Origin of the sequence: Paraflavitalea pollutisoli (assembly GCF_029360705.1) — a bacterium.
Lineage (GTDB): Bacteria > Bacteroidota > Bacteroidia > Chitinophagales > Chitinophagaceae > Paraflavitalea > Paraflavitalea pollutisoli.
On record NZ_JARKMX010000006.1, the window covers coordinates 173015 to 230685 of the forward strand.

Consider the following 57671-nt stretch of genomic DNA (forward strand, 5'->3'; position numbering starts at 1 on the left):
CTGATACGCCGGGCCTGTGATATCATGTTGCATACGCTGGAGTATGGATGGGACAAAGAGTTTGGCGGTATCCTCTATTTCCTCGATGTGCTGGGCAATCCGCCGCAACAACTCGAGTGGGATCAGAAACTGTGGTGGGTACACGCGGAGGCCCTGGTGGCCTTATCGAAAGGATATGCGCTCACGGGTGATGAACGTTGCCTCGATTGGTTCAAAAAAGTACATCAATATACCTGGGATCATTTCCGGGATGAGCAGTACGGCGAATGGTTTGGTTACCTCAACCGTCGCGGAGAAGTATTGCTCGATCTGAAAGGTGGTAAATGGAAAGGTTGTTTCCATATACCCCGCTCGCTGTACCAGGTGTGGAAGACCTGGGAAGCCCTTGACATAAAAACAGGCCGTTGATACACCGGGTGTAAGCGGCTGGTCCGTGAAAGTTTAGAACAGGCGAAGAGATCAGGACCTGCACATTCATAACGATTGCCAATTCACGATTGCCACGCCCATGATTGCTGCGTGTCAACATTGATAAAACATAAGAAAAAAAATGAGCCGTACGATCTATTGCTTATTAGTCTTCTTGCTGGCCTGCACTGTTCAATCGCGCGGACAACAGACACTGCTTACGGAGGTATTGATCATTGGTGGCGGTGCCAGTGGCACGACTGCGGGTATACAAGCCGCCAGGATGGGCGTCAACGCGCTCATCGTAGAAGAGACCAACTGGCTGGGTGGCATGCTCACTGCTGCCGGCGTATCAGCCATCGATGGCAATCACCGCATGCCTGGTGGCCTTTGGGGCGAGTTCAGGCAAATGCTGTACAAACATTATGGTGGCCCCGATTCTGTCGCAACCGGATGGGTCAGCAATACCCTCTTTGAACCGCATATCGGCAACAGGCTCCTGCAACAAATGGCCAGTGCCGAGAAGCAACTGAAGATCCTATACAATACCCGTTGGACCTCCGTAAAACGCGAAGGCGGCAAGTGGACCGTCACCATTACCCAGGGCAAACAGCAACACACCATTCAGGCAACCATCCTCATCGATGCTACGGAGTTGGGCGATGTGCTCGCCGCGGCGGGCGCTGCTTATGCCGTTGGTATGGATAGTAAGCAGGAGACCGGTGAGGCATTTGCACCGGAAAAAGCCAACGACATCATCCAGGACCTTACCTATGTGGCCGTACTGAAAGACTATGGCAAAGGCGCCAACAAGACCATTGCCAAACCTGCCGGCTATTCGGTCGCTGAATTTGGCTGCAGCTGCGATGTCAGCGATCCGGCTTCCTTCGATAGTCCGCAGAACAATTGCTTCCGCATGATGCAGTATGGTCGACTGCCCAACAACAAGTACATGATCAACTGGCCCAAATGCGGCAATGATATTTACCTCAACCTCATCGAGAAGACACCTGCTGAAAGAGAAGTTTTGTTGCAGCAGGCCAAACAACATACTCTTCGCTTTCTTTACTACCTGCAAACAGAACTAGGCTATAAAAATCTGGGCTTGGCCGATGATGAATTTCCTACAAAAGACCGATTGCCCATGATCGCTTATCACCGGGAGTCGAGAAGACTGAAGGGGCTCGTGACCTTTACGCTCAACCACGTGGCGCGTCCTTATGATACCCGGGAAGCGCTGTACCGTACCGGCATTGCGGTTGGCGACTATACCATCGATCACCACCATTTGAAGAATCCGACTGCGCCTTCCATCGATTTCGTCAAGATAAAGGTCCCTTCCTACAATGTGCCGATGGGCAGCCTCATACCCCGCAACACGGAAGGGCTGATCGTAGCCGAAAAAAGTATCAGTGTTACCAATATCGTGAATGGCGCTACACGCCTGCAACCAGTGGTGTTGCAACTTGGCCAGGCCGCTGGTGTAATGGCTGCTTTGTGTGTACAACAGCAAAAACAACCTGCACAACTAGCCGTACGGGAAGTGCAGGCGCAATTGCTCAGGGCGAATGGATACATCATGCCTTTCATCGACGTGCTAACATCCGATCCACAGTTCAGTACCATTCAAAAGATAGGGGCTACTGGCATCCTGAAAGGCACCGGTGTTCCTTATCTATGGGCCAACCAAACCTGGTTTTATCCGGAACAGCCAATGCCGGCCTATGAACTGGTTCAGGGGCTGCGCGGGTATTATCCCGTGCTGAATACCTACTGGGCCGCTTCCGGCGATCTGCTGACGGTAACCGGATTGGTTAAGATATTCAACGCAGCCGGCGTTGCCGTCACCGAACTACACGTGAACGACACATTGGCCGGCGCTTCTATAAACCTTCCCCGTGATGCTGGCGGTACTACGCTCAACCGGCGTGCGATAGCCTTATTGGTCGATCATTTCCTTCATCCTTTTGAAAAGCGCATCTCAATTTCAGGAAGCCTGGAATAAAACCAGTCCTAACATTCTAAACCTCCTTTTTAACCAATGCAGTTGTATATGAGACAATTCCGGCATCTTATGTTTGCAGGGCGCAGGATCTGGCTGCTCGCCTTCTTCATGGCCTACCACCTCTTGACGTTTGGCCAATCCAAATCGGTTACAGGTATCATCAGCTCCTCCGATGATCTTCCCCTGGCCGGTGTATCGATCGTACTGAAAGGCACTACACAGGGAGTATCTACCGATGCTACGGGTAAATTTACTTTGCCCGTTACTGCCGACAGACCCGTACTGGTAATCTCCATGACAGGGTATGTACCGCTTACCATTACCGCCAACACGACCTCTCTGATGAAGATCACCCTTGAAAAATCATTGAAGGATCTGGATGAGGTGGTAGTAGTCGGATACGGCCGTCAGAAACGTGGTAACGTAGTAGGTTCCGTATCGCAGATCAGTGGCGACCAACTTAAGCAGGCTCCTGCGATGAACGTCACCAATATGCTGGCCGGTCGTTTGCCGGGTCTTACCACCGTGCAACAGTCGGGTCGTCCGGGGGCAGATGATGCCTCGCTGGTGATACGGGGTGTAGGATCTTATGCCGGCGGATCAGCGCCCCTGATCATCATCGACAACGTGCAACGTCCATCTTTCAGTCACCTCGACCCCAGTGAGATCGAAAGCATCTCGATCCTCAAAGATGCCGTCTCAACCGCTGTATATGGATTGCAGGCTGCTAACGGTATCATCCTGATTACCACCAAGCGTGGTAAGAACCAGAAGCCACAGGTTAGCTACGACGGCGCAGTGACCGTGAACCAGAATACCCGCTTTCCCAAATTCCTGAATGGTCCCGATTATATGCAGTGGTACAACAAGGGTACCGACCTGGACAATGATTACAACGAGCATGTAGGCGCCAACATCGTTCCCTATACCTATTCTCAAAAACAGATCGATGAAGTGAGGAATGGTACCAATACCAATCCCTTGCTCGGCAACACCGATTGGCTTGATATGCTGGTAGGGCGTGAAAGCGTCAGTCAGCAACACGCCATCACTGTACGCGGTGGTACCGATAAGGTGAAATACTTTACTTCGGTAGGTATGCTCGACCAGGATGGCGTGGTAAAGAATACCGGTTTCAAACGGTACAACGTGCGCACCAACCTCGATGCCGAACTCAATGACGTATTCTCTGTGGCACTTGACCTGGGTCTGCGTCAGCAATTAACGAATACACCCGGTATCTCTCCCGACAACACGGCTTACCTCAACCCTTTCTACCAGGGTGTACGGATGTTGCCCAATATGCCGATGTATGCGCCTAACGGGTTGCCCACGGCGTACAACAGCAATGCCGGTTGGGTGAATCCCATCGCCTCCGTGGAGAACTCCGGATACCAGAAAACCCAAACCAATATCTTCCAGGGCAATGTAACCTTTAAGATCAAAGTGCCCTGGGTAAAAGGACTGGAAGCCAAATTGCTCACAGCCTACGATAAAAGCAGTACCGAGAACAAAAGCTGGCTGACTCCGTATACGGTGATGGGCCGTGGTCGTGACCAGATATCCGGCGACTATACACCGATCAATACCCTGCCGGGTATTACGCGTACGACACTGCGCCAGTCTTACAGTCAATATGCCCGTAAGACTTTCCAGCCCAGCATCACTTACAACAACAGCTTTGGCGATCACACGATCAGCATGTTGGCTTTGTATGAATGGTCTCAGCAAACCTCCAACGTATTCTCAACCGGCGCCAGTAATTTTTCACTCACCGATCTGCATGAGATCGATTATGGCAGCAAGGCGACCGAATACCAGATCGCTCCAACCGGTTCCAGCCGTGTAGATGATTCCCGCGCTGGTTATGTAGCCCGTCTCAACTATAGTTTCAAAGACCGCTACCTGCTGGAAGTGGCTACCCGCTTCGATGCCTCGGTAGATTTTATCAAGGCCAACCGCTGGCAGGCTTTCCCAGGTGTGGGCGCCGGCTGGGTCATCAGCAAAGAAGCATTCTTCGATGGTCTCACAGAAACAGTGAGCTTCCTGAAGCTGAAGGCTTCATATGGTAAAGTGGGCAGGGGCAATGTAGGCGCTTTCCCGTACCTGCAAACTTTCCTGTTAACTTCTTCTCCTTCCAACGTGATCGGCGGTCAGCCCGTGGCAGCCCTGTACACCAGTGCGCCACCGAATGTTGATCTCAAATGGGAAACAGCTTCTGTCGTGAATGGTGGTTTCGAGTCCGTATTCCTGAATGGCTTGCTCGCTTTGGATTTCGAGTGGTTCTATAAATTAACCGAAGGCATTCTTGATAACCCGGGTGCGCTTTATCCGCTCACACTGGGTGGTTACTATCCTTCCGCCATCAACAATGGAATGGTGGGTAACAAGGGTTTCGATATGCAGATCAGGCACCGCAACAGTATCGGTAAACTGCGTTACGGCGTTACCGGTAACCTGAACTGGGCCAGGAACAAGATCCTGCGCAGGAACGAAAGTGCCGGTCTGCCCGATTGGCAACGCACGGTGGGAAGAAGTGTAGGGCAGAAACTGGGCTTCGTCGTAGATGGTATGTACCAGACCTGGGAAGAAGCGGCCAATGGCGCCTCGCCCAGCGGTGGTGTGATCGCTCCCGGATTCTTTAAATACCGTGACCTGAATGGTGATGGTCGCCTGACGCGCGCCGATGATATGACTTTCGTTGGTCGTAGCAATATCCCTGAATTGATGTATGGTCTGAACATCGATCTGCAATATGGTGGATTCGATTTTACTGCCCTCTTTCAGGGTGCTGCGCTGGTGAATGTAAATCTCGCAGGTACCTATGAAGGTTCCAGTGGTACCAGTGGTGTAGACGACAATACGCCTTTTACCAAAACTTTCTATGGGTATGGAAACTCGCCGTACTTCCTCGTTGAAAACAGCTGGACGCCTGATAATCCAAATGCGGCGTATCCCCGTCTGACCGCTTATAAAGCCTCCCTGTCTGCGCACAACGCACACTCCAACTCAGGTTGGATCCGGGATGGATCATATTTGCGGCTAAAGTCGGCACAACTAGGGTACACACTACCCAAGCGGATGCTCAACAAGATCAAGGTGCAGCAGGTGCGTTTCTATGTATCGGGTTTCAACCTCTTTACCTGGGATAGCCTGAAATACCTCGATCCGGAAATGCCAAACGTGAACAACGGCTTCTATCCGCAACAAAAGATGTATTCAGGAGGTGTAAACATTACTTTCTAATTACCCACAATTCTGACTTTATGAGCAAGTTCAATACATATATAAAAGGAAGCATCCTGGCCGGTGGTCTGCTGATGACGCTGCCTGGTTGCAAAGTAGATATCCTGCCCACCGATCGATACACCGAAGGAACCGTGTGGAGTAATCCCGCCAATATGGAATTGTATATGAACGGTATGTACAGTGAATTCAAGACATTCCAGTTTGGCGCCTTCCCCATAGGATATGACAATGCTACCGATGCCTTGTCGGATATTGAGAAATACACTTCCACTGTCGCCGGCAATGGTACGGTCAATATTCTGGCCACCGATGCCTCACGTGTGAATGCAGCTGGCCCCCAACTCAACTATTGGCAATCCGGCTACGCCCGTATCCGCCGCCTCAATGAGTTGCTGGATGGCCTGGCCAAATATGCGAAGGTGGACGAGACCACCAAAAAACAATACGAAGCAGAAGCCCGGTTTATACGTGGCTATGTATACTTCTGGCTGGTAAAGCTGCATGGCAGCGTAGTCATCCTGCAGAACCTGAGCGAGTACGGAGAAAAGAACCGTCAACGTTCTTCCGAAGAGGATTGCTATAAGTTTATCGCGGCCGATCTTCAGTTCGCTGCCGACAACCTGCCCAAAACCTGGGACGCTAGCCGTACCGGTAAGGCGACCAAAGGGGCTGCCTACGCCCTGCTCGCCCGTACCTGGTTGTATGCGGCCTCTATTGCCGACTACGACAAAAAGCAGTTCAATGCCGATGAACTGACTGGTGTGTCGGCTGCCAATGCACAAACCTATTACCAAAATGCCGCCAACGCTGCCAAGGCAGTGGTAGACCTGGCCAATGAAGGGGTATATGCCCTGGAGTCTGATTTTACTTCCATCTTTACCAATAAGAATACGAAGGAGGCTATCTTCAAGATCGACTATGTTGCGCCGCAGCTTACCCACAATTACGACCTGGGCTTCACACCCCCCGGTGATGCCCCCGGTCAAAGCCTGGTGTATGGCGTACCCACTGCCGAACTCGTCAACGAGTTTGAAATGAGTGATGGTTCCAAATTCTCCTGGAACAACGCCACGCAGGCAGCGAACCCTTATACTAACCGCGAGCCGCGCTTCTACGCGTCGATCCTGTACAACGGCGCTGCCTGGAAGAACCGTACGATCAATACTACACCCAGCAACACCACAGAGGGACTCGTTGAATACGCTTCCACCACCGAACCACGCAAAACCGTGACCGGATATTATATCCGCAAAATGCTCAACCCGGTCGTGAATGATTTTGTGGTGAATAAAAGTGTACAAAGCTGGATTGAATTGCGCTATGCGGAAGTACTGCTGATCCAGGCCGAAGCGAAAGCAAAGTTGAATGATATCACTGGTGCGCAGGATGCCCTCAATACCCTGCGCAACAAACGCGGTTTGCCCAATACCTCCGCCAGCACCACGGCACAACTGTTAACGGCTGTGGAACACGAGCGTATCGTAGAGCTGGCTTTCGAAGGCCATCGCTACTGGGACCTGCGCCGTTGGCGCAAAGCGCATACCGTGTTGAACAATGTGCGCTTTACCGGGCACCGGGTCACTGCCAATGCCGGCACCTTCAAGTATGAAGTGGTACAGGCCGACAATGTCAACAGGCAGTTTACCCCAGCGCTTTATTATATTCCGATTCCCTTCTCGGAGTTTCAGAATAACACGGCGCTTACACAAATCAAGGGTTGGTAATTACGCAGGTTGTGGGTGGCTGATCACCTCAGTCACCTACCGACCGCATTCTAAACCGGTAAAACTAATTACATGAAAAATTTTCTCTCCGTCATAATATCCACGGTGGCAGCCGCGGGTGTGTTTTCGGCCTGCCGCAAGGTCGAATCGGTTCCCCGCAAAGAACAAAGTGCTTTAAGCGATATTTACCTCACCATCGATGGTAAAGGCAGCGAACGCCTCTTCGAACCACGTTACAGTACGAACAACGATACCGTCTATTTCGATGTGCCCTGGTTCCTGCCGCCCGATTTCGACGAAGAAGTGGACCTTACTAAAATGATCGTCCGGTCAACCATTCCCACCGATGCTTCCATCGCACCGGCGCTTGGCAAACTGATCGACCTCACCAAACCGTTAGAGCTGACACTGACAGCTGGCAACGGCAATCAGAACAAATATGTGGTAATGGCGAAGAAGGTAGGCGATGTATCGGTTACCAGCGCGACCATCGAATTGATGGTGGATGGATCTATGCAGCAGATAGAAGCGGTGGTCCAGGCCAACGAGATCCTGTTTTATGTATTGCCAGGCACCGATGTATCGAATGCCACGCTGACCTATTCCATCAACAAGCATTCGAAGGCGTCCGTAAACTATGGCGCTTCCGTCAATCTTTCACAAAACGTCCCGTTTACGGTGACGGGTATCGACAATGTGCCCAAGACCTACACCCTCCGGGCGGTAGAACCGGTCAAGCTGAACTATGGTATAGGGATCAACCGGAAACTGTGGACCAAAGCAGGTGCCGAACTTGGTTTCACTGCCAACAATGAAGTGAGCCTGGCAGTAAGTGGTGACAACCTGATCCTGACCCGTCGTACCACGCCGGCTAAATTTGCCGTCTTCAACCGCTTCACCGGAGCGTATATCAAAGATATGTACAACCCGTTCACCGCTACATCGTTCCAGACGATCAGTGATACGGCCGATCATATCCTGGCTTGTTCCTGGGCGCCCAAGAACAGTAAGTTTATCCTGTATCGCTATAACAATGTGGATGATGCAGCACCCGCCAAGCTCATCGAGTGGACCAATAACAACCCGACCGGTATTACCGGCGACGGTGGTGTGGGCAGAAGGGTGAATGTATATGGAGACCTTACCAAAGATGCGGTGATCATGGCGCCCGCAGGCCAGTCGGCTGTTATTTACAGATGGCGTATCGTGAACGGTGTAGCCGTGAGCCAAACGCCAGATGTGATCACGTATAAATCGGTAGCCGGTGGTGCTTCTACCTTCATGGGCTTCTATGCCGAGGCACAGCCGATCGCCACGACGGCCAATGCCGACTACTTTATCAATTACCAGTTTGAAGTAGCGCTGGTGAGCGGTACCACGCACGAGCGCATAGGTGCCCTGGCAGCTATGCCGGGTGTGGTATTCACGATGCCGACTGCTTACAACCGGTTCAACAATGCCAACTACCTGGCCATTGTAAGGTACATGAACACGTATGACCTGAACCAGGTGCAGATGTCGCTCTTCGATGTTACACGTACATCGATGATGAGCCTGGCGCCCACCGATCCCAACTATTCGTCCTTGAATGTATTCAATTCGCAAACCCTGACCGGTACCTCCAATGGTAACGGTACAGCTGATATCGCAGTAGGTTATTCCAATAACCGCGAGCGTATGCAGGTGTATATGTTATTGACGAATGGTGGCATCATGGCCCACGAATTCACCAACTACGCGCCATAATATTACCGGCTGGCAGGTTGCAGGTTCCCCTACAGGTCTGCAGCCTGCCTGCAGCGCCGGTAGGGGACGATCGGTCGATTTTACTTTTATTAAAATAGCTACTCATGAAAAGACTTCTTGTTTACGCCCTGCTGCTCACGACCACGGTGGTCCTGTCGGTAGCTTGTAAAAAGTCGGATGCGCCGGCGCCTCCAACAGGTGGTGGGGGCGATACGACGACGCCCGTGAAGCCCGGCAGGAATGTGATCGCCTGGGTCGATGCGCGCTCCAATGTATTTGGCACCTATGGCCGACTGAACGATACCGCCCAACTCAAGAAAGTACTCGACACGTTGCAACAAAGTGGTGTTACCGGTCTGGTGATCGATTGCAAGGGCAGCTCCGGATATACCATGTACCCCAGTGCCTTTACCAAAGAAGTGCGTTCACTCGATGGCAAGTCGCTGCCGGCCAATGTGGATTATGTAGGATACATGATCCAGGAAAGCCGCAAGCGGGGCTTCAAAGTGTATGCTTCCATCGTGACAATGGTAGAGGGAGATGGTAACCGCCAGATCGGAACGGTGTTCGATGATCCTGCTTTCAGAAGCAAATACGAGAGCATCGTGTGTGATGTGAATGGCAACCGGGTGCCTGTAACGAGTACCGGCCGCAACGCCTTCGTCAATCCGGCACAACCCGCAATACAGGAGCGGGCGCTCAATATTGTCAAAGAGATTGTAGGCAAATACGACATCGACGGTCTTATCCTCGATTATGCGCGCTACACCGATATCGATGCCGACTTCTCCGACTTCAGTAAAGAGCAGTTCATTAAATTCCTGCAAGACAATTACCAGGATGCCGATGCTGCCAGGATGAAGTTTCCCACGGATATTGTTGCCACCTGGCGTACCAGCAGCGGACAAGTATTGCCCGCCACGACTGGTAAGTATTACAAAAAATGGCTGATCTACCGTACCGGCGTCATCAAAGAATTCTTCAAGAAAGCCCGTGCAGCCGTGAAGGCGACCAAACCCAATGTCAATTTTGGGGTGTATGTCGGCGCATGGTATACCACCTACTACCAGGTGGGCGTCAACTGGGCGAGCGAGGAGTATGATCCCTTTAATGACCAGGAGATCCGTTTCGACTGGGCTTATCCCGGATACGGAAAGAATGGGTATGCCGAGCAGCTCGACCTGCTGATGACGGGTAATTATTTTACCCAGATACTATTGTCGGAGAATTCGGCTACCGCCAGCCTGAAATACCACTGGTGGAGCGTAGAGGGATCGATTGCCGGTACCAAATACATCACCGGCAATAAAATGCCGTTGTACGCCAGTATCGATATGGGTAATGTAGACTGGCCCAACAAAGGAGAGATCTCCCGTGCTATCAAGTATATACTCAACAATACCTCCGGTGGTATCATGTTGTTCGACATCGTACACATCTATGCACCTCAGTACAATCGCCTCAAGCAACCGCTTTGGGATGCAGTAAAAGAGGGCATCAAATAATCATGAAGTACCCTTTATCCGTACGGCTATAATGATATCTCCTGCGGGGAAGTGTTCGTGCTTTCCTGCAGGAGTTAACTACTGCTGCATCCCGTCGCACGGGCCCATGAAGCGCTATTGATCCATGCAACGTAACCATAGTTTAGACGCGTTAAGAGGCCTGGCCATACTGGCCATGGTATTGTCGAGCAGTATTGCCTTTGGCATACTGCCTGGTTGGATGTACCATGCACAGACACCACCGCCCGGCCATGTGTTCAATCCCGATATCCCCGGCATTACCTGGGTAGATCTCGTATTTCCCTTCTTCCTGTTCAGTATGGGCGCTGCCATTCCGCTGGCCTTACACAAAAAAGAACAGGCCGGTGTCGGATTCGGTACCATCCTCTTTGCCGCTGCGCGGCGTTATATATTGCTGGTATTCTTCGCGCTGTTTACTGTACATGCGCGCACCAACATGATGACCGGCGAGCCATCACCCATCTATTACCTGCTATCCATCTCCGCTTTTGTATTGCTCTTTTTTCAGTTGTACCAGCCCGCGGGCGGTCGTTATCAAAAACTTTTTACCGTCATCCGGATTTGCGCGTTCGCAGCCGCAGCGTTGATGATGTATTTGTTGCCCTTCAAAGACGGCAACGGCTTTTCCCTGTATCGCAGCGATGTTATTATCATCGTGTTGGGCAATATGGCCTTCTTCGGCACAATCATCTGGTGGTTCACCCGCCACCATGGCTGGATGCGCCTGGTGCTCTTGCTGTTTATCATGGCCATACTGGTGGGAGGCAAAGGGGCAGGCTCCTGGAATGAAGACGTGTTGCAGTGGTCACCAGTGCCCTGGATGTACAAATTCTACTACCTGAAATACCTCTTTATCATATTACCCGGTACGATCGCTGGAGATTGGTTGCTTCAGTATGGGAAGCTACAGCCTGCCGGAACGGAGGTCCCGGTCAACCCGCCTACAGGCCAGATAGCCCTATTATCGTTTTGCCTCATCGTCACCAATGTTATCTTGCTTTTCGGCCGGCACCTGGTGCTCAATCTTATCCTCACGACCGGGCTGTGCTGGCTGGTATACGGATGTCTTCGTCGTCAAAAACAACAACAACCTTTACTAGGGCATTTCTTCCAGGCGGGCACTGGCTTACTGGTACTCGGGTTATTCCTGGAAGCCTGGGAAGGTGGGATCAAAAAAGATCCATCGACGTTTAGTTATTACCTGGTAACCGGCGGACTGGCATTTTTCATGCTCATCGCCCTGTATGGATTTCAGTACACGCGGGCAGGCACGCGCATCGTGTATTACCTGGGGCTTAATGGCCGCAACCCGATGGTGGCTTATGTGACGGGCAATTTACTCTTGCTGCCCTTGCTGAAATGGACGGGCGCGATGAGTATTTACCTGACGATGCAGCAACAGGTGCTGACTGGTTTTATGAGTGGTGTAATATTTACCGGCCTCGTATCACTGATCACCGTATGGTTTACCAGGCGGGGCTGGTACTGGAAAACATGATCGATCACAAAGAAATTATTGCATGTTGCAGGAAAGACGTATCCATAGTATGTTAAGAACCATTGTTGTCATAGGCGGTCTGTGTATAGGCATGGGCAGCAAAGTGCAGGCACAGGCCGTCGACAGCAGTTACCACAATTACCTGTACGATAGCCGGGTGGCTTATTTTCGTCAATTGCCCCCGGTAAAAAAAGCGATCGTATTCTGGGGCGACAGCATTACCGACTGGGGCGATTGGGCCGAATTGCTGCAATTCAAAAAGGCCATCAACCGCGGTATTGCGGGTGACAACACCTACGGACTGCGTGGCCGCCTGGACGAAATAGTGCGGCATGAACCAGCTAAGCTGTTTATTTTGATTGGCACCAATGATATCAACAAGAAGATACCCGTACCTTATATCGTTGCCAATTATAAAAAGATCATCAGGGCTATACGGCAGCAATCGCCGAAAACCGCCTTGTATGTTCAAAGTGTGTTTCCCATCAACAACCAGTTGATTGGTCGCCAGTATTATTCGGGAACCAACGAACAGATCATGGAACTCAACAAAGCCCTAAAGGCCATGGCGGATGAGCAGCGGGTTCCCTTCGTAAACATTTATCCCGATCTGCTCGATGCGCAGCAGCAACTCGATGCCCGGTTCACCTATGATGGTCTGCATTTGTCGGGCCTCGGGTACCAGGCCTGGGTAGCCAGCCTGAAAAGACAACGATTGCTGTAGCCTGCCTTAAACCCATTTCATCATCGACTATATTCTATCATGAATCTTTCCACCGTAGACATTATCATTATCCTGCTGTACCTCGTCGTGATCATAGGCCTGGGATTCTGGATATCCAAGAAGGCATCGAAGAACATTCAATCCTATTTTCTCGGCGACAACAACATCAAGTGGTACTGGCTGGGTTTCAGCAACAGTAGTGGTATGTTTGATGTGAGCGGCACCGCTTTTTATGTAGCCCTGCTCTTTATCTACGGTTTCAAAGCCGCTTGGCTCCCCTGGCTATGGCCCATCTGGAACCAGATCTTCGTGATGGTCTTTTTAGCCATCTGGATACGGCGCAGCAATGCCATGACCGGCGCGGACTGGATCATCAAGCGTTTTGGCGACGACAAAGGTGGCCGTATGGCGCACATGATCGTCGTGATCTTCGCCATTGTCAGTGTGATCGGGTTCATTGGTTATGTATTTGTCGGTATTGGCAAATTCGCCGCGAATATCCTGCCCTGGGATCTTTCCAACGAGTGGCTTACCAGTCAGCAGACCTATGCTTTTATCATCGTAGCGTTGACCACGCTCTATACCGTTAAGGGGGGTATGTACAGTGTGGTGGCCACCGAAGTACTGCAATACGGTATCCTGGTGGTGAGTTGCGTGCTGGTGGTGATCTTCGCCGTGAAGGGCGTAGACTACGACGCCCTGCACCAGCAGCTACCAGAAGGCTGGGCTTCCTTCTGGCCCGATTGGAAACTCGATGTGAACTGGGGCGATTCCTTTACGCAGGCCAATCAGAAAATAGGGGAGGATGGGTTTACCTGGTTTGGTGCGCTCGTACTGATGATGATTGGCAAAGGTATCTTCGCGAGCCTGGCAGGCCCGGTGCCCGGTTTCGATATGCAGCGTATCCTGAGTGCGAAGAAGCCCTGGGAGGCAGCCAAGCTCTCCGGATTTACCAACCTCGTATTGTATATCCCCCTGTTCATGATGGTGAGTGCGCTGACATTGATTGCCTTTACTTCCTTCATGCCGACATTGAAAGGCCAGGAACGACCTGACTTTGAAGTGATCCTGAGTGGGGTAGTAAGCAATTACCTGCCTGCGGGGATCCGGGGTGTAGTGCTGGCTGGTTTGCTGGCCTCCTTCATGAGTGCGTTCTCGGCTTTTGTGAATGCAGCTCCTGCTTATCTCGTTAACGATTTCTACAAAAAATATTATCGCCCCAACGAAAGTCCGCGCCACTATGTAAAATGCAGCTATTTCACCTCCGTGGCCATTATTGTGATCGGGTGCATCTTTGGATTGTTTGCTGACTCACTCAGTTCCCTCACCCTATGGATCTCCTCCGCCCTGTATGGTGGCTATGCAGCCGCCAACGTGCTCAAATGGATCTGGTGGCGGTTCAATGGCTACGGTTATTTCGCTGGCATGGTGGCCGGCCTGGTATCGGCTTCGTTTGTCCCCAAATTGATGGCCTGGCTCGGCAACAACGTTTTTACCGATTACAAAGAACTGTTTGGCAGCGGCATTGGTACGTTGATCTCTTTCTTCATCATTCTCGTATTGTCGATGTCGGCCAGCGTGATCGGTTGTCTGTTGACGCCGGCGGCTTCGAGGAGCGTACTCGAATCCTTTTACGCCAATACCAAACCTTGGGGATTCTGGAAACCAGTACTGCAATGGGTGCAGCAGGAAGATCCTGCTTTTGAACCCAACCGCCAGTTCAAATGGGATATGCTGAATGTACTGATAGGCATCTGCTGGCAAATGAGCATGGTGATCATGCCTGTATTCTTTGTCTTTGGCTATTTCAGCTACGGATTTATGGCCCTGGGTATATGGCTCGTTTGTATGGTAATCCTGAAATTCACCTGGTACGATCGTCTTAAAATCACCGCCGCCTGATATGAAAACAGTGCTTACAGCCGCTTTGCTGACATTCGCTTTACCGGTACTGGCCCAATCGTCCGACAACCCGGATAGTAGTTATGCCAATGGGTACTATGTAGAAAGAGTTAAGTATTTTGATAGCCTGCAACCCGTAAAACGTCCCATCGTGTTCCTGGGCAACAGCATTACCGAAGTGGGCGCCTGGGCTGAAGTGTTATCCGGACTCCCTGTTATCAACAGGGGTATCAGCGGCGACAATTCATGGGGCGTGTATGCCCGGCTGGATCAGGTGCTGAAACTCAAACCCCGCAAGATATTCCTGCTGATCGGGGTCAACGATATCAAGCGGGGCACCAGCATTGATCAGATCGTATACAACTACGAGCGGATTGCGGCCAGGGTCAAAGGATTGGCGCCCCATACGCAATTGTATTTTCAAAGCGTGTTGCCGGTAACCGAGGCCATACTGGCCGATATCTATAAGAAGATCACCAATGCCAGGATCAACGAGCTCAACGAGCGCATGAAAGTCGTGGCTGCCAGATACGGATACCCCTATATCGACCTGCACCCGGTATTTGAAGATGCCCAAGGACAGTTGAAGCGGGAGCAGACGACCGATGGCCTGCACCTCAAACAAGCGGCATACATACAATGGGCGCGTGCACTTAAACAAGGAAAATACCTGTAAAACAAATAATCATGAATAGAAGAACTCCGCAAAAACTAATGCGGTTGACTGCCGGGATCGTGGGGATATCATTGCTGACCTGTACGTTTACAAATACCCAGGCGCAGGAAGCACCCAAAAAGATCGACAGCAGTTACAACAATACCTACTACCAGGGGAGAATGGAGTTGTTCAATACCCTCCCCCTGCAACAGAAGGGGATCGTGTTTCTCGGTAACAGCATTACAGAGCGCGGTAACTGGAGTGAATTACTGCCCGGGCAAAAGATCATGAACCGTGGTATCGGAGGCGACAATACGTTTGGTGTGTTGGCACGCCTTGAGATGGTGGTGAAAGCGCAACCTAAGAAGGTGTTCCTGCTTATCGGCATCAACGACCTCAGCCGCGCCTTGCCCAAAGAAGTCATTCTGCACAATTACGAGCGCATCATCAACTATATACGGACCAATACACCCAGGTCAACCTTGTACATCCAAAGCGTACTGCCTTTGTACGAGCCACTCACCATAGCCGCCTACCTCAAGAACAAGAAGGACAGCATCCTGCAGCTGAACGTAGGCATCAAAGCACTGGCGGATAAATACCAGCTTACTTACATCAATTTGCACGAGATCTTCGCCGATGCAAACGGCGATCTGATCAAAGAATACACGGCAGACGGTATTCACCTGAAACCTGCTGCCTATGTATTGTGGATAGATTATCTGCGCAAAAAGAAGTATCTATGAGGTAGCTGTCTGCCTGGATAGTGAACACATTGACCCAATAAAAATGAAATTATGATGAGATCGATGATCGGGCTATTGCTCGGTGCCTTGCTGACTGGCCAGGTGCAGGCGCAAAAGCCACCGCGCCATACCTACGCCATTAAAGAAAAAGATACGCTATGGATCGATCAGTACAAGGCGACAGTCACCAGCAATGGTATTTCCGTGCTCTTTGTACATGGCGGTGCCTTCACCGGTGGTGATCCGGAAAACCAGCGCCCCATGGCCGATGGTCTTACCAAACTCGGCTACCAGGTATTTGTGATCAAATACCGCCTGTACCTGAAAGGGAAGAGTTTTGGTTGCGAAACGGCCACGCCCGAAAAGTTGAAAGCCATTCGCTATGCAGTGGAAGACACAGACGATGCAACCCGGTACCTGGTGACCAACGCCGGTAAATTACAGGTAGATACCAGCAAACTCATTATCTCCGGCAGCAGTGCCGGTGCAGAAGCGATACTTAACCTGGTATACAATCCTTTCGTACGCCGGAATGATCCCACCTACAAACCCTTCCGGTATGCTGGTGCCATGTCGTTTGCCGGCGCTATACTCGACATCAATAACCTCGATGCGCGACCCGCACTGCCCTTGCTGATGATGCATGGCACCAATGACCAGCTGGTACCGTATGGCACAGCAGCGCATCGTTTCTGTAAGGCCGTGGATGCTGGCTGGATGATCATGTTTGGCGCTCATACGCTGTTTACCGAGCTGCAGCAACGCCATGCGCCCGTAGTATTATATAGCTATGAAGGGAAGGGGCATGAGGTGAGTAACTATATGTTCCGGAAGTTCCAGGAAATGGACGCGTTCATGAAGGCAGCGGTACAAGGATATACCCTCCCGCAAACCCATATTGTTGTAAAGAAAGAAGAATAGATCCGACATGAAAATTACCGGCACTTTTATCGATGAAATCAGTCATGATATACCACATCAGAACTGGGGCGCCCAAGAATGGCGTAAAGATTTTGAACACATGAAGGCGATCGGTATCGATACCGTGATCCTCATTCGCAGCGGCTACCGAAAGTTCATCACCTACCCGTCGGCCTACCTGATGAGGGAGCACCAATGTTACCGTCCACCGGTAGATCTGGTGGAGTTGTTCCTGCAGCTGGCAGACGAGCTGGGTATGCAGTTTTATTTCGGCCTCTACGATAGTGGAAAATACTGGGATACGGGCGATATGCAACACGAGATCGACTGCAACCGCTATGTGATCGATGAAGTGTGGCAACAATATGGCCACCATCCCAGCTTTAAAGGATGGTACCTCAGCATGGAGATCAGTCGCAAGACCAAGGGGGCTACCGATGCATTCAAAACCCTGGGCCTGCAATGTAAAGGTGTCAGCAATAACCTGCCCACCCTCATCTCCCCCTGGATCGATGGCAAGAAAGCGGTGATGGCTGCTACAGCTACCCTTACTAAAGAAGATGCCGTATCACTGCGGGAGCACGAACGGGAGTGGAGTGAGATCTTTGCCAGTTTTCAGGGGGCTGTCGATGCCGTAGCTTTCCAGGACGGGCATATCGACTACCATGAGCTGGATGATTTTTTTGCCGTCAACAAACAGCTGGCTGACCGATATGGTCTGCAATGCTGGACGAATGCCGAAAGCTTTGACCGTGATATGCCGATCAAATTCCTGCCCATCAAATTCGAAAAGCTGCGCCTCAAGCTGGAAGCTGCTGCCCGGGCAGGTTATGATAAGGCGATAACCTTTGAATTCTCCCATTTTATGAGTCCGCAATCTGCCTATCTGCAGGCGGGTCACTTGTATAACCGGTACAAAGAGTACATAGGTGTATAATTAATTCAATATAGCATGATAACCACCAATATGGCCAGGAATAAACAAGTCAGTTTCGAAAAGATGACCGTAGAGCAATATGCCGCCGCAGCTGCCGGATCAAAGCAGGTTGCGCAGGAGATTGCCGCCCTCATTCGCCGCAAACAGTCGAATGGACAAACAACAGTTCTCGGACTGGCCACCGGCTCCACCCCCAAGATGGTGTACCGGGAGCTGATCCGCTTGCACCGCGAAGAAGGACTTAGTTTTCAACAGGTGACTACGTTCAACCTGGATGAATACTATCCTATGCTGCCCGATGCGCTGCAGAGCTACAAACGATTCATGCGCGAGCATTTGTTCGATCACATCGATATCGATCAGTCCCGTTGTTATGTACCCGATGGTAACGTGCCGCAAGAACTCGTAAAAGCCTATTGTGAACAATACGAGCGAATGATCGAAGAAGCGGGTGGTATAGACCTGCAACTGCTGGGCATCGGACGTAATGGGCATATTGCCTTTAACGAACCGGGCTCGCACAGCAGTTCCGTCACCCGGCTCATTACACTTGACTTCAGCACCCGCATCGATGCGGCGGCTGAATTTGGCGGTATTGCCAACGTGCCCAGAAAAGCGATCACGATGGGCGTGGGCTCTATCCTCAAAGCAAAGCAGATCATTTTACTCGCCTGGGGTGAAAACAAGGCAGGCATTCTCCGGCAGGCCGTTGAGGGACCCGTTAACGACCTGGTGCCGGCCTCCTGGTTACAGGCACATCCCCACGTAAAAGTGGTAGCGGACGAAGCCTGCGCAGCGGAGCTTACGCGCAACAAAACACCCTGGATCACTGACACCGTGCAATGGGATAAAGGGATGATCAAAAAGGCAGTGACACACCTGGCGCTGACGGTGAACAAACCGATCCTCAAACTCACCAACAACGATTACAATGAACATGGTCTGAGCGATCTGCTCGTGCTGTACGGCCAGGCTTATGATATTAATATCGAGGTATTCAACTGGCTGCAACATACCATCACCGGATGGCCTGGAGGGAAACCGGGAGCCGATGATAGCAATCGTCCCGAACGGGCCGTGCCGGCAAAGAAACGTGTGTTGTTGTTCAGCCCTCACCCCGATGATGATATCATCTCTATGGGTGGCACCTTTCAACGTCTGGTAGACCAGGGCCATGAGGTACATGTAGCCTATCAAACCTCCGGCAATATCGCTGTAGCGGATGATGAAGCCTTGCGGTTTATTCGTTTTGTGACCGATTTCAACAGGCAGTTCAATATCGTGAACGAGGAAGCACAGGCGATCTATGAGCAGGCGGAGGCTTTTCTCCTTACCAAAACAAAGGGGGCAAAGGACATCAATGCCCTGCGGTATGTCAAAGGGGTGATCCGCCGAGGTGAGGCACTCAATACCTGTCGCTTTACCGGTGTTGCCGAAGCGCAGGTGCATTTCCTCAACATGCCTTTTTATGAAACCGGATTGGTGGAAAAGAGTCCATTGGGCGAGCCAGACTATCAGATCATCATGGACCTGATCGAAAAAGTACAGCCCCACCAGGTGTATGCAGCGGGTGACCTCGCCGATCCGCATGGAACCCATAAGGTATGTCTCGATGCCATCTTCGAAGCGCTGAAACGGCTCAAACAACAACCGTTTATGAAAGATTGCTGGTTGTGGTTGTACAAAGGCGCCTGGGCCGAGTGGGATATACACCAGATTGAAATGGCGGTACCGATGAGTCCTGACCAGGTACTGAAAAAGCGGGCGGGTATTTTCAAACACCAGTCACAAAAAGATGGAGTGGTGTTTCAGGGCACCGATAGCCGCGAATTCTGGCAACGGGCGGAGGAACGTAACAAGGCAACGGCAGATCTCTACAATCAACTCGGGTTGGCAGAGTATGCAGCCATGGAGGCCTTTGTACGGTGGGAGTACTAAAATGTCATGACATTTTATAAAAACGAGCATCTGTATTTGGAATGCCCTATAGGGGGATAGTACATTTGTGACGTACGCAAACGGCTGGAAAATGGCTGTCCGAAGGGTGCCGCTCCCTACTCGCTTCCGTACCGCTCCCATGGCGCTCCCATGGAAGTGTAATGAAAATAGCACAACTTTTCTAAATCAATCACTTACACCAAAAGCGATAGGGCGCCTTGTATCCCGGCCAGGCGCAGCTATTGATGTGGTGGCAAGTCCAACTGATAGATTGCCACATTGCCAGTTTCGTGAAAGTAATAACTGTTACGGTATCAGGCAGTGGCTGCCCGGTGATACTTGTTACGGTACTGGATAGGGGAAAGGCCGGTCAGTTTTTTAAACGTAGTGCGGAAAGCCTTGGTGTCGGAATAGCCTACTTTATACATCACTTCGTTTACATTTTCACGGGAAGATTCCAGGCTCATTTTGGCGGCTTCGATCTTCACCCGTTGAATATATTCCACAACGGTATTGGAAGTCGCCTTCTTGAACCGGCGTTCGAGGTTGCGGCGGCCCATGGCAAACATCGAAGCCAGCTGATCGACGGTGATGCGATCGGAGAAATTCTTTTCGATAAAGAGTTGTGCCTGCCGGATAGGTTCGTCTTCATGTTCCTTCTGGCCGTTGAACATGATGAAGGGTGACTGGCTGCCCCGGTCGATTTCAATCTCGAATACTTTAGAGCAGAGGATGGCAATATCCCGGCCGGCGTGTTTTTCTATGATATACAAGATGAGGTTGAGGTACGAGTAGGCGCCACCGCTGGAATAAATACCCTGTTCATCGGTGATGATCTTTTCGGGCACGAGGGTGACGTCGGGAAACATACGCCTGAACTCATTAGCGCCCAGCCAGTGGGTGGCACACTTCTTACCGTGTAAAAGCCCCGTGGAAGCCAGCAGGAAGGCGCCCAGGCAAAGACTGGCGATCTCGGCGCCGGCCTTGTACTGCGCGATGATCCAGGGCAGAAAAGGTCGGTTGATCTCGATGGCTTCTTCGAGATTGCCGTGCACGGCGGGTATCACAACGAGGTCAGTCTTGAAGTTATCCTTAACCGTCAGCTCAGGATGCACGGTGAACAACCCTTTACTCAGCCTGGTTTGTGGCGACAGGCCTACCAGTTGTACCTTGAACAATGGGTCGCGTCCCATATTGACCAGCAGGTCATTTACTTCGGAAAACAGCTTATGCGGTCCTTCGATAGCCCCCAGGATAGCCCCTTCCGGAACAAGTATAGATAAGTGTTTCATAGCATAAATGTACCAAAGCTACCAGTCGCAATCAACCCCTTATAATGCCGTAATTGCACCCCTGCAGGCGCCGTACTAGTACGGGCACTAATAGGTGTTTTAACCTATTCTGTTGGGCAGTAGGAGATTATTTTTTTATCCGTGAGGGAATATGCTTAATTTGCTGCCAGTAAAATTTGACAGATTCTTTCCTTTGGATAACCTCGTTTATTCCGTTACTGCCACTTGAGCGACTGGATATACTATCAGTTTGGGTTTAATATCTTGCCTTCTTTCTTTTATCGGGTATCCTTTAAAAACTGGCATTTAACCTTAAAAGCCGGCGGACCTAACGTGCATGGCACGGTTTGCGCCGGCGACGATTGTACATAAATCGCAACAACATGGCCAGGAAACGAACTGCAGTCAATGAAAATGCATTAACCTTGCTGAAAAGGTTGATCAGGGTAAAGCTTAACCTGAATTGCAGTACCTCTTCGCATATACAGCAATTACAGCATGACATCCAGCAGGTAACCAGTGAATACTTATCCTCGCAGACACTCAACCGCTTTTTCGGTATTATTCATACAGGATTCAACCCCTCCATGCATACGCTGGACACGCTGGCGCGTTATGTTGGCTATAAATCTTTTTCAGAATTCGAGATGCTGCATGCAGAGAAGAATGCAGAACAGGTCAATTCTACTTTTACCTCCCGCTTTATTGTGTCTGTATTTTCCCAGATCAATCCCGAAGAACATATTGAGCCCGGAATACTGCAGGTGGTCAAGAATATCGCCACCCTGATGGCCGACGATAAGCAGCTGGCGGGTGAGGTATATTGCTCGATGGCGCCCAGTGTATTCGGACGTAAGTTCTTTTTCGAGCAGTTTGTCAATATCGATGCGCTCGATGGTGTATACGGTAACGGACTACAATATTACCTGCTCAATGCGCACGACCGGGAACAGAAGTTCTTTGCTTATATACTATATTGTTACCGCTATTTTCTGACAGCCCAGTCAGCTCAGTTTCAACAATATTATAGCCTGCTGAATGCTTACCGGCAATCGGAGATCATGGCTTTTCACCCACTTCTGATAGACCGGTACTATGCCGTACTGATCTTCAACCAGGTATTGGGCAGGAAAGATCACCTGCACCAGGCGGCAGATAAAGATGAATTCACCGACTTCGATATCTGGTCTTCCCATGCCAAATCGTTCTATTGCGCCGGTTATCTCGTGGGAGAGGCCTTGCTGCTGTCAGGAGAGTTTGCACGTTCCTGGGAAATTCTAAATAGTGATGAGATCAAGCCGTCTTCTCTATCGGGAGTGTTGCAGGAAGAATTTATCACGTATCTGGGTATACTTAAATTAACAAGCGGTTATTTCTCGAACAATATCAGCAATAAGCGCGCCTTGTCGCTGTATTTGGAACTGAATGAAAAACCGCTACCGGTACTGCTGCACGATTACCTGACGTTCTATTTATTGTTTCTGAAACGCAGCCTGTTCCCGAAGTCTATCGTCAGAAAGGAAGTAAATGAGCAGATCAATTACCTGGTCAGAAAGACCGGTTTCGTCTATTTCAGAGAGTTTGACCTGCAATTGAACAGATCGGAATCAATATCGTTATGACGTTTAATTAATGGATATTAATGGAATAAAAAGCAGAAGAAAAACGTTGCATCTTTACTTTCACGATTGAAATCCCAATTATCCACTCTAATGTCCTCGTTCTATTTTCATTGTATGTTCCTTCAAAACTGGTTACTTTCCTTTTCCTTGTGAATTGCCTCTGTTCAGCGTAATGCTATTTCTTTGCCGCACAATCACGTTAAGAGCTTACTGTTCGATGCAGTAACATGACCACCTTTTGCTCGATCAGCTATATTGCCGGTTAAGGCCGTGCAATGGTGGCTGCAGTATCACCTTTCCCACATTGTATTGAAACGCCCCTGGTGTGACAGGGGACAGCGAAGCTTTATGTCAAAATCGCCTGTTGTGACAGGGAGCAGCGAAGCTTTGCCCTTTTGCCAACCATGTGAATCTAACTGTATGATGAAAACGGGACTGCAATGGTATGCCGTGTATACCAAACCCTGCTGGGAAAAGAAAGTGGCCGGACAAATGGCAATGCATTCCATCGAGCATTACTGCCCATTGCAAAAGATACAACGCAAATGGAGTGATCGCAAGAAGATCATCATGGAGCCTTTGTTTAAGTCGTACGTGTTTGTACGCGTCAATGACAAGCAACAGGCTGCAGTACGACAGGTAAGTGGTGTAGTATCTTTTGTACAGTATTTAGGTAAGCCCGCAATCGTCCGTGACGACGAAATCGATACCATCCGACAATTCCTCAACGAGTACCGTAACATCAGGCTCGAGCGCATGGAGTTCAACGTGAACGACCGTGTAAAGGTGCTCAGTGGCCCTTTCATGCAGATGGAAGGCGATGTGCTCGAAGTAAAACACAAGACCGTTAAAGTCTTGTTGCCTTCTCTGGGTTTCCTGATGACCGCTGAAATCGAAAAACACAATCTTGTAAAATAAGACAACCTGTATGGGCTTGCCTTCTGCACAGCCTGTACCCTTTATTTGCACACCACTATTATGAGACAACATAAAATCGCCATCATTGGCCTCGGTTATGTTGGCCTGCCCCTGGCCGTTGAGTTCGCTAAAAAGTATCCGGTCGTTGGTTTCGATATCAATGAAAGAAGGGTGGAAGACCTGCGTAATGCGATCGACCGAACCCTCGAAACAAGTACGGAAGAGCTGGAAGAAGTATTGAAGACCAGCAATGATCAGGAAAATGGTCTCTTTATCAGTAGCCAACCCGAAATGCTATGGGATGTGAACTTTTATATCATCACAGTGCCAACCCCTGTTGATAAACACAACCGGCCCGACCTGACCCCACTGCGCAAATCGAGCACTACCGTTGGCCGGGTACTGCGCAAAGGAGATATCGTGGTTTATGAGTCGACCGTATACCCCGGCGTCACAGAGGAAGAATGTGTACCCATACTCGAGAACGTTTCGGGGCTCACCTTTAACAAGGATTTCTTTGCAGGTTATTCACCCGAGCGTATCAACCCCGGCGATAAAGAACACACAGTAACCAAGATCAAGAAGGTGACCTCCGGTTCTACCCCTGAGATTGCTATTATTATCAATGAATTGTATGCCAGCATCATTACGGCGGGCACGCACCTCGCCCCCTCCATCAAGGTCGCCGAGGCTGCCAAGGTCATCGAGAACGCACAACGCGATATCAATATCGCCTTCATCAATGAGCTCGCCAAGATCTTCAACTGCCTCAATATCGATACCGGTGACGTACTCGCAGCTGCCAATACCAAGTGGAACTTTTTGCCCTTTAAACCCGGTCTGGTAGGCGGCCACTGTATTGGTGTAGACCCCTATTATCTTGCACAAAAGGCGCTCGAGGCTGGTTACCACCCCGAGATCATCCTGGCCGGCCGCCGGCTCAATGATGGCATGGGCGCCTACGTAGCGGGGGAAGTGATCAAAATGATGGTGCGCAAAGGTATACAGGTGGCCGGCAGTCGCGCCCTCGTGATGGGTATCACTTTCAAAGAGAACTGTCCGGATGTTCGTAATACCAAAGTGATCGATATCGTTCGTTACCTCAAAAGCTACCATGTGCATGTTGACGTCTATGATCCCTGGGCCGATCCGGTGGAGGTACAACATGAGTACTGTATCAGCACCCTGCGTGAGGTGCCTACCGGCCATCACTACGATGCCGTGGTACTGACCGTGGCACATCAGGAATTTACCCCCGATGTGGTCCGCAAACTCTCCAACGGCCGCAGCATACTCTTCGATGTGAAGTCGGTATTGGACAAAGAACTCGTCGACGCACGCTTATAAAATACTTATTCCCCATGCATTTTCAAGCCTATCATACGGCTGACCTTGGTCAGCTGCACTTCCTTGTCACCGGTGGTGCCGGTTTTATCGGTTCCAACATTGTGGAATACCTGGTGCAGCACCAGGCGGGTCATATCCGTATACTCGACAATCTTTCCACCGGCTCACTCGATAATATTCAACCCTGGCTCACACTGCCGAATGTATCGTTTATAGAAGGCGACATACGCGACCTCTCCACCTGTCGCCGGGCACTGGAAGGCATCGAGCTGGTGAGCCACCAGGCGGCGCTGGGCTCTGTACCAAGATCTATCAACGATCCCATCACCACCAATGATGTCAACATCGGAGGTGCTTTGAACGTGCTGGTGGCAGCCCGCGACGCCGGAGTACAGCGACTGGTGTATGCAGCCAGTTCCAGCACCTACGGCGACCATCCCGGTCTGCCCAAGGTGGAAGATAAAACAGGTAAACCGCTTTCGCCCTATGCAGTAACAAAGTTGGTCAATGAGCTGTATGCAGAAGTATTCTCTTCGCTGTACGGTTTCCATACAGTCGGGCTACGCTATTTCAATGTATTTGGTCCCCGGCAGAACCCTTCCGGACCTTATGCGGCCGTGATCCCTTTGTTTATAGAAGCTGCCCTCCGTGGCAAACAGCCGGTGATCAATGGCGACGGCGCCACCAGCCGCGATTTCACCTTTGTGGAAAATGCCGTCCAGGCCAATATAAGATCCCTGTTGGCACCCGGCATTCAGCGCCATGAGGTGATGAACATCGCCGTCGGAGAAAGCACCACCCTCAATGAACTGTGGTCATATATCTGTACCATCGTTGGTCAGCAGATGGCGCCCTTCTACCAGCCGGAACGGAAAGGGGATGTAAAACACAGCCTTGCGGATATTTCCAGGGCCGGACAACTCATCGGCTACCAGCCAGCCGTTACCGTGCAGGAAGGCCTGGCGCTCGCTGTTGACTGGTACAAGCACGAAAGTCTGTTTTCTGTACCCTCCTGATCATACGGCTTACTCTTTATCATAAAAATTATCCCCATGAAACGTCAACCATCTGGCAGAACCCTTCTGCTGGTGATCGTTCTTGCTTATTGCGCCATTAGTACGGTATCGTGTACACCATCCCGCAAACTGAATTACTTCAATAACCTGCCCGATTCGGTGCTGGTGACCTTGCCACCGGTGATCGAGGAACATCGGGTAGTAGATAAAGGAGATGTGCTGGATATAACCTTCAGTGCCAAAGATGCGGATGCGGCCACTCCCTTCAATAAGATCGCCAGTACAGCCGCTATGACGCCTTCGCCTGGTGCTAAAAGTTCAGTGGCGCCCGCCGCCCAGGGATATCCTGTAGACCTGGACGGAAAGATCGAAATACCCATTATCGGCAAGATACCGGTGTATGGCAAAACGGCCCCCCAGGTAAAAGACACCTTGACCAGGCTGGTTACACCTTATATCAAAGATCCCATCGTTGAGGTGAAGTTCACTGGATTTAACGTAACCGTTTTGGGTGAAGTGCGCGCACCGGGCACCTTTAGTTTGCCGTCGCAACGCACAACCATCTTCGAAGCACTGGCGGCCGCCGGCGATTTACCGCATACCGCCAAGAAATACAACGTGCATCTCTATCGTAACTACGCAGGCGACCGCTCTGTACGCAAGATCAACCTGAATGATAAGAGCCTGCTGTATAACCAGCAGGTGTTTCAAATGAAACCTAATGATGTCCTATATGTACAAACAAGAAAGGGAGCCATCTTCAAAGAAGACTTTGGATTGTTCGCTTCCATCGTAACCTTGGTTGTCAGTATCGTCACATTAGGTATTACGATTTCTAAATAAGTAAAAGCCAGATTCATGGAACAGACATTTGTTGAGGCCAGTGAAAGCAACACCAGCTTTGATATAAAACGGTTCTTTACCAAGGTTACCAAGAACTACTTGTGGTTTGTATTGGCCATAGTGGTCTTTGTGGGTGGAGCCTGGACTTACCTGCGGTTCTCTGTGCCACTTTACCAGGTGGCTGCTTTTTTACAGGTACAGCCCCCCAATGATGCCGCCAATATACTTGGGGGATCTCCCTTTTCCACCAATGGCAATGCAGCGGCCCGCAACCTGCCGGATATCAACGGGGAGATATTCAAACTGCAGTCGGCTGCATTGATCGGTGAAGTCGTCGATTCGCTCAAACTGGACATCGATGTGATGACCAGGGGTAAGATCCAGCACATGCCCGTTGACCTGGACCAGTTGCCCTTTACCATCGAAGTACAAAAGAAAGACCCCAAGCGCCAGAGCCTTGTATATGCACTGCATCTCAAAGGAGAGGAGTTCGTCTTTCAATCCGAAAACAAAGAGTATAAAGGAGTATACGGTCAACCCGTATTGATGGAAGGAGATACGGTGACCTTGCAACGGCGCAGTGAACCGGGAGTAAAGACCAACAAAGCCTGGATGGTGCAGTTTGCCGGCCGGCAAAACGCCATTGCCAATTACCTCGGCAGGTTGACGGTCGGTCAGGTGCCGAAGGGCGGGATCGGTATGCTGCAGCTGGTGATGCGCGATGAAATACCACAGCGCGCACAAAAGATCGTTAACGTATTGATCCGGAAATATGATATGGCCAATTACCTGTTCAAGAACAAAGCTCTCCGTTCCGAGATCGAATGGCTCGACAATAGACTATTAACGGTCAACGATGAGTTGAATACCCAGGAGAATTATGTGCGCAACTTCAAAGCCAATAACAAGATCCAGGATGTTTCTTCTTCTGCCAACCAATTACTGAGTAGTCTTACCTCTATCGATACCAAGAAAAGTGATAATGACTACAAAGAAAGCCTGTTGAAGCTGATTGAGCATAATATTTCCAACAACAACGGCCGGGAAGAACGTATCAATGTGCCCGGCCTGCAGGATGGCGACCTGATCGCCCTGGTTGGTAAGTACAATGACCTGGCCGGCCAGAAAGGGAGCATCCTGGAATCATCGGCTCCCATGGATCTGCGCTTGCCACCCATCAATGCCAAGATAGATGCCACCAAAGCCAATATCTTGAACCGCATTGCCAGCATACGACAGGAACTTGCAACGAACAACAACTTCCTGGCGAGCCAGGAGAGAAGTACTACTGGTCGTTTTGTAACATTGCCTGAAAAGGAAAAGGATTATATCCAGGTCAACCGGCTGCTCAATATCAAGCAATCACTGTATGTATTCCTGTTGCAAAAGAAGGAGGATAAGAACATTGAATTTGCTTCATCGGCCATCGCTGGTTCGCGTATCGTCGACTGGCGCATCAATGGCCTGCAAGACCCAAAGCCAACGATGATCTATGCCGGCGCCTTTTTACTGGGATTGCTGGTGCCTGCCATCGTGGTGTTGTTCAGGTTCCTGCTGAACAAACGGATCGAAACGCCGTCGGAGATCTACAAAACCACCTCGCTGCCGATTGCCGGTGAAATAGCCTTTATCGGTAAGATGGAGTCGGAGATGGTGATGCGGCCAGGTAATGTATCGCCCGTAGCGGAACAATTCAGAACGCTGCGCACCAATATATCTTACCTCAACCAGGGAACCCCCAACAAAGTATTGATGATCACGTCGGGTATTAGTGGAGAGGGTAAGAGCTTCATCAGTCTCAACCTGGCCAATACGCTGGCTATTACCAATAAGAAAACGGTATTGATCGAGTTTGACCTACGTAACCCAAGCCTGGCGCCTTATATCGGCGGCAATCCAAATGTGGGTGTTTCCAATTTTCTTGCCGGAGAAGTAAGTGTCGATGAGATCATTCAGCCTGTGGAGGGGTCTGAAAACCTGTTCTTCATCAGTGCTGGATTGCCACTGCCGGCTAACCCCGGAGAGATTATCCTGCGTAATGAAATGCAGTCACTATTCGAACAATTGCGCCAGCGCTTCGAGTTCATCGTATTGGATACACCACCCATCGAAGCGGTATCCGATGCGCTCACGCTGGGTAAGTGGGCTGACGCCACCTTCTTTGTGCTCAGGCATAAATACTCGTTGCGTTCTTCCCTGGTGCGCATGCACCGGTTGTATGAAGACCGAAAACTACCAAGGCCGGCCCTCATCATCAACGGCATCAAACGTGGCGAAGGATTTAACAATGTACATGGATATGGATATGGCTACAGCGATATGGACAAGATGAAGAAGAAGAAACAGAAATCGCGGCTGAAGATCGCCTGACAACCTTATCCTGGTCATCACGATTTGTAATTCCCCAAACAAACAATGAACCAGGCTATGCGACCCCTCGTAAGTATTTGTATGAGCACCTACCGGCACGAGCGCTTTATCAAGCAGGCAATTGAAGGTGTGATGATGCAGCAGACGGACTTTGATATAGAATTGGTGATCGGTGAAGATTTTTCCAACGACGGCACCAGGAGCATCTGTGAAAACCTGGCCGCCCATTACGGATCGAAGATCAAATTACTGCCTTCCGACAGGAACTATGGGCAAAACCAAAACCTGTCGAGGATCATCCTGGCATGTTCCGGCAAGTACATCGCGATGTGTGAAGGCGATGACTACTGGATCGATCCGGACAAACTATTTAAACAGGTAGACTACCTCGAAAAGCATCCGGCACACGTCATGTGTTTCCACCTGATCAACACGGTCGATCAGGAAGGTGGGCTGCTGGAGACACAGGAGGGTGACGGCAGTGTAACCGAGTACCGGGGAATGGACTTGTTCCACACCTTTGTACCGACACTTTCCATCCTCTTCAGGAACTGCCTGGATTACTTTCCGCCCGAGTTTTACAAGATCAAAAGTACGGATGCCTTTATCGTGGGCATGCTATCAGGCCACGGTGATGGTGCCCGGCTCGGCTTCGTGGGAGGCTGCTACCGCAAACATGACGGCGGCCTTTTCAACCAGTTGCCCATGCTCGATAAATACAAGCAAGCCATCCATACACGGAAATGGATGCGCCGGTCGGATTACTTCAAAAAGGAACAGAAAAAGGAAATACGTCGGGAGCTGTTTCGCCGCGAAGTATTATACATGAAGATCTTTCTGAGAAAAAGACAGCTCTGGAGCTGTTTTCGATTGGTGATTTTCTACATCAGTATCTGATATCTTAACCTTATACGACTACCTGTGAAATTAGTGTACAAGAACAACTTCCGGGGATACTTCCACTTTTACTACCAGGTGGTGGGTAACCGGCTGCTGGTATTCCTCGGCCTTAGCATACTCATCAGCTTTCTCGACAGCATCGGGTTGGCCATGTTTATCCCGCTTTTACAGGCCGTGGCCGACAATAAAAGTCAGGCGGGTGCTCAATCTTTGGGCCACCTGCATTATTTCACCGACTTCATCCATTGGGTAGGGCTGGATTTCACAGTAAGCTCGATCCTGCTGGTGCTGGTGGTAATGTTTGCCCTGAAAGGTTTTATCCGCTTTACCCAGCTCAGCTATTATGCAGCACTGCGCCAACTCTTTATCAAAAAGATACGGTACAGTCTCGTCAATAACTTGCAGGGGCTGTCCTACAGTGCATTCTCACATATCGATGCCGGTCGCATACAGAACACGTTGACGGTAGAAGTACAACGACTGTTCCAGACGATGAAGTATTATTTCGACGCGGCACAGGCCTTTGTGATGTTGGCTACCTATATGGCCTTTGCCTTCCTCGCCAATTACCAGTTTGCCGTATTGGTGGGTATCGGCGCTGCCCTGTCGAACCTGATATACCGCCGTATCTACAAGGCTACCAAGAGGGCCTCGGCTGAACTGTCGAAAAAAGGTAGTGACTTCAATGGTTTTCTCTCGCAGACGACCCTGTACTTCAAATACCTGAAGTCGACCAATACATTCAATCTGTATGCCCGCAAGTTGAAGCTGGTGATTGGAGATGCCGAAAACATCAACCGGCGTATCGGAAACATGAATGCGATCACGACGGCCGTAAAAGAGCCGATGATCATCCTCGTGGTAACCCTGGTGATCCTGTTGCAGGTAAACTGGATGGGGGCCAGCCTTGGTACGATCATACTCAGCCTCCTGTTGTTTTACCGCGCGCTTAGTTTTCTGGTCACCGTACAGAACCACTGGCAGGGATTCATCGAAAATATCGGCGGCATGAATTCGGTCGCCACCCTGCTGACTGAGATGGATGAACTGAAAGAAGTAAAAGGTTCGACGGTGTTTCATAAGCTCAGGAACCAAATCAGTTTTCGCAACGTGGTATTTTGCTATGATGATAAAGCGGTGCTCGATGGAATAGATATCGTTATTCCTAAAAAGCATACGGTGGCCCTGGTTGGTGAAAGCGGAGCGGGAAAGACGACGGTCGCCAATATGGTAGCCGGTCTCATCACACCTGTGGGCGGGGAAGTGTTGATCGACGGCGTACCGATGCAGCAGCTGGACCTCGATACCTACCGCAGCAATATTGGCTATATTTCGCAGGAATCGGTCATCTTCAACGATACGATCTTCAACAACATTACCTTTTGGGCCGATCCAACGCCGGCCAACCTGCAGCGGTTTGAAGAAGTGGTGGAAATGGCGCACCTGCAGGAATTCGTAGCTGCCCAGCCCAACGGTCGTGATTCAAGGCTCGGTGACAACGGTATCTTGATCTCTGGCGGACAAAAACAGCGCATCTCCATTGCGCGGGAGCTGTTCAAGAATACGCAGGTGCTGATCTTCGACGAAGCCACTTCGGCGCTCGATTCCGAAACAGAGCGCATCATCCAGGAGAATATTGAAAAATTATACGGCAACTTTACGATGGTGCTCATCGCGCACCGCCTGTCGACCATCAAACGTGCAGATACGATCTATCTGCTCGAACAGGGAAAAGTCTCCGCTTCGGGCACTTTTGAGGAAATGATCCACAAGTCTACCAGATTCAAAAAATTAGTGTCGCTCCAGGCATTTTAACACGCTCCATATGATACCCGTAACGAAACCATTTCTACCACCGGTAGAAGAATATGAATCTTATGTCCGGGATATCTGGCAACGCCAATGGCTCACCAATAACGGACCACTGGTCAATGAGTTTGAGCTCAAGTTGAAAGTATACCTCGATGTACCGCATTTACTGTTTGTATCCAATGGTACCATTGCTTTACAGTTGGCGATCCGCGCCCTGGAATTGAAGGGAGAAGTGATCACAACGCCTTTTTCTTTTATCGCTACCACCAGCAGCGCCATGTGGGAGAACTGCAAACCTGTTTTCGTCGACATTGATCCCGGAACACTCAATATCGATGCTACGAAGATCGAAGAAGCCGTTACGCCTAAAACTTCGGCCATCCTGGCTACCCATGTGTTCGGCAATCCCTGCGATATATTGGCCATCGATGCCATCGCGAAAAAGCATAACCTGCGGGTGATCTACGATGCGGCCCATTGCTTTGGTACTAAGTTCATGGGCAAGTCAATCTTCGAGTATGGCGATATCAGTACCGCCAGCTTTCATGCCACCAAGTTGTTTCATACCATCGAAGGAGGGGCCGTGTTTACCCAGGATCCCGAGCTGCTGAAGAAGATGGCCTACATGCGCAATTTTGGTTTCGACGGACCGGAGAACTTTGCCTGTGTGGGCATCAATGCCAAGAACTCGGAGTTTCATGCGGCCATGGGCCTGGCCAACTTAAAATATGCCGATGAGATATTGGCCCGGAGAAAAGAATTATACCTCTATTATGTCGAGCACCTGGAACGGCTCGATAAGCAATTGCAGGTACTACATAAGAATACCGTACACAACTACGCCTATTTCCCGATCCTGTTACCCTCCGACGAACAAATCAAGAAGATCGAGCTATACCTGAACGCCAACCTCATATACCCCCGGAGATACTTTTTCCCGTCTCTCCACACCCTAAACTTCGTTGATAAATACGATTGTCCCGTTAGTCTGTGCGTATCCAAACGGGTAATGTGTTTACCAATGCATCATAAACTAACAACAGAGGAGGTAAATTTCGTCATCAGGATATTATACCGCGCACAGAACTACTAAGTAATGAAAATAGCGATCATGCAGCCCTATTTCTTTCCGTATATAGGGCAGTTTCAGCTAATTCAGGCTGTTGACCGTTTTATATTGTGTGATGATGTACAATATATACGGCATGGCTGGATAAACCGTAACAGGATACTTAAGCAGGGCGACGGGTTTCAATATATGATTGTTCCCGTATCGAAGCACCGAAGCAATGAACCGATCCGGAACATCCGGGCGGTGGAAGGGCCGGTCTGGAAACAAACCATCATCCGCCAACTCGACTACTACCGCAAGAAGGCACCCTATTTCGAAAAAGTGCGCGAACTGGTGTGCCGGTGTTTCTCCTGGGAGGAAACGAGCATTGCCAGGATCAATGGCCACTACCTGCAGGCTGTTTGCGATTACATCGATCTTCCTTTCCGCCTGGAAGTATCGTCCGAACTGAACCTCGATTACTCGGACATCCAGACGACCAGCGACTGGGCCCTGCATATGTGCGAACAACTGGGCGCCTCTGCTTATTTCAATCCACCCGGAGGTACGGTACTCTATGAGAAGGAGGATTTTAACAGGTACGATATCGAACTTCACTTTGTGAAGCCTTCGTTCAGGGAATATGATCAACGCAACCAACAGGCATTCACGCCCGGCCTGTCGATCATCGATGTGATGATGTACAACTCGCCGGCAACGATCAGAGACATGTTAAACGATTACCAGCTCATATGAATCCAATCGGAGGATATTACGAACTGGAACTAGCCCCAGGCCCCCACCGTTACCACGACACGCCTTATGCCTTTAAAAGCGGGCGCTCATCGCTGCATTATATATTGCAGCTGATGAAGCCCTCCCTGGTGTATGTGCCGTTCTATACTTGTGATGGCCTGCTCGATTCTTTCGAGGCAGCGGGTACCACCTACCAGTTCTACGAGATCAACCACTTGCTGGAGCCAGACGACCTGCCCGAGCTGGAAGCCAACGAGTATTTTCTCTACATCAATTACTTTGATGTAAAAAGGACCTACGTCAGGCATTTATCGGCCAAATATGGTGACCGGTTGATCGTAGATTGTACGCAGGCCTTTTTTATGAAAGGCAATGGTAAATCCTGGTTCTTCAACTCCTGCCGGAAATATTTTGGTGTACCAGATGGCTCCTATTTATATGCGCCGACCCATATGGACCTGCAACCGGTCATGGAGAAGAACGAGCAATACACGGTATCACACCTCATCGACCGGTTCAACAACCACGTGCGGGAAGGATATACATCATTCCTCGAAAATGAAGTGTTGTGCGGCGCCGATCTCTACGGCATGTCCAAGTTGAGCGAATACCTGTTGTCGCACATTAATTACGCCCAGGTCATGGAAAAGCGGTACAGTAATTACCGCTACCTCGATGCCTTGTTTACCGAATACCACCTGTTTCCACCCGATGAGGGGGACGATTGTGTACCCATGGTATACCCGTTGCTAACTAATAAACCGCCCGACCGGAAACTGTTTGCCGACCTTGGCCTTTTTATTCCTACCTATTGGGCTGATGTAAACAACCGGCGTAAGACGGGTTTTGAAATAGAAAAACTATTAACCGCTCTTTTATTACCACTTCCAATCGATCACCGCTATAGCCTGGCTGATATGGAAAGAATGGTAAAGCTGATAAAACGACTCCAATGAATGCTTCAGTGTACATAAGACCCTTGGTTGTGCAGGATGCGCTCGTTTCCTACCAGTGGCGCAACAATCCGCGTATTTGGCGTTTCACCGGCGCCCGGCCCGACAAATATATTACCCCCGAAATGGAAACGGCCTGGGTATATGAAGTGTTGCAGCGGGAAAACGAAAAACGGTTTGCCATTTGCCTGCACATGGACAATAAGTATATTGGTAATATCTTTTTGACCGATATACAGAACAATGAAGCCCAGATGCACATCTTTATCGGTGAAATGGAGTATTGGGGCAAGCGCCGGGCCTTTGAAGCCATATGTATGATCTTTGATTTCGCGTTCAACGAGCAGGGCCTGGACCAGATCTATGTACAGATCAATTCCCGCAACAGTGCTGCCCTGGTATTGGGCAAGCTGGCGGGATTCAAAAAAGTGTCGGAGTATTACGATACCAATAAAGAGATGATGCTGGAGAAAATGATCTTCAGTCGTGCCATGTACAATCAGCAACTGCATCTAAAGGACGCCGGCAAAGAGATTGACCAGCTCTAAGCCATCCCCCTCGACCGTAGCCATTAAAAACTAAAACTGCTAGTAATGGATCGACCTTTGATATCCGTATGTATCATTACCTACAACCATGAAAAATATATCCGACAGTGTCTCGAAGGAGTGGTGCAGCAACAAACGGATTTCCCGTTCGATGTGATCATTGGTGAAGACTGTTCTAAAGACAACACCCGGCAGATCGTACAGGAGTTTGAAGCCAGGTATCCCGGTATCGTAAAGCCGGTATACCACAGCAAGAATGTCGGTGGCGCGCGCAATGGCTATGAATTCTGTTATCCCCGCCTGACTGGCCGGTATATAGCCATTTGTGAGGGAGATGATTACTGGACGGATCCGCTCAAACTGCAAAAACAGGTAAACTTCCTCGAGCAGCATCCCGACCACGTAATGTGTTTTCACCGCGTGGAAAGTGTCGATGAGCATGATCGCTTTATCAACGGACAGGAGGCCACGGACAAGATTGTTACCTACAGCGGAAAGCAGATCTTCCACATCAGCATTCCCACCTTGTCGGTGGTGTTCAGAAAATGTTTCGATGCTATTCCGGAGGAGATGTTTCGTGCTAAAAGTGGTGATACCTTTCTGTTTGGGCTACTGGCCCGGTATGGAAAGGCAGCCGATCTGGGGTTTGTAGGAGCGCGGTATAGAAAGCACAGTGGGGGCGTTTTCAGTCCCAAAGCAGTGGTAGAACAATTTGCGCAGGCGATAGAAACGAGAAAATTGATGAAACAATGTCCGCTTTTTGCCGATGAGCAGAAAAAAGAGATCAGCCGGGAGATCATAAAAAGGAAAATATTGTATTTCAAATATTTCCTGAAGCGGTATGAGCCGCTCAATTCCTTCAGGATCATTATCAGGTAATAAAAGCATCAACATGATGCCGGAGTCGTTCGATGAACCGGCCTTGTTGCAAGGCACCCACGCCGGACGCAACAAGCTTGCCATCATGCAGCCCTACTTCCTTCCTTATCTTGGTTATTTTCAACTGATCAATGCTGTAGACCTTTTTGTGGTCTATGACAATATCAAATACACCAAAAAAGGGTGGATCAACCGCAACAGATTTTTGTTGAATGGGAAGGATGCGCTATTTACGATCCCGATTGCAGCATCCTCCGACTTCCTAGATGTGAGTCAGAAATCCCTGGCCAATGACTATACGAAAGAAAGTGGCCACATACTGGCGAGGATCCGGCAGGCCTATCGAAAAGCCCCGCAGTTTGGCCAGATATATCCGGTGATAGAAAGCATTTTTACCCACGACAACCGCAATCTCTTCGGGTTCATATTTCATGCTATCCGCACTATTGTTCAATTGCTGGATATAACCACCGAACTGATCGTATCATCGTCGCTCGATATTGACCACCAAAGCAAAGGGGTGTTGAAAGTCCTGGCCATCTGCCAGAAGCTGCAAGCTGATACCTATATCAACCCCATTGGAGGGATTGAGTTATATGCCGGACAAGATTTCCGGGCCTCGGGTGTCAATCTCTATTTTCATAATATGGAAGTGGTAGCCTATCGCCAAGCGGGAACTGAGTTTATTTCACACCTGTCGATCATCGACGTGCTGATGTTCAACAGTCTGCCACAGGTTAAGGCGATGCTGCAACAATTCAAACTACTGGAACCGGCAGACATCATTCATACAGGAGAGCCTAAAACCGAATAAATCATGTTAATAGACCTTAATCCTACAACACCGGTGGATACCTTCCTCGAAGGTATTCGCGAGCGTGGCTGGATGCATTTCGGACAATGTCTGGAACCTGCTTTCCTGGAAGAGCTGAACGCCGGTATAGAGGCAGCTTACACAACCTGTCATCGTGTACAGGAGAAAAATGGGGTGAATGTAAATACGGACGGAACCGTTCACCACCTGCTGGGCCAGCAACCGGTATTCCTGGAATTTATTCAGCGGCTGGAGCTGCACGCCTATATCCGGGCCTTCTTTGACGCGCCCTATATCCTCAATTCCTTCGGCGGCGTGATCAACCTGCCACACAAAGCTTCTTATGTGTGCAATATTCACCGTGACATACGCACCTTCTACAACATTCCCATGATGATGAATATGTTGGTGATGCTCGATGATTTCACCCCGGAGAACGGGGCTACCTGGTTTCTGACAGGGTCGAATCAAAAAGACGAGCGCCCGACCGATGAACATTTTTACAGTCAGGCCGACCGCGCTGTGGGGAAGGCCGGCGATATCATCCTCTTCGATTCGCTCGTATGGCATGCTGCCGGTATAAATACCACCGACAAAGTTCGCCGGGCGCTGACACTCACCTTCTCGCGGCCATTCATGAAGCAACAACTCGACTATCCCCGGTTGATTGGCTATGACCGCAACAATGCCGGAGAGTTTTCAGAAGAGGTGCAACAGATCATTGGTTTCAATGCGAGGGTGCCTGTCAACCTGGATGAATGGTACCAGCCACCTGCTAAAAGATTTTACCGGCCCGGACAGGGTTAAACTAATCGACCATGCCATACAGACTCAGAGAAATTTGCCAGGATGATCTGCCTTTGATCAATCGCTGGCGCAACGATCCCGAGGTGATCGGGTTACTGGGCAATAATTTTCTCTACATCTCTCAGGATGTAGATACTGCCTGGTTTGAACAATACCTTCAAAACAGAGACAAGGCAAAACGCTTTGCCATTGTGGATAATATGCGCAATCGGGTGATAGGAACCACCCAGCTAACCGGTATACATGCCATCAATCAATCGGCGGAGTTCTCCATCGCTATTGGCGATAAAGATTACTGGAACAAAGGGGTGGGTTACATGGCCACCAGGATGGTGCTCGATCATGGGTTCAATGACCTGAACCTGCATCGTATCTGGCTGACCGTCCTGGTCCGGAATGTTCGTGCGGTTCGTTTGTACGATAAGATTGGTTTCAGGAATGAGGGCATTCAACGGCATTGTGTGTATAAGCAAGGTGCTTTTGAAGACCAGTTGATGATGGCGGTGCTGAAAGAGGAATACCTGCCTGTTTTATCAACCAGTGTGTCCAAAAAGGCGGTGCCGGCCTCCATTCGCCAACCGGTGAACGTGTGAACAGGTTAATCACCCCTAAACCTATACCATGTCCAGAGATCCAATCTTATCCGTGTGTACCATTACCTATAACCATGAGCGTTTCATAGCACAATGCCTCGATGGTCTATTGAACCAGCAGACTAATTTCCCTTTTGAGATCGTACTCGGGGAAGATTGCGGTGGAGACCGCACACGGGAGATCATCCGGTCGTATGCGGAGCGGTACCCCCATATCATCAAGCCCATTTATCACGAACGGAATGTAGGGGCTTCGCCCAACCTGTTTCAATATTGTCTCCCTGCAGCCAGGGGAAAGTATATAGCCATTTGCGATGGTGACGATTACTGGACCGACCCGCTCAAGCTGCAGCGTCAGGTGGATTTTCTCAATGATCATCCCGAATGTGTGATGAGTTTTCACCGGGTTAAGCAGGTCGACCAGGATGATCGGATCACTCAACAGCAGGAGCCGGCAGCGCAAGTGAAAATGTATGATTGGCAGGATATCCTGCACATCAGCATACCGACGTTGTCGGTCGTATTTAGAAATTGCATAGAATGCTACCCGGAAGAGTCATACCGGGCCAAAAGTGGTGATACATTCCTGTTTGGTATGCTATCGCAGTTTGGTGGAGCTGCTGACCAGGGGTTTGTAGGTGCGCACTACCGGGTACATGCAGGCGGCACGTATTCTGGCAAAAGCCAGGTTGAGCAATACCGGCAAACCATTCATACCCGAAAGCTCATGAAGCAATCTGCCTTTTTCAACCGGGCGCAACTGGAAGAATTGACCCGGGAGATCGACCGCAGGAAGAAACGATACATGAAACATTTTATCAAGAAAGGAGAATTCAGCAACTGTCTGAAGATATTGTTTACCTGAAACGCAAAGCCACATGATTACCATCATTACCCCCACCTTCAATCGTGAGGTGCTGGTACAAAGTACGATCCGCAGCATTCAGCAGCAAACCTACACCGATTGGGAACTGATCATCGTCGACGATGGATCAACCGACAATACCGAGCACGTATTGAAATCTTACCTGACCGATTCGCGGATAAGGTATATCAGGAAATCAAACTCCGGACAGGCAGACAGCCTGAATACGGGTGCGGCGCAAGCAAAAGGTGAGTTCATTACTTTCCTCGATAGCGATGATGAGGCGTACCCCAATTGGCTGCAAACTGTAGCTGCCGGAATAAAAGAAGATACAGGTATCCTCTGCGTGGGTGCCATCCGGAAATTCCCCGACGGATCGCGGGTGCAGGAGGGGATGAATGTGTTTCATTTCTTCGGACAGACCTTCTTCCTCAAGTTTACTTGCGGCTCGCTGTTCATCCGCCGCAGCCTATTTGAGGTAGTAAGGGGGTACGATGCCAGCCTGAAATCGAATATACAAACCGACCTGGGTTACCGCCTGTTGGTCCATTTGCGAGAATCGAAGATGAACGCCGTAGTGATCAACGAATACCTTGTACAGATCAATATTCACCAGGGCGAGCGTATCCGGACCAACTGGAAAAGAAGACGCGAAGGGGGAATACAATTTATCGAAAAACATTATGGTTTTATTTACGAGCACGACAAAAAGGAGATCGCCAATATTTATTCGGTGATTGCGCATTCCAGCTATAAACTGCGCCAACGGCAGGAATCGGTGAAATACCTGTTCAAAGCCATTCGGCACAATCCGGTACGTTGGATCAACTATATGCGTATGGTCAAGTATGCGCTGTTGTAGCAATCGTCCTTCTCATTTATAACGAAGCCTATATATGTCTCAACAAGTGTGCGCAGTCATCGTGACGTTCAACCGGGTCGATACCCTGAAGACGGCATTGGCCCATATTCTCGCGCAAACAGTACCACCCGCTGCCATCGTCATCGTCGACAACAACAGTACGGATGGTACCCGTGCCTACCTCTCTACGGTCGATGGCCGCCAGCAGATCCACTGTCTTTACCTCGATGCCAATGTGGGGAGTGCAGGTGCCATTGCAGAAGCCATGCGCTATGGTTTAAAGCAGGATCAATACGACTATTTCTGGATACTGGACGATGATACTTTTTATGAAAAAGACGCTTTGAAAGACTTGTTGCAACACAGTGAGGCGGGCAACTTTGATCTGCTCGGGTTACACGGTGCGCTCATCCGATTTGGTAAAAAGCGTCCCTTATTGCCCGACCGCCAATTGCAGGTAGCCGACTACGCGCTGATCGATGGCGCGTTGATCAGAACAGCAGCGATCAAAAAAGCCGGCGTGGTCGATGCAATTTTCTTTATGATGTGCGATGACCACGAGTATTGCATGCGGCTCCGTAAACATGGCTGTTCCATCGGTGTCCTGAAAAATGGCGCCGACAACAGGCTTTACCTGGGTGGACAGGGGAGTTTCACGAGGGCCACGCTCTGGAGAGGATACTATTCTTCCCGCAACCACCTGATCATTGTGAAGCGATATTTTTCTTTTACCGCGCTCATAGCATACCTGCTGATGCAGGCAAAGCTCATCACGGCAGCGGCTGTTTTTGCCCCCGATCGGTTTCAGCGTGTACGCTTGCGTTTATGTGGTATCTGGCATGGCCTGGTTGGCGTAGGCGGTAAAACACTCGACCCACAAACCCTGAAATTCATCCGATAATTGATTTACCCTTAAAGGCCGACCTTCTTACTCAACATTTACCAGACACTAAAAACGTTTACATTGAAAACTCAGCAATTCAACAAAGTGGTTGTAAATACCCTGCGGTTTACGTACAGGTTTGGCCTTATCAAAGCGCTCCTGCTTTTTGTGACCGTCTTTGCAGCAGCGGAAGAGTACAAAGTAAAATGGAAAGGACGCACTGTGCACATCCGCAAAGGCACTACCGATTTCTGTGTGTTCCGGCAGGTAATGGTCTTTGAACAGTACCGCATCAAGAAATTACCGAAAGAGGAGGTGAAGGTGATTGTTGATCTTGGGTCGAACATCGGTTTGTCGGTACTTTATTTTAAAGCCCAATATCCGGATGCGCAGGTGATTGCCGTGGAACCCGACAAAGAAAACTTTGAACTGATGATGAAGAATGTAGGCAGGTTACCCGGTGTACACTGTCTCAATAATGCCATCTGGAACAGTAGTAAACTGCTGGGGTTGTACGACAGCGGAGGAGGGGAATACAGTTACCTGGTGAAAGAGGAAAGCCAGCAGGAAAAAGCTGCGATACGTTCTATTACCATCAATGATATCATCGACCGGTACAAGCTGTCGGAGATCGACCTGCTTAAGATCGATATAGAAGGGTCGGAAAAAGAATTGTTTTCCGGAAATTACCAGTCCTGGCTACCTAAAGTGAATTGTATCGTGATTGAAGTGCACGACTGGTTCAGGCCGGGATGTGCGGCGGCTTTTTTCCGGGCCATCAGTGATCGGGAATATACTTTTTCCTTCCATGGAGAGAATATCACCATCGTATTTGATAAAACACCCGAGCCGGTCACTGCGACAGTGACCAATGTACCGGGTAACCAGGCTTATTACCACCAACGGGTGAAATGCTGACTATTACCACAACTGAAAAGAGAGAAGAGCCAAGCGTGGTACGGAATGGGACGTATCCGGTTGGCAAGGTCCTATTTGTCATCGATACACTGGAAGTAGGCGGTGCTGAACAGAGTCTGCTCGACCTTGTGACCCGGTTTAGTACCCTGGAGCCGGTCGTGTGCCATGTTTACGCCGGAGAAACACTGAAGCCGCAGTTTACAGCTAGTGGCATCCGGGTGCGGTCAATAGGTCTGCGACAAAAATATGGATGGGTAACGGCTTACCAGAAACTGAAGGCAGTTTTGCAGGAAGAAGCACCGGACCTGGTAGTGGCTTATCTTACCCGGTCTGAACTGTTGTCCCGGGTATTGTGCCGCCAACTGCATATTCCCGTGATGGGTACTTTCGTCAGTGACCTCTATGGTAAATCCTACAACCACTCGTTGTCTCGTAAGGCACAATGGGGGGTAGCTTTTTTCAAATGGCTTAACCGCATCACTGCGGGTTATTGTGCGGGGTTCATTGCCAACTCCGAATCGATCGCGCAGGCCAATGCCGCACAACTGGGCATTCCAGCTGCCAAGATACAGGTGATCAACCGGGGCCGGGACAGCCGTCGATTTGTGTTCAAGCCCCGCACCGTCCTGCCTGGAAAACCAATCCGTTTTCTGCATGTAGGCAGGCTGGTGCCGGTGAAGGGGCATCACGACCTGCTACATGCTTTTCATGCTTTTGTTCAGCAACACCCAGCTGCACAGTTGCACCTGGCAGGTGAAGGTCCGGAGCGATCTGGCCTCACACAATTGATGACACAACTCGGGCTATCGGGTAACGTACAACTGCTGGGTATCCGTACAGATATACCTATGCTGTTGCAACAATATGATTGTTTTGTATTTCCCTCACTCAGCGAAGGATTCAGCGGAGCAGTTGTAGAAGCGATGTTGTCGGGATTGCCTGTACTGGCCAGCGCTATACCTGCCAACAAGGAGGTGTTGCAGCACTTGCAGACAGGATATCTTTTTTCAAGTAATGAGGTGGCTTCCCTGACAGCCGCTTTGCACTGGTTCCAGGCACATCGAGCTGAAGCGCTGACAATGGCAGCAGCAGCCCATACGTACGCACTGGAACATTTCGAGCTCGATGATATTGCTGCCCGTATGGAAGCTTATTTACAGACGATAATTGCCCACCTGGCATGACTATACTTCACCTGGTACAGCGACCACAGATGCGGGGAGCTGAGATCTTTGCGGCGCAGCTGGCCAATCATACCCGGCGCCAGGGGCACCAGGTGATCCTGGTATCACTGTTCCCGGGAAATATACAGTTGCCGTTTGAAGGCACCACCATCGACCTGGGTGGCAAGCCCGGTCATCGTTTATGGAACTTCACGGCCTGGCGCCGCTTGGCGGCCATCATCCGGAAAGAAAAACCTGATGTGATCCAGGCCAATGCGGGCGATACCCTCAAATATGCCGTGTTTTCCAAACTGTTGTTTCGTTGGAAACAGCCGATCATATTTCGCAATGCGAGTACCATTAGCCTGTATATCAAGACCTGGCCTGCTAAAATGTGGAATGGCTTCCTGTTTCGGCATGCCGATAAGATCGTATCGGTGAGCAAGACCTCCGCAACGGATTTTGCCAACCTGTATCCCAACTGCCAACACAAGATCACGGTAGTACCCATTGGTATCGAGGAAACAATTGTAGAGCAGCAGGCGCTGGATACTTCCGGCAACAATGGACATCATTTTCCCTGTCTGGTACATGTGGGTGGCTTTACCTACGAAAAGAACCATATCCGGCTCATCACGATCTTCCAGGATCTGCTGCATCATTATCCGCAGGCACGTTTGTACCTGGTGGGGGATGGCCCCTTGCGAGGCGACATTGAGTTGATCGTACAACAGAAGGGGCTGGCCGGATCGATCAGGTTCCTGGGCGCCCGGAAAGAAGTCATGCCACTGATCGCCTCGGCCGATGTGTTGCTGCTGCCCAGTATTATCGAAGGGTTACCGGGTGTTATCCTCGAAGCATTCTATTGTAAGATTCCGGTTGTGGCCTATGATGTAGGTGGCGTAGGAGAGGTGTTGATCAACAACGATACCGGCCACCTGGTGCGGAAGGGCGATGAGAGTGGGTTTGTGGCGGCGATCCGTGATGCGATCGAGCACAAGGAAGAAGATCAATTCATGGTGCAGAATGCCTATCAGCTCGTGACATCGGGCTACCTCAATAAATGGATCGCCAAAAGATTTATCCAGGTGTATGAATCCGTGCTGAAACGCTGGAGTAATATATCATCTATTCAGAATACTGCTTAACCTTCTTTTCGATGGATACGACGCTGAGTGCTTTTGCCCGTAAACAGGTGGTGCCACAACAGGAGCCAGTCCAGGTATTGCATATCATCAAATCGCTGGGACGTGGAGGGGCAGAAGTCCTGTTGCCCGAATCGCTCAACCAGCATGATAAACAGCATTATCATTTTCACTATATCTATTTTCTACCCTGGAAGAACCAGGTTGTTCCTGAACTGCAAGCAGCTGGTGGAACGGTCGTCTGTATGTCGGCCAGCAACAATGCGCAGATTATGCTGCAGGTACGAAAGATCATGCAATACATCCGGCGGCACCGTATTCAGTTGATCCATTGCCACCTGCCCTGGGCGGGCATCGTTGGTCGCATCGCAGGCAGGCTTACAGGTGTCCCTGTCGTATACACGGAGCACAACAAATGGGAACGGTATCATCGCCTGACCTACCTGATGAACAAATGGAGTTTCTCCACCCAGCAACAGGTCATCGCCGTATCGGGCGAAGTGGCCAACTCGATCAGGAAGCATTACAAAAAAGATCATCCGCGTGTGCAGGTCGTGCAAAACGGCATCGATACGGATAAATATACCAGCCGCAAGGCAGGTTCGCGGGACATTCGGCGCGAGCTTGACATTGCCCCCAAAGCACCAGTAATTGGTATTGCCTGTGTATTCCGGGCACAAAAGCGCCTTACACACTGGCTGGAGATCGCCCACGCCTTGCACCTGCAACACCCGGATACACGCTTCATCATTGTGGGCGATGGCGTTCTGCACCATGAGGTGCACGAGAAAGCCAGGGACCTCAATATGGAGGCGTACCTGCATTTCGCCGGTTTGCAAACGGAAATGCGCCCCTGGTTGCATGCCATGGATATCTTCATGATGAGCTCCGAGTTTGAAGGATTACCCATAGCGTTGCTGGAAGCGATGAGTATGGGTTGTATGCCAGCCTGTACGGCTGCGGGTGGTATTCCTGAAGTGGTCGTGGACAATGAGAATGGTATCCTGGTTCCGGTGGAGCATCCGCTGCAATTGGCAGATCGTCTGGCAGCTTTTCTTCGCCAACCAGCGCAATTGGCTGCACGGCGGCAAGCTGCGCGCGATACGGTGGTCAATCATTTCAGCATGAAGAAAATGGTTGGCCAGCTGGAAAATATCTACGAACAGCTCCTTCCTAAAAACAACCGCTTGTGATGGGTGCACTCATTTTAATACTGGTGTTGTTCGGGGCCACCTTGCCCTTGTTGCAACTTTTGAAGGCACAGCATCGCTGGCTGAAGATAGGGTTGCTTAGAAACCTGTACTGGTACCACGTGTTGTTTGCAGGCATCTACTACGCCTATGTTCAATCCTCGGCTTCCGACTCAGTAGCCTACTTCAACCGTACCAGCGAGAATTATGAGGATTGGATGGATGCCTATGGTACAGGTACCCCGTTCATCGACTTTGTGGCTTATCCATTTGTCAACTACCTCGGGTTCTCTTACGAAATGATGATGGTGTTGTTCTCCTGGATGGGTTATTGGGGTTTTGTTTATTTCTACATTACTTTTCGCGAGAACCTGAAGCACAAACATACCTTTCAGGGAATCGACCTGGTTACGCTCTTCATCTTCCTGCCCAATATGCATTATTGGACGGCATCGCTGGGAAAAGGCTCTATCATCTTTATGGGACTGGCCATGGCAATCTATGGCATCAGCCGTTTGAACAGCCGCAAGATCGTGTTGCTGATTGGCTTGCTGATCGTGTATCATGTGCGTCCGCACGTATTCTTTATCATGGGGCTGGGTATTCTCGCGGGCCTCGTAACGGCAAGAGAGAAAGTCCCTCTGTTCCAGAAGCTGATCGTATTTGCTGGTGTTGGTGTGGCGGTCTACTTTCTCTATGATGATGTGATGGCGTTTGCCAGCATCGACAGCGAGAATTTCTTCGCCAGCTTTGATCAGCTGTCCAGTCACCGATCGGTGGAGCTGGCGAAAGCCGGATCGGGCATCGATATATCGGGATATCCACTGCCTTTAAAGCTATTCACGTTTTGGTTCCGTCCGCTTTTTGTGGATGCACCGGGACCGATTGGTATCATCGTTTCATTCGAGAACCTCTTTTATCTGTGGCTGGCAGCCAAATTGTTCAACGCCCAGTTCCTGAAATTCCTCGGTAAGAGCCCGGCGCTGGTCAAGACCTGTGGCGTTGCCTTTCTCGCCACCTCGGTGGCGTTGTCGGGCACTTTATCCAACCTGGGGATCATTATACGGCAAAAGAGTATGGTGATGTATTTCTTCCTGTTCGTCATCATCATGTTCATGGACTACCGGAAAGGATGGGTGATGCAGAAAAAGAAAAATGCTGCTGGCCCCGTTCCGCTTGACCCGCTGCCAGGTCAGGTATCATTCAACTAATTCAACATATGGAAGGCATATTTACCATTTCGCTCGACTATGAGTTGCATTGGGGTGTGTTTGACAAGCGTGACCGCAAGTCGCGTGAGCAATGCTACCGCAATACCCTGCAGCTGGTACCTCGCCTGCTTGAATTGTTTGCTCAATACAATGTACACGTTACCTGGGCTACCGTGGGCAGTATGTTTGCCAGCGATCAGGAGGAATGGTCAAAGCTTAAACCGGCTATCGAGCCACGGTACCACGAAGAAAAGTATTCGGCGTATCGATATGTAGGGGGGCACGCCATCTCCCGGGAGGATCATTGGGCGCATTTTGCACCCGCCTCTGTACAATCTATTATGCAGTACCCGGGACAGGAACTGGCGACCCACACCTTCAGTCATTATTATTGCCTCGAACGGCAGGATGAACCCCGTGCCTTTGAGGCCGACCTGCAGGCCGTGCAGCAAGCTGCGGCGCTTTTTGGCACCCGGCTGAGATCGCTGGTGTTTCCACGTAATCAGTTCAATCCGGATTACCTGAAAACTTGTTTTGAGCAAGGCATTACCACGATCCGTTCCAACCCTTCTAACTGGTTTTGGCGTCCGGTGTCCAATACAGGATCGAGTCTGCTCAGAAAGCTGGTGCGTACCGCCGACGCTTATGTACAGGTAGGCAACCACCGAACCTCCTATCCCTTGAGTAGTATCCACGTTTTACCAGGCGAACCGCTGCAATTGCCGGCCAGTCGTTTTTTGCGACCCTGGCGAGCGGAGTACCGGTTTGCCAACAAGTGGCGTATCCGGCGACTTTGCCAGGAAATGCGACTGGCTGCGAAACAGGGAGAGTGTTACCACCTCTGGTGGCATCCTGAAAATTTTGGTGATCATCCCGCAGAGAATATGGAAGGGCTGCAGGTATTGTTACAGCAATATGCAGCCTGCCAATCAAAATATGGCATGAAGAGTTGGAATATGGGTGAATATGCCGATCATTTATTACCAGCCAGACCCCACAATCTTAGTTATGGCCATACAGATACGGCCCGCCACTGCTGATGACAGGCCCGCCATCATCGAGCTACTTCGTCAATCGCTGGGAGAATCATCGATCCCTAAATCGGAGGCTTTGTGGATATGGAAACATGAGCACAACCCGTTTGGCCCTTCTTATGTGTTGGTGGCTGAAGAAGCGGGGCAACTGGTCGGTGTGCGTGCGTTCATGCAATGGCAGTGGATACGTAACGATAAAATTTACCGGTCAGTACGAGCGGTGGATACCGCTACTCATCCCGATCATCAGGGTAAAGGCATCTTCAAGAAGCTGACGATGCAGCAGCTGGAGGGGTGTCGGTTGGATGGTGTGTTGTTTGTATTCAATACGCCGAATGGGCAAAGTAAACCCGGCTACCTTAAAATGGGCTGGGTAGAGCAGGGGAGGATGCCTCTCAAGTTTAAAGTGCGGAATCCTTTTCAGATCATCCAGGCCCGTTACTTCGATCGCAATAAATATACGGGGCTCAAGGACGATCCCACCCCTTTTCAAAAATGGACGCAGGGTGTTTTAACGAGTCTGGACAGGTATGTACAGCACTCCGACCAATTATCTACGCTTTTCACGCCGCAGTACATTTCCTGGCGTTATGCGAGTAATCCGCTATTTCATTACAACTATTTCACCGACCAGGAAAACTTCCTGTTGATCAGTCGCATCAAGTTACAGTCGTTTACCAAAGAGTTGAGGTTGGTTGATTTTATCAGGCTTAATCCCAAGGCCGATGCAGGTTACCTGAATAATGCAATGAAAACACAGGTGGAGGCATTTTGTGAACAACACCGGATCGATTTTATTTCCCTCTCCGGACAGCAGTTCGAGGCCAACAAAGCCTGCTTCCGTTGGATGGGACGATTGCCTGTACGATCGCTGGGACCGATCATTACGCTGCGTGATCTGAATATGAAAGACAATTTTCAGTACCTGTTGAACAAAAAGAACTGGCGTTACTCGACGGGCGATCTTGAGTTATTCTAACTAAATGGCTTTATCAACGTATACCGCGGATACTCATTCCCCCTGGAATAGTGACAGGAATGCCCAAGTGGGGAATGAGTGCCGCACCAATGATGCGGGTGCTGCACCTGACAAGCCTGCTAAAACCAAGTTGGTTCGGATCACGACGGTGCCGATCTCGCTGAAGGTGTTGCTGCGCCGGCAATTACAGTATATGTCGGGCCATTTCGATGTACTGGCTGTATCCACACCCGGCGAAGTGCTCGCCGAAGTGAGTAGTGTAGAACGGGTGCGTACGGCGGGCGTAGCGATGACCAGGGCCATTACGCCTGTGCAGGATTTAAAGGCCCTATGGCGGTTGTATTGTTTATTCAGGAAGGAGCGACCTGCCATAGTGCACACACACACGCCCAAAGCCGGGTTACTCGGCATGATGGCTGCGCGCCTCGCTGCAGTACCCATCCGGATGCATACGGTGGCGGGCTTACCCCTGATGGAACAAAAGGGCATGAAAAGGAAAGTACTGGAGCTGGTAGAACGGCTGACCTATGGTTGTGCTACCAGGGTGTATCCCAATTCGACCAATCTCGCCCGGTTTATACTTAACAACAGGTTCTGTACTGTCGGCAAGGTGCGGGTATTGGGAAATGGTAGCAGCAACGGAATTGATACGGAGTATTTCCAATGCGATGAAGCTATGCAATCTGCTGCCGGTAGCCTGAGAGATAAGATGGGTTTCGGGCAGCATGATTTCGTATATGTGTTTATTGGCCGCCTGGTTAAAGATAAGGGTATCGAAGAGCTGGTAGCAGCCTTCAGCACCTTACAACAGCGATATGGTCATTTGAAGCTGTTGCTGGTGGGGCCATATGAGGAAGAACTGGATCCGCTCAGTGAAGAAACAAAGGCATCTATTCAACAAAATCCTGCTATTGTACAGGTGGGCTTTCAGCAGGACATCAGGCTTTGGTTGCTCGCCGCGCAGGTATTGGTATTCCCTTCCTACCGGGAGGGGTTTCCCAATGTTCCCATGCAAGCGGGCTGCATGCACCTGCCATCCATCGTTACGGATATCAATGGCTGCAACGAGATCATCCAGGACCGGGAAAATGGTCTGGTGATACCTGCGAAAGATAGACTTGCTCTGCAACAGGCGATGGAATTGGTGATGACAGACGGGCGGTTGTTGTGTCATATGCAAAGCCGTGCAAGGTCCATGATCACCGCCCGTTACGACCAGCAACTATTCTGGGACCTCCTATTGAGAGAATACAAAGATCAATTGAAACAACATGGCATGGTATCGTAATTATGGGAAACGAATGATCGATCTCGCGGTAAGCCTGGTTGCTCTCCTGTTACTGCTTCCGGTGATCGTATTGGTGGGCCTGGTGTTGTGGTTTGCCAACAAAGGCAATCCTTTCTTCTTTCAGTGGAGGCCCGGGCGAAACGGAAAAGTATTCCGCCTGGTGAAGTTCAGAACGATGAATAACCGCCGGGATGAAAAGGGAGCATTGCTGGCCGATGGCGTACGACTTACGCCTATCGGCAGATTCGTGCGTAAGACTTCACTCGATGAATTGCCCCAGCTCATCAATGTGATCAAAGGTGATATGAGCCTGGTTGGTCCAAGGCCCTTGCTCGTAGAATACCTGCCGCTGTACAATAGTACCCAGGCCAGGCGTCATGAAGTACGTCCCGGCATTACCGGATGGGCCCAGGTCAATGGTCGCAATGCCATCAGCTGGGAACAGAAATTTGATTATGATGTGTATTATGTAGATCACCTGCATTGGCGCTTCGATGTCCGGGTGATTTTGCTCACCATACAAAAGGTATTTAAAACAGAAGGCATCAGTCAACAGGGACACGCCACCATGCCTGCATTTAAAGGCGCCCAACAAGTATGAACATTCTCATTACCTCGGCCGGACAAAGAGTATCCCTGGTCAAAGCTTTCAAAAAGGAACTGTCTGCTACCTATCCCGGAAGCAAAGTGTACACGACCGATATGTGCCCGGAACTGAGTGCAGCCTGTCATGTATCTGACCGGTATTTCAGGGTGCAGCGGGTCACCGATCCGGGCTATATCGACGAATTAATGGCCCTTTGTCTCCGTGAGAAAATACGGATGATCGTGCCAACCATCGATACGGAGCTGGTCGTGCTGGCACAACATCGTGATCTGTTTGAGCAGGAAGGTATTCACCTGATCGTATCTTCCTCCGATTTGATCGACAAATGCCGGGACAAACGCAAGATCAATACTTTCTTCGAACAGCACGGCATTGCCGTGCCTGCCATGATCGATCGGCATCAACCCACCTTCCCCCTGTTCATCAAGCCGTACAACGGTAGTTTAAGCGTCGACACCTATGTGGTCCATTCCGAAACAGAACTACGTCCGGAGCAAGTGGGCAATGAGCGCCTGTTGTTTATGGAGTACCTCAATAAGCAGGACCACGACGAGTATACGGTCGATATGTATTATGACAGGAATGGCGACGTAAAATGTATTGTACCACGCAAAAGAATTCTCATCCGGGCAGGAGAGATCAATAAAGGGATCACCAGTAAAAATGGGTTATTGAAATACCTACGCGAAAAACTGGCGCACATCGAAGGGGCACGTGGTTGCCTTACCGCGCAGTTCTTTCTCCACAAAGAATCCGGCCGTATTACCGCGATCGAGATCAACGGTCGGTTCGGTGGTGGCTACCCGCTCAGTTACCACGCGGGTGCCAACTATCCTCGGTGGCTTATTGAAGAATATTTCAATGGTAACACGATCACCTATCGAGAAGACTGGGAAGACCAATTGCTGATGTTGCGTTACGACGACGAAGTACTGGTGCATGCACATAAAAACTGACCATCGTAGCTTTTTTGTGTTTGATCTCGATGATACGCTTTATCGGGAGATCGACTTCCTGCATTCTGGCTACCGCACTATTGCACGCGTGCTGGAAGAAAAAACGGGTACCAATCATTATGCTGATATGGTTACCTTATACCAGGGCGGTGGCAATGTGTTTGAATGGATCATCAGCAACTTCCGCCAACAGTGGCCAGACCTGGCGATGCCCGTATTGCTGACCCTGTACCGGGAGCATATGCCGTCGATATCGCTGTACAAAGAAGCCGCTGGCTTATTACAACAACTAAAGCAACGCAATATTCCTGCCGGTCTGATTACCGACGGAAGGAGTATTACACAACGAAATAAACTGAAAGCATTGGGACTTGCCGACTATTTCTCTGATACCATCATATCGGAAGAGTTTGGTTCAGAAAAACCGGATGAAAGGAACTACCGGTATTTTGAAAATAAGTATCCCGGATTCGATTTCAGCTATTTTGGTGACAATACAACGAAGGATTTTATTGCTCCGGCCAACCTGGGCTGGTTTACCTGCTGCCTGAAAGATGATGGCTATCATATCCATCCGCAGGCGTTTGATCATGCTGCCTTTCCCGCAGCGGTGATCCAATCATTTGAAGAAATACAACTTACATGAATCCAAAGATCTGGCTGTCGTCACCCCATATGGGTGATCATGAACTGGCGTATGTACAGGAAGCATTTGCTACCAACTGGATTGCTCCGCTGGGGCCGCATGTCAATGGGTTTGAGCAGGACCTCCAGACCTTTTTGGGTGAAGGAGTGGAGGTGGCGGCATTAAGTTCCGGCACAGCTGCCCTGCACCTCGCGCTTGTGATACTGGGCGTGCGGGCGGGTGATGAAGTGATTTGCCAATCGATGACGTTTGCCGCCTCGGCCAACCCTATTGTCTACCAGGGGGCCGCGCCCATTTTTGTCGACAGTGAATCGGATACCTGGAATATGTGTCCACAATTTCTTGAATTGGCCATCACTGACCGCATCCGTTTGGGCAAGAAGCCGAAAGCGATCATTGTTGTTCATCTCTATGGCATGCCTGCCCAGATTGAAGAGATCATGTATGTTTCCCGTAAATACGATATACCTGTAATTGAAGATGCGGCGGAAGCATTGGGCTCTACCTATGGTGGCAGGCAGGTGGGGACCTTCGGCGATATCGCCATTTTTTCTTTTAATGGTAATAAGATCATCACCACTTCCGGTGGTGGTGCGTTGGTGTCTGCCAATATTGACTATGTAGCCAAAGCCCGTTTCCTGGCTACGCAGGCCCTGGATCCCGCCCCGCATTATCAACACTCGCACATCGGCTACAATTACCGGATGAGCAACGTGTGTGCTGGTATTGGCCGGGGCCAAATGGAGGTACTGCCACAACGGGTGTTACAGCGTCGCCACAATTTCAATTATTACCTGCAGGCATTTCAGGATGTCCCGGAAATTCGCTTTGGCATCGAGCCTTCTCCCCATTATTACTCCAACCATTGGTTAACAGTGATGCAGGTGGAAGGCGATCGTTTTACCCGGGAAGCATTGCGCCTTTCGCTGACTGCCGATAACATCGACTGCCGACCGTTGTGGAAACCTATGCACCTGCAACCGGTTTTTGAAGGTGCCCCCTATTATGGCTATGATACCTGCGAAACTTTGTTCAATACCGGACTTTGCCTGCCTTCGGGTTCCAATCTGACCGATGAAGACCTACTTCGTGTTGTATCTATTATTCGAGCACTCTATTATCCTGCCGAGCTGATCCATTTAACTAAAAGTATCTAACGATTATGAAGAAGTTGTTGTTTATTGCCAGATCAGTGCCCAGATGGGTTGTATTGCTGGTTGACCTTGCGATCAATGGTGCCTCTTTTTCCCTGTCGTATTTCATTGTGAAGCAGTTTGAGTTTCACGAGATCCTCCGAGGGCATTTCTTTATTTACACCGGTGTATACGTGGTGATGGCGCTACTGATCTTTTACCTGATGCGCATTCATACCGGTATTATCCGCTACTCCAATATTCACGACATGATGCGGATCTTCCTGGCTGTGGCGTTGGTGAGTATCCTATACCCCATCGCGGTCGAATTCTTCGTTTCTCGTCGATACCATATCCGATCGCTGAACATGCCGGGTGTGCTGATCGTTAACTTTTTTATTGCCTCTTCGCAATTGGTGCTGATGCGAACCGTTGTGCGGGGCTTCTATTACTATATAAAGCGGACTGCTACCGGTAGCAAGGAAAATGTGTTGGTATACGGAGCCGATACAGAAGCGATCCTTATCAAGCAGGCGATCGAATCCAGTTCCACCAACCAGTTTGTTATTGCCGGCTTTATAGAAACCGATGCCAGCAAGATCAATGCATATATTCAGCAGGTGAAGATTTTTCATATTCGTGCCCTGGGTACGCTCAAAGCCAAAAAGAATATCGACAAACTCATTTTGATGAATAGCCAGCTGACTGGTCCCGAAAAAAGATCGGTGATCGAGAAGTGTTTGCAGGTGGGTATTAAGGTGCTTACCGTACCGCCTTCTGATCAGTGGGTATATGGTAAGTTAAGTATCCGGCAGATCCAGGAACTGCGTATCGAAGACCTGCTGCAGCGGGAGCCGATCGTCATCAATGACCAGAACATCAGCAGTGAACTGTCGGGCCAGAAAATCCTCATCACCGGAGCGGCTGGCTCAATTGGTGCGGAAATTGTGCGCCAGGTATTGTCCTTTAATCCGGCCACGGTGATCCTGGTAGATCAGGCCGAGTCTGATCTGCACGAAATGCAATTGGAAGTGGAGGAGAAATACCCGGAGGTAGACTTTCATATTTTTATCGCCAGCATTCGAGATCGTAACCGGATGGAGATACCATTCCGCGAGTTTCGTCCAGATATCGTATTCCATGCCGCAGCCTATAAGCATGTTCCGATGATGGAAAAGCATCCGGCTGAAGCGATCCTGACAAACGTAATGGGGACCAAGATCGTTGCCGACCTGGCCGTATTCTTCGATGTGCACAAGTTCGTGATGATCTCAACAGACAAGGCCGTGAATCCATCGAATGTGATGGGTACCTCTAAACGCATTGCGGAAATGTATGTGCAGTCGCTCAGCAATATCGTGCAGAACAAGTCGGTGGAAACCATCACCAATATTTACAACAGCTGGAGCAGGCAGTTCATCTTCAATGCCATGCACTCCAAAACAAAATTCATCACCACCCGCTTTGGCAATGTGCTGGGTTCCAACGGATCGGTGATACCAAGGTTTCGTGCCCAGATCGAAGCCGGTGGCCCTGTCACCGTAACGCATCCGATGATCACACGGTTCTTCATGACCATTCCCGAAGCCGTACAACTGGTGTTGGAAGCGGCTACTATGGGCAAAGGGTCGGAGATCTTTGTATTCGATATGGGCAGGCCGGTCAAGATCATCGACCTGGCCAAAAAGATGATCCGCCTCGCCGGACTGGTGCCTGAAGAGGATATCAAGATCAGCTACACCGGGCTGCGACCTGGAGAAAAGTTGTATGAAGAGTTGCTCAATAGCCACGAGAAAACGCTTCCTACACATCATGATAAGATCAAAATTGCCCGCGTAGTGCCTTGCTGCGATGAGGTGGTTATGGAGATCAATGAGCTCATCGGCATCAGTCGTCATGGTGACGATTATGCCTTGGTTAAAAAGATGAAGGAATTGGTACCCGAATTCAAAAGCAACAACTCCGAATACGAAGAACTGGACCATGCAGAGCTTGGGCCTGCCCTTTTGCAGCCAGAAGCGGCTTATTAGTACCAGCGTTGTCCCGGTCGTCATTCTTATTTGAAGCCGTAATGTAATACCCTTTTCATGAAAGCAAGCCTGCTATTAGGTGTCCTGATCATGTGTTGCACAGGAGCCTGTATGGGGCAGCAGGAGATCAATAATTGGTTCTTTGGCTATAATGGCGGACTGAATTTCAGCGGCGGCATGCCGGTGGTGACACCCGGCAGTCTGCGGGGCTGGGAAGGCTGTTCTTCGATCAGTGACCGGAATGGCAACCTGCTCTTTTATACAGATGGTATCACCGTCTGGAACAGGAATCATCAGGTGATGGCCAATGGCGTCAACCTGAATGGCGATACGTTGTGTACACAGTCGGCGCTCATTACAATCCATCCTGGTAATCCCTCGTTGTATTACGTGTTTACGGTGGCGAAGGAAGCCGAACCCGAGGGGCTGCAATACTCGGTGGTCGATATGACACTGAACGGCGGATTGGGAGATGTGGTGGCTGGACAGAAGAATATCCCTTTGGTGACGCCGGTTTGTGAAAAGGTAACCGCCGTTCGTCATGCCAATGCCAACGACATTTGGGTGATCACCCACCAATTTGGTAACAATTCCTTTTACATATATAAGATCGATTGTGCCGGTTTGAATGCGACGCCTATCGTTACAGTAGCCGGAAATATAGCCGATAAGATTACGAATACCATTGGGTATCTAAAAGCGTCGCCAGATGGAACCACACTGGCGATGGCTGGCTTTACGTCGGAAGTGGAACTCTTCGATTTTGACGCCAATACCGGTGGCATCAGCAACCCACGCGCGATCACTGGCAATCCCAATAAGATCACCGGTCCCTATGGCGTCGAATTTTCTCCGGATTCGAAATTGCTGTACGTATCCGAGTCGTACAATAATAATGGTTCTGGCGACTTCTACATTTTTCAGTACAAAGTCGATACATCGCATATTGTCGATTCCCGCATTGCCATCGATTCTGGTTATGGCAATGCAGCCGGAGCGCTGCAACTGGCGCGTGATGGTCGTGTCTATATCGCGTATGATCAGCAGCAATTCCTCGGGGCTATCACGCAGCCCAACCTGCGTAGCTACGCATGCGCCCATGTACGCGAATTTATTCACTTCCCCGCTGGTATCACCAGCGGCGTGGGGTTACCAGCTGCCGTGGCGGGCCTTCAACGAACTTTACTACCTGCTGATTCTACGGTATGTTCAGGAGAAAAGATTGTGGCCAGGATCAGCTTGCCCGCTACCTCTTTTCTATGGCAGGATGGCACTACACTGGATTCTATGGTGATGAACGCTCCCGGTTTGTATTGGGTCGAGATCACCCACAACAATTGTAAATACCGCGATTCCATCACCGTTACCTGGCGACCCAGACCCATCGTGAACCTGGGTAAAGACACTTCACTCTGTACGGATAAGTTCCCGTTTATCGTTCAGTCGCTGACACCTGGCGCTACCTATCAGTGGCAGGATGCGTCGACTGGAAGTGCTTTTACCATTACCGGTCAGGGACTCTACTGGCTCGAAGCCAACCTGAATGCTTGCACGGCACGCGATTCACTGAACGTGACTTCCAGGACCGTGACAACCTTTACCCTTGGCCGGGATACCGCTATTTGTGAAAATGCACAAGTACTCCTGCAGGCAGGGCAGTCATTTACGTCTTACCACTGGAGCACTGGTAACCAAACCAACCAGATCATGGTGCAGGATAGTGGTCTTTACTGGCTCGAAGCCGTCAACCAGGTGGGGTGCTCCTGGCGCGACAGTCTGCAAGTAGCGCTGAAGGCATTACCAGTATTCTCGTTTGGCAAAGATTCTATTTTGTGCGAAGGGAACAATTGGTTGCTTGATCTCGCTGGAGTGGGGGATAGCTACCGGTGGCAGGACGGCTCCACGCAATCTCGCTACCAGGTAAGAAGAAGTGGCTTGTACTACGCGGAAGTAAAACGGCAGGGTTGTGCCTGGTCTGATACAGTTTATGCATCCTATCGGCTCAATCCGGTATTGAGGCTTGGGGAAGATCAGGAGATCTGTCCGGGGCAGCAAATATTGTTGGAACCCAAATCGGAGTTGCCTTTCATTTGGCAGAATGGTAGTACGCAATCCAGTTTTACGGTTACGGAACCGGGTACTTACTCGATTGCTGTTACTACCGAATGTGGCACCTTTTCCGATGAACTGGTCGTTCGCCGGGGAATCTGCCGGATTGCAATACCTAACGCCTTTACACCGGGAAAATCACAGAACAA

General features: G+C 50.1%; 48 protein-coding genes (2 of these 48 running past the window's edge). 47 read left to right on the forward strand and 1 reads right to left on the reverse strand.

Features of this window, described 5'->3' with window-relative positions:
- The 14 genes from P2W70_RS13835 to nagB all read left to right on the forward strand — a co-directional run.
- Positions 1 to 408: the end of a n-acyl-d-glucosamine 2-epimerase gene (locus P2W70_RS13835; protein ID WP_276482068.1), read on the forward strand. 831 nt of this gene lie to the left of the window's left edge; only the last 408 of its 1239 coding nucleotides appear in the window; its start codon lies off the left edge, out of view; it ends in the stop codon at positions 406 to 408.
- 142 nt (positions 409 to 550) lie between these two features.
- Positions 551 to 2413, forward strand: a complete 1863-nt coding sequence (locus P2W70_RS13840; RefSeq protein WP_276482069.1) for an FAD-dependent oxidoreductase — start codon at positions 551 to 553, stop codon at positions 2411 to 2413.
- A gap of 48 nt (positions 2414 to 2461) precedes the next feature.
- Positions 2462 to 5659, forward strand: coding sequence for a SusC/RagA family TonB-linked outer membrane protein (locus tag P2W70_RS13845; protein ID WP_276482070.1), 3198 nt, complete (start codon positions 2462 to 2464; stop codon positions 5657 to 5659).
- Between the two features lie 20 nt (positions 5660 to 5679).
- Positions 5680 to 7386 carry a RagB/SusD family nutrient uptake outer membrane protein gene (locus P2W70_RS13850; protein ID WP_276482071.1) on the forward strand — a complete coding sequence of 569 codons (1707 nt, stop codon included), beginning with the start codon at positions 5680 to 5682 and terminating at the stop codon, positions 7384 to 7386.
- Between the two features lie 72 nt (positions 7387 to 7458).
- Positions 7459 to 9132, forward strand: coding sequence for a DUF5018 domain-containing protein (locus tag P2W70_RS13855; protein WP_276482072.1), 1674 nt, complete (start codon positions 7459 to 7461; stop codon positions 9130 to 9132).
- 104 nt (positions 9133 to 9236) lie between these two features.
- The gene (locus P2W70_RS13860; RefSeq protein ID WP_276482073.1) at positions 9237 to 10637 is read left to right on the forward strand and encodes an alpha amylase family protein; all 1401 of its coding nucleotides are present in this window, start codon (positions 9237 to 9239) and stop codon (positions 10635 to 10637) included.
- 124 nt (positions 10638 to 10761) lie between these two features.
- The gene (locus P2W70_RS13865; protein ID WP_276482074.1) at positions 10762 to 12156 is read left to right on the forward strand and encodes a DUF5009 domain-containing protein; all 1395 of its coding nucleotides are present in this window, start codon (positions 10762 to 10764) and stop codon (positions 12154 to 12156) included.
- 49 nt (positions 12157 to 12205) lie between these two features.
- Positions 12206 to 12880, forward strand: coding sequence for a GDSL-type esterase/lipase family protein (locus P2W70_RS13870; RefSeq protein WP_276482075.1), 675 nt, complete (start codon positions 12206 to 12208; stop codon positions 12878 to 12880).
- A 39-nt stretch (positions 12881 to 12919) separates the two neighbouring features.
- Entirely contained in the window at positions 12920 to 14782 is a 1863-nt protein-coding gene (locus P2W70_RS13875) for a sodium:solute symporter family protein (protein WP_276482076.1), read from the forward strand.
- 1 nt (position 14783) lies between these two features.
- Positions 14784 to 15458: a GDSL-type esterase/lipase family protein gene (locus P2W70_RS13880; RefSeq protein ID WP_276482077.1), complete on the forward strand. Its 675-nt coding sequence runs from the start codon at positions 14784 to 14786 to the stop codon at positions 15456 to 15458.
- A gap of 11 nt (positions 15459 to 15469) precedes the next feature.
- Positions 15470 to 16186 carry a GDSL-type esterase/lipase family protein gene (locus tag P2W70_RS13885; protein WP_276482078.1) on the forward strand — a complete coding sequence of 239 codons (717 nt, stop codon included), beginning with the start codon at positions 15470 to 15472 and terminating at the stop codon, positions 16184 to 16186.
- Between the two features lie 51 nt (positions 16187 to 16237).
- Positions 16238 to 17107: an alpha/beta hydrolase gene (locus P2W70_RS13890; protein ID WP_276482079.1), complete on the forward strand. Its 870-nt coding sequence runs from the start codon at positions 16238 to 16240 to the stop codon at positions 17105 to 17107.
- Between the two features lie 7 nt (positions 17108 to 17114).
- A complete protein-coding gene (locus P2W70_RS13895; RefSeq protein ID WP_276482080.1) occupies positions 17115 to 18044 on the forward strand; it encodes a DUF4434 domain-containing protein in 930 nt (309 codons plus the stop codon).
- 15 nt (positions 18045 to 18059) lie between these two features.
- Positions 18060 to 19982, forward strand: a complete 1923-nt coding sequence (nagB, locus tag P2W70_RS13900; protein WP_276482081.1) for a glucosamine-6-phosphate deaminase — start codon at positions 18060 to 18062, stop codon at positions 19980 to 19982.
- 314 nt (positions 19983 to 20296) lie between these two features.
- On the opposite strand, the gene P2W70_RS13905 is transcribed toward nagB, so the two are convergent.
- Positions 20297 to 21274 carry a GlxA family transcriptional regulator gene (locus tag P2W70_RS13905; RefSeq protein ID WP_276482082.1) on the reverse strand — a complete coding sequence of 326 codons (978 nt, stop codon included), beginning with the start codon at positions 21272 to 21274 and terminating at the stop codon, positions 20297 to 20299.
- A 383-nt stretch (positions 21275 to 21657) separates the two neighbouring features.
- Between P2W70_RS13905 and P2W70_RS13910 the strand changes: the two genes are divergently transcribed.
- From P2W70_RS13910 to P2W70_RS14070, 33 genes are all read left to right on the forward strand, one after another.
- The gene (locus tag P2W70_RS13910; RefSeq protein ID WP_276482083.1) at positions 21658 to 22896 is read left to right on the forward strand and encodes a hypothetical protein; all 1239 of its coding nucleotides are present in this window, start codon (positions 21658 to 21660) and stop codon (positions 22894 to 22896) included.
- Positions 22897 to 23316: 420 nt separating this feature from the next.
- Complete coding sequence (nusG, locus tag P2W70_RS13915) at positions 23317 to 23814, forward strand: transcription termination/antitermination protein NusG (RefSeq protein ID WP_276482084.1); 498 nt, start codon at positions 23317 to 23319, stop codon at positions 23812 to 23814.
- 60 nt (positions 23815 to 23874) lie between these two features.
- Entirely contained in the window at positions 23875 to 25161 is a 1287-nt protein-coding gene (locus P2W70_RS13920) for a nucleotide sugar dehydrogenase (protein WP_276482085.1), read from the forward strand.
- A gap of 14 nt (positions 25162 to 25175) precedes the next feature.
- Positions 25176 to 26177 carry an SDR family oxidoreductase gene (locus tag P2W70_RS13925; protein WP_276482086.1) on the forward strand — a complete coding sequence of 334 codons (1002 nt, stop codon included), beginning with the start codon at positions 25176 to 25178 and terminating at the stop codon, positions 26175 to 26177.
- Positions 26178 to 26213: 36 nt separating this feature from the next.
- Positions 26214 to 27020, forward strand: a complete 807-nt coding sequence (locus P2W70_RS13930; RefSeq protein WP_276482087.1) for a polysaccharide biosynthesis/export family protein — start codon at positions 26214 to 26216, stop codon at positions 27018 to 27020.
- Between the two features lie 15 nt (positions 27021 to 27035).
- Positions 27036 to 29390: a GumC family protein gene (locus P2W70_RS13935; protein ID WP_276482088.1), complete on the forward strand. Its 2355-nt coding sequence runs from the start codon at positions 27036 to 27038 to the stop codon at positions 29388 to 29390.
- 57 nt (positions 29391 to 29447) lie between these two features.
- Complete coding sequence (locus P2W70_RS13940) at positions 29448 to 30287, forward strand: glycosyltransferase (protein WP_276482089.1); 840 nt, start codon at positions 29448 to 29450, stop codon at positions 30285 to 30287.
- A 24-nt stretch (positions 30288 to 30311) separates the two neighbouring features.
- Positions 30312 to 32105 carry an ABC transporter ATP-binding protein gene (locus P2W70_RS13945; protein WP_276482090.1) on the forward strand — a complete coding sequence of 598 codons (1794 nt, stop codon included), beginning with the start codon at positions 30312 to 30314 and terminating at the stop codon, positions 32103 to 32105.
- Between the two features lie 10 nt (positions 32106 to 32115).
- Complete coding sequence (locus P2W70_RS13950; protein ID WP_276482091.1) at positions 32116 to 33195, forward strand: DegT/DnrJ/EryC1/StrS family aminotransferase; 1080 nt, start codon at positions 32116 to 32118, stop codon at positions 33193 to 33195.
- Positions 33196 to 33198: 3 nt separating this feature from the next.
- Entirely contained in the window at positions 33199 to 33909 is a 711-nt protein-coding gene (locus tag P2W70_RS13955; protein ID WP_276482092.1) for a WbqC family protein, read from the forward strand.
- Positions 33906 to 34865 carry a hypothetical protein gene (locus P2W70_RS13960; RefSeq protein ID WP_276482093.1) on the forward strand — a complete coding sequence of 320 codons (960 nt, stop codon included), beginning with the start codon at positions 33906 to 33908 and terminating at the stop codon, positions 34863 to 34865. The genes P2W70_RS13955 and P2W70_RS13960 overlap by 4 nt, the downstream gene beginning before the upstream one ends.
- Positions 34862 to 35410 (forward strand): GNAT family N-acetyltransferase, encoded by a 549-nt coding sequence (locus tag P2W70_RS13965; protein WP_276482094.1) that lies wholly within the window; start codon positions 34862 to 34864, stop codon positions 35408 to 35410. Before P2W70_RS13960 ends, P2W70_RS13965 begins: the two co-directional genes overlap by 4 nt.
- A gap of 45 nt (positions 35411 to 35455) precedes the next feature.
- A complete protein-coding gene (locus P2W70_RS13970; RefSeq protein WP_276482095.1) occupies positions 35456 to 36289 on the forward strand; it encodes a glycosyltransferase family 2 protein in 834 nt (277 codons plus the stop codon).
- Positions 36252 to 37103 (forward strand): WbqC family protein, encoded by an 852-nt coding sequence (locus tag P2W70_RS13975; RefSeq protein ID WP_276482096.1) that lies wholly within the window; start codon positions 36252 to 36254, stop codon positions 37101 to 37103. The genes P2W70_RS13970 and P2W70_RS13975 overlap by 38 nt, the downstream gene beginning before the upstream one ends.
- 3 nt (positions 37104 to 37106) lie before the next feature.
- Entirely contained in the window at positions 37107 to 37910 is an 804-nt protein-coding gene (locus P2W70_RS13980) for a phytanoyl-CoA dioxygenase family protein (RefSeq protein WP_276482097.1), read from the forward strand.
- Positions 37911 to 37921: 11 nt separating this feature from the next.
- A complete protein-coding gene (locus P2W70_RS13985; protein ID WP_276482098.1) occupies positions 37922 to 38503 on the forward strand; it encodes a GNAT family N-acetyltransferase in 582 nt (193 codons plus the stop codon).
- Positions 38504 to 38531: 28 nt separating this feature from the next.
- Complete coding sequence (locus P2W70_RS13990) at positions 38532 to 39368, forward strand: glycosyltransferase family 2 protein (RefSeq protein WP_276482099.1); 837 nt, start codon at positions 38532 to 38534, stop codon at positions 39366 to 39368.
- A gap of 13 nt (positions 39369 to 39381) precedes the next feature.
- Positions 39382 to 40230 (forward strand): glycosyltransferase family 2 protein, encoded by an 849-nt coding sequence (locus tag P2W70_RS13995; protein WP_276482100.1) that lies wholly within the window; start codon positions 39382 to 39384, stop codon positions 40228 to 40230.
- 34 nt (positions 40231 to 40264) lie between these two features.
- Positions 40265 to 41131: a glycosyltransferase gene (locus P2W70_RS14000; protein ID WP_276482101.1), complete on the forward strand. Its 867-nt coding sequence runs from the start codon at positions 40265 to 40267 to the stop codon at positions 41129 to 41131.
- 63 nt (positions 41132 to 41194) lie between these two features.
- Complete coding sequence (locus P2W70_RS14005; RefSeq protein ID WP_276482102.1) at positions 41195 to 42031, forward strand: FkbM family methyltransferase; 837 nt, start codon at positions 41195 to 41197, stop codon at positions 42029 to 42031.
- Positions 42025 to 43215, forward strand: a complete 1191-nt coding sequence (locus P2W70_RS14010; protein WP_276482103.1) for a glycosyltransferase — start codon at positions 42025 to 42027, stop codon at positions 43213 to 43215. The genes P2W70_RS14005 and P2W70_RS14010 overlap by 7 nt, the downstream gene beginning before the upstream one ends.
- A complete protein-coding gene (locus P2W70_RS14015; RefSeq protein ID WP_276482104.1) occupies positions 43212 to 44342 on the forward strand; it encodes a glycosyltransferase in 1131 nt (376 codons plus the stop codon). The genes P2W70_RS14010 and P2W70_RS14015 overlap by 4 nt, the downstream gene beginning before the upstream one ends.
- An 11-nt stretch (positions 44343 to 44353) precedes the next feature.
- Positions 44354 to 45532 (forward strand): glycosyltransferase, encoded by a 1179-nt coding sequence (locus P2W70_RS14020; protein WP_276482105.1) that lies wholly within the window; start codon positions 44354 to 44356, stop codon positions 45530 to 45532.
- On the forward strand, positions 45532 to 46740 hold the full coding sequence (locus P2W70_RS14025; protein WP_276482106.1) for a hypothetical protein: 1209 nt from the start codon (positions 45532 to 45534) through the stop codon (positions 46738 to 46740). The genes P2W70_RS14020 and P2W70_RS14025 overlap by 1 nt, the downstream gene beginning before the upstream one ends.
- An 8-nt stretch (positions 46741 to 46748) precedes the next feature.
- Positions 46749 to 47780, forward strand: a complete 1032-nt coding sequence (locus tag P2W70_RS14030) for a polysaccharide deacetylase family protein (RefSeq protein WP_276482107.1) — start codon at positions 46749 to 46751, stop codon at positions 47778 to 47780.
- Positions 47749 to 48753, forward strand: coding sequence for a GNAT family N-acetyltransferase (locus P2W70_RS14035; protein WP_276482108.1), 1005 nt, complete (start codon positions 47749 to 47751; stop codon positions 48751 to 48753). The genes P2W70_RS14030 and P2W70_RS14035 overlap by 32 nt, the downstream gene beginning before the upstream one ends.
- 4 nt (positions 48754 to 48757) lie before the next feature.
- Positions 48758 to 50041 (forward strand): glycosyltransferase family 4 protein, encoded by a 1284-nt coding sequence (locus P2W70_RS14040; protein ID WP_276482109.1) that lies wholly within the window; start codon positions 48758 to 48760, stop codon positions 50039 to 50041.
- Positions 50025 to 50642 (forward strand): sugar transferase, encoded by a 618-nt coding sequence (locus P2W70_RS14045; RefSeq protein ID WP_276482110.1) that lies wholly within the window; start codon positions 50025 to 50027, stop codon positions 50640 to 50642. Before P2W70_RS14040 ends, P2W70_RS14045 begins: the two co-directional genes overlap by 17 nt.
- A complete protein-coding gene (locus P2W70_RS14050; RefSeq protein ID WP_276482111.1) occupies positions 50639 to 51604 on the forward strand; it encodes an ATP-grasp domain-containing protein in 966 nt (321 codons plus the stop codon). The genes P2W70_RS14045 and P2W70_RS14050 overlap by 4 nt, the downstream gene beginning before the upstream one ends.
- Positions 51588 to 52250, forward strand: a complete 663-nt coding sequence (locus P2W70_RS14055; protein WP_276482112.1) for an HAD family hydrolase — start codon at positions 51588 to 51590, stop codon at positions 52248 to 52250. Before P2W70_RS14050 ends, P2W70_RS14055 begins: the two co-directional genes overlap by 17 nt.
- Positions 52247 to 53407: a DegT/DnrJ/EryC1/StrS family aminotransferase gene (locus P2W70_RS14060; RefSeq protein WP_276482113.1), complete on the forward strand. Its 1161-nt coding sequence runs from the start codon at positions 52247 to 52249 to the stop codon at positions 53405 to 53407. Before P2W70_RS14055 ends, P2W70_RS14060 begins: the two co-directional genes overlap by 4 nt.
- Positions 53408 to 53412: 5 nt before the next feature.
- Complete coding sequence (locus P2W70_RS14065) at positions 53413 to 55413, forward strand: polysaccharide biosynthesis protein (RefSeq protein WP_276482114.1); 2001 nt, start codon at positions 53413 to 53415, stop codon at positions 55411 to 55413.
- A 57-nt stretch (positions 55414 to 55470) separates the two neighbouring features.
- Positions 55471 to 57671: the 5' portion of a T9SS type B sorting domain-containing protein gene (locus P2W70_RS14070; protein ID WP_276482115.1), read on the forward strand. It continues 226 nt past the right edge of the window; the window shows 2201 of its 2427 coding nt (coding positions 1–2201); its start codon is at positions 55471 to 55473; its stop codon lies beyond the right edge, outside the window.

Bases quoted from the DNA above. Each gene is read 5' to 3' on its own strand.
- P2W70_RS14015 (WP_276482104.1), top strand. From the start codon at position 43,212: ATGACTATACTTCACCTGGTACAGCGACCACAGATGCGGGGAGCTGAG.
- P2W70_RS14030 (WP_276482107.1), top strand. From the start codon at position 46,749: ATGGAAGGCATATTTACCATTTCGCTCGACTATGAGTTGCATTGGGGT.
- P2W70_RS14000 (WP_276482101.1), top strand. From the start codon at position 40,265: ATGTCTCAACAAGTGTGCGCAGTCATCGTGACGTTCAACCGGGTCGAT.
- P2W70_RS14060 (WP_276482113.1), top strand. From the start codon at position 52,247: ATGAATCCAAAGATCTGGCTGTCGTCACCCCATATGGGTGATCATGAA.
- P2W70_RS13925 (WP_276482086.1), top strand. From the start codon at position 25,176: ATGCATTTTCAAGCCTATCATACGGCTGACCTTGGTCAGCTGCACTTC.
- P2W70_RS13930 (WP_276482087.1), top strand. From the start codon at position 26,214: ATGAAACGTCAACCATCTGGCAGAACCCTTCTGCTGGTGATCGTTCTT.
- P2W70_RS13985 (WP_276482098.1), top strand. From the start codon at position 37,922: ATGCCATACAGACTCAGAGAAATTTGCCAGGATGATCTGCCTTTGATC.
- P2W70_RS13940 (WP_276482089.1), top strand. From the start codon at position 29,448: ATGCGACCCCTCGTAAGTATTTGTATGAGCACCTACCGGCACGAGCGC.
- P2W70_RS13885 (WP_276482078.1), top strand. From the start codon at position 15,470: ATGAATAGAAGAACTCCGCAAAAACTAATGCGGTTGACTGCCGGGATC.
- P2W70_RS13880 (WP_276482077.1), top strand. From the start codon at position 14,784: ATGAAAACAGTGCTTACAGCCGCTTTGCTGACATTCGCTTTACCGGTA.
- P2W70_RS13975 (WP_276482096.1), top strand. From the start codon at position 36,252: ATGAGCCGCTCAATTCCTTCAGGATCATTATCAGGTAATAAAAGCATC.
- P2W70_RS13910 (WP_276482083.1), top strand. From the start codon at position 21,658: ATGGCCAGGAAACGAACTGCAGTCAATGAAAATGCATTAACCTTGCTG.
- P2W70_RS13840 (WP_276482069.1), top strand. From the start codon at position 551: ATGAGCCGTACGATCTATTGCTTATTAGTCTTCTTGCTGGCCTGCACT.
- P2W70_RS13845 (WP_276482070.1), top strand. From the start codon at position 2,462: ATGAGACAATTCCGGCATCTTATGTTTGCAGGGCGCAGGATCTGGCTG.
- P2W70_RS13890 (WP_276482079.1), top strand. From the start codon at position 16,238: ATGATGAGATCGATGATCGGGCTATTGCTCGGTGCCTTGCTGACTGGC.
- P2W70_RS14055 (WP_276482112.1), top strand. From the start codon at position 51,588: ATGCACATAAAAACTGACCATCGTAGCTTTTTTGTGTTTGATCTCGAT.
- P2W70_RS13990 (WP_276482099.1), top strand. From the start codon at position 38,532: ATGTCCAGAGATCCAATCTTATCCGTGTGTACCATTACCTATAACCAT.
- P2W70_RS13935 (WP_276482088.1), top strand. From the start codon at position 27,036: ATGGAACAGACATTTGTTGAGGCCAGTGAAAGCAACACCAGCTTTGAT.
- nusG (WP_276482084.1), top strand. From the start codon at position 23,317: ATGATGAAAACGGGACTGCAATGGTATGCCGTGTATACCAAACCCTGC.
- P2W70_RS13970 (WP_276482095.1), top strand. From the start codon at position 35,456: ATGGATCGACCTTTGATATCCGTATGTATCATTACCTACAACCATGAA.
- P2W70_RS13860 (WP_276482073.1), top strand. From the start codon at position 9,237: ATGAAAAGACTTCTTGTTTACGCCCTGCTGCTCACGACCACGGTGGTC.
- P2W70_RS13965 (WP_276482094.1), top strand. From the start codon at position 34,862: ATGAATGCTTCAGTGTACATAAGACCCTTGGTTGTGCAGGATGCGCTC.
- P2W70_RS13905 (WP_276482082.1), bottom strand. From the start codon at position 21,274: ATGAAACACTTATCTATACTTGTTCCGGAAGGGGCTATCCTGGGGGCT.
- P2W70_RS14020 (WP_276482105.1), top strand. From the start codon at position 44,354: ATGGATACGACGCTGAGTGCTTTTGCCCGTAAACAGGTGGTGCCACAA.
- P2W70_RS13855 (WP_276482072.1), top strand. From the start codon at position 7,459: ATGAAAAATTTTCTCTCCGTCATAATATCCACGGTGGCAGCCGCGGGT.
- P2W70_RS14025 (WP_276482106.1), top strand. From the start codon at position 45,532: ATGGGTGCACTCATTTTAATACTGGTGTTGTTCGGGGCCACCTTGCCC.
- P2W70_RS13895 (WP_276482080.1), top strand. From the start codon at position 17,115: ATGAAAATTACCGGCACTTTTATCGATGAAATCAGTCATGATATACCA.
- P2W70_RS14040 (WP_276482109.1), top strand. From the start codon at position 48,758: ATGGCTTTATCAACGTATACCGCGGATACTCATTCCCCCTGGAATAGT.
- P2W70_RS13850 (WP_276482071.1), top strand. From the start codon at position 5,680: ATGAGCAAGTTCAATACATATATAAAAGGAAGCATCCTGGCCGGTGGT.
- P2W70_RS13920 (WP_276482085.1), top strand. From the start codon at position 23,875: ATGAGACAACATAAAATCGCCATCATTGGCCTCGGTTATGTTGGCCTG.
- P2W70_RS13865 (WP_276482074.1), top strand. From the start codon at position 10,762: ATGCAACGTAACCATAGTTTAGACGCGTTAAGAGGCCTGGCCATACTG.
- P2W70_RS13960 (WP_276482093.1), top strand. From the start codon at position 33,906: ATGAATCCAATCGGAGGATATTACGAACTGGAACTAGCCCCAGGCCCC.
- P2W70_RS14010 (WP_276482103.1), top strand. From the start codon at position 42,025: ATGCTGACTATTACCACAACTGAAAAGAGAGAAGAGCCAAGCGTGGTA.
- P2W70_RS13875 (WP_276482076.1), top strand. From the start codon at position 12,920: ATGAATCTTTCCACCGTAGACATTATCATTATCCTGCTGTACCTCGTC.
- P2W70_RS13995 (WP_276482100.1), top strand. From the start codon at position 39,382: ATGATTACCATCATTACCCCCACCTTCAATCGTGAGGTGCTGGTACAA.
- P2W70_RS14065 (WP_276482114.1), top strand. From the start codon at position 53,413: ATGAAGAAGTTGTTGTTTATTGCCAGATCAGTGCCCAGATGGGTTGTA.
- P2W70_RS13955 (WP_276482092.1), top strand. From the start codon at position 33,199: ATGAAAATAGCGATCATGCAGCCCTATTTCTTTCCGTATATAGGGCAG.
- P2W70_RS14045 (WP_276482110.1), top strand. From the start codon at position 50,025: ATGGCATGGTATCGTAATTATGGGAAACGAATGATCGATCTCGCGGTA.
- P2W70_RS13950 (WP_276482091.1), top strand. From the start codon at position 32,116: ATGATACCCGTAACGAAACCATTTCTACCACCGGTAGAAGAATATGAA.
- nagB (WP_276482081.1), top strand. From the start codon at position 18,060: ATGATAACCACCAATATGGCCAGGAATAAACAAGTCAGTTTCGAAAAG.
- P2W70_RS13870 (WP_276482075.1), top strand. From the start codon at position 12,206: ATGTTAAGAACCATTGTTGTCATAGGCGGTCTGTGTATAGGCATGGGC.
- P2W70_RS14050 (WP_276482111.1), top strand. From the start codon at position 50,639: ATGAACATTCTCATTACCTCGGCCGGACAAAGAGTATCCCTGGTCAAA.
- P2W70_RS13980 (WP_276482097.1), top strand. From the start codon at position 37,107: ATGTTAATAGACCTTAATCCTACAACACCGGTGGATACCTTCCTCGAA.
- P2W70_RS14035 (WP_276482108.1), top strand. From the start codon at position 47,749: ATGGCCATACAGATACGGCCCGCCACTGCTGATGACAGGCCCGCCATC.